Genomic DNA, 54,941 nt, shown 5'->3' with positions numbered 1-54,941 from the left:
CTTTGTAAAATTGGACTTAGGGAAACGAGGTAACTTAACAGCTCTGTTTGACAGTGGATCAGACAAATTTCTTCCACTATCAACAGAAAGTTACGAGAAATTAAATGCAAAGGGAAGCGCGCATTTAGTAAATGAAGGTTACGGTTCCATATCCTCTGGATTGTTTGGTGCAGGCAAAGTGGGTATAGAAAATAGGGTTAAAATTGGTGACCTATTTTTTGGAAACGCTGTAATCAAAGACATCTCCACTACGGTATCCGAACATAAAAACAAAAACTCGGTTGGTATGGGACTTGCAAAGTATGGGGTTATAAGCGTCGACTATTTACATAAGCGGTTCTATTTCGCGCCCCATTCGGACTCCCAAACGCACCAACCATCACCATTCTTCGGATTTAACGCTCAACTTATCGATGGTGTCTATACCGTTTCGGCGGTATATAAAAATACCGAAGCAGAAAAATTAGGTATGCGAAACGGATATCGAATTACACAGATTAATGATTTTGATTTGTCTGATAATCAAATGGACTCGTTGTGTGAATTATTTTTGTCGAACTATCTTGAAAGCGAAACTATGAAAGTCAACTTTGTGGACGATTCCGGCAATAATAAGACCATCGAAATAAAGGCGGAGCTGTAGGAAGCGTAGAATATATGGTTAAAGCAGACTATCCATACTTCAGCATAGTTAAAAGCAACTTTTAATCTGTGTTGATTATAGTCACTCAGCCCGCCTCATATATGTCGCTCTCTCGTAAACCGTTTTATCTTTTACAGCCTCGTCTTTATTGATGTAACCCATGCTGATCCCATCTGACTTGGTAAGGATAACGTTCGTAGATAACGTTATCCTCAGTTATGGTATACCCGTCACTTCTGTCGAATTTGGCTTCTTCAAGTATAGCAGAAGCCTCTTCGGTTTTGCCAAGATGAGCTAATGAAATGGCCTTGTAGTACTTCACATCAGAAAACCGGTGGTAATTGTTTAAGGCGCGATCAAACGCTTCCACAGCGGATTCATATTTTCTTTGTTCATACAGTGAAATACCGTAATAAAAGAGTTCAAGGTGGTGAACCCATTCCTCGCCTCTTTCTTTCTGCATTTGATCTATTTCTTCCTTGAATAGAGCCTCCGCTTTCTGGAACTCATTCAGTTGTAATAGGCTAAGTGCAATGTAAAACCGATATGAGTGATCCATCACATGGCTATTTCCATCGTAGCTCATGCATTCTTCAAAATCAGCAATCGCAGCCCTATAGGTTTTAGCGAAAATACATTTGATGAATGCCCTGTAACTCAGCCAACTGGACCTATCATAATACACCGCTTTGTCCAGATACTGCATTCCCAATTCATACTTGCCCTGCTTAAAGAGTGGCATGGCCTTTTGTTGCCACAAGTAAGCGATTGTCGAATCTTCCTGTAGGCCCATGTCGATGTACTTTTGCCATTCTTTGGAATAATAACTGTATTGTCTTGCACTATCTAGCAAATATTTCTTAATTATACCTTGCTGTTTGTGCAGGTCGATATTCAATGCGACAGAATGATCAGTTGGATTTTGACAACCCACAAGAAAATATATTAAACTTAATAAGTATAATATATTCCTGATTACTACTACAACTTGGCGATAATAAAATACGGATATACACATCTTACTAAAAAGAAATTTAGCTAATATACGATCCATAAAGGAGAACCGAGCGGTATTTTCCGCGGCTGCATAAAAAGTCTCCTATTTTGAGTTGCAATTCCAAACATGGGTATAGCAGAAATCGGCGAAAACATTATTTTAGCCTACGGAAGATATGGGGCTCGGCCCTATCATAGAACGTAACCAATAAATTATGACCAATTTTAAGCTGAACCGTCGAAAATTCATTCAAGGTGCCAACGCTGTTTTAGCATTGGCTGCCCTACAGGCTAAAGGAGGCCCCTTTGCAAATACACCCAACAAACTGCGGGTAGGTTTAATCGGCGCCGGTTGGTATGGGAAAAGCGACCTGTTCAGACTCATTCAGGTAAGTGACGTTGACGTCGTTGCCGTGTGCGATGTAGACCGCAATCACCTGGAGGAGGCAGGCCGGCTCATTAGTGAACGGCAAACCTCCAGGAAGGTTCCGGCAATGTATAGTGATTATAGGAAGATGCTGGCCGATCATCCATTGGATCTGGTGCTCATTGGTACCCCGGATCACTGGCATGCCCGGCAGGCGATTGACGCCATGACGGCCGGAGCGCATCTTTATTTACAAAAGCCGGTTAGCGTCGATGTACTCGAAGGGGAAGCTATACTTGCCGTCGCACGGAAGTACAATAGAAAAGTACAGGTAGGTACACAACGGAGAAGCACGCCACATCTGATTGACGCCAAAGAAAATGTGATCGACAAAGGCTTGCTCGGCAACGTATCACACGTGGAGCTATGCTGCTATTATCATATGCGGAAGGATGGGAACCCCCCATTGGCACCGGTACCCGAATTTCTCGACTATGAAATGTGGACCGGCCCAGCGCCCCTACGTCCATACGATGGATTGCCGCACGGCAGTTGGTGGCGGACTTTTATGGAATACGGGAACGGAATCACCGGCGATATGTGTATCCATATGTTTGACACGGTGCGCTGGTTGCTGCAACTTGACTGGCCGAAGCGGATCAGTGCAACCGGGGGGATTTACGTTCAGAAAGGCGGGAAGTCGACCATTGCCGACACCCAGACGGCGGTTTTTGAATACGACGAGCTCAACTGTATATGGCAGCATCGCACATGGGGCACTCCGGCTGATCCTGAATATCCGTGGGCATTTATTATTTATGGAGATAGAGGTACCCTGAAGGGGAGTGTGATGAAGTACGAGTTTATTCCTGCCGGCCAAGGCGACCGGATTGCCAAAGATGTGGTTTACGAGCGGGACGAATTTCCGGAAGACATAGACGAGCCCCGGATTGAACTGCATACAGCACCGGCCACGCGGCGGCATATGCAGGATCTCCTTTCAGCTATTCAACATGATCGTTTGCCCGTCGCGGATATCGAGGAAGGGCACATATCAACGGCCAGTTGTATATTGGCCAATCTGTCGATGCAATTAAACCGCCCACTGGTCTATGATCCGCAAACGAAAGTATGCCTGGACGACCCCGAGGCCACGGCGTTATTGCGGCGGTCTTACCGGAAGCCCTGGCAACATCCTTATACGACGTAGTTTATACCCCTGTCCCGTCATGGTCCCAACTGCCCGATGTACACACTTTTACTGTATTGTTTTTTGCTTGCGCTGTGTGCGAACAGGTAAACGTGGAAGGGCGCCGACCACAATTGGGGCGGCAAGTCAACCTTGATATACCCCTCATTACGGTTGCAAACGTGTGTGTTGCGAGCCGCGACACCTCGTCCGGGATTGTATACCACCAACACCACCTCGTCGGTGGCCCGGGCTAAGGGGGTGTCTTTGCTGGAAAAATAAACCTCCAGTGTCTGCTCACTGTGTACGGCCTCCCTAACCAACAGCCCGGGAAGTATGCCCATGCTGATATCCACCCGGTCGGGGACTACGTGCTGGTCGGGATAATCGCCCTCCAGTGCATCCTGCATCAATTTTTTGAGCGCCTGGCCGAAAGCTTTCTTTTTGCTGCCCCGGCCTCGGCTCAACCAGCTTTCAGCGATGACCGGGCGTAAGGGGTTGAGGAATGCCATGGCCAAGCGCATCCGCTGTTGAACGGCAAGCTTTCCATAGGATTTATCCGACTTTTTGGGGACGTTGCGATCGTAAAGAAGGTCCATATCGGCTGGTTTTTAAGGTTTGCTTGACGAAAGGGGGATGTACACGGTCGGGGAGGCCCGCTTCTGGCGTTTGTCCACGAAGAACAGCCAGGTGTGCAGCTCCGTACCGTTATTGCCACTGAGATCGACGGTTGCCATACCGTCTTGCCTGATCTGCTCCGCCGTACTCCCAAAAAACCGGTCAGTTTCTGGGCAATACACCAATGCGTAGGCCACATCATCCATTTCACCGCCCATGCCATAGGTTTTTGTATGCCAAGTGACCGTGACCTGGTCATTTTCGCGCCACGCCTTTTCAGCGCCGGCGGTGCACAGTGATCCATGGCTGAACTGCATGGCTTTATAGTTTAACGACGTATGCTCGCCATCCACAAGGAAGGCGTGATCATAATTCAGGCTAAATGCCGCGTTTACTCCCGTAGTCTTCGTTAAGAGCGGTTTCAGGCTGATTTCCAGTATCTGGGAAAGTGGTCTCAGGAAATCGTTAAGTAGCTTAAACCGCTGTTGCTGGATCGCCTGTTCGGGCGAAGGCTTACGCTTGGCGCTTTTCTTCAGTTGCAACCCTTTGATGTAGCTAATCTTTTTCCAACTGCTTCCTATCACACTGCCCGCTTTGCCTTTGAATGGTCCGTTGATGCCTTTTTTGATGATGCCCATAGCTTCAATGTAAAAATGTCGTCCATGCGGGGACAATGAACATGGCTTTTACACGGTAAGTATACGCAATTCTATCTGTTTGGCCAAATAATACGTAGTAAAAGTTAAATAGAAATTGGTTGAATTTTACTTAAAATCATTAGAATAACATAAAAAGAACCTATTTTTATCGTATAAAATACGATGAAAATACGATGACTTTACGATGAAAATACGATAAAATGTAAAATACATATAGGTTTAAAATAGGTAACTATAAAATTTTAAGGTGTAAATTGTGTGGATACATGCGTACGCGTTTAGCGGTAATTTTGTCCGCTGGTTTTGCCGGGATTCTTTATCTTTAACGGCAAGATGTTTGACGTCGAGGCTTTGATTCAATTCGGTGGGTTACTGCTCATTCTCCTGGCAATCTACGGGCAAATTGGGCTTTTTTTCTGTTTTTTCGTACCGAGCGGCGCGTTCGTTTTTATGGCGGGCGTATTGATCGCCAATGGACTGTTTGAGCATAGCCTTTTCACGCTATGCAGTTTAGGTGTTCTCGCTGCGTTATTGGGCAACATGACGGGTTATGTCATCGGTTATAAGGCCGGTCCGCTGGTATACCGCAGGCCGGATTCCAGATTTTTCAAAAGGCAGCACTTATCGGCGGCCGAAAAGTTTTATAAAAAATACGGCGCGTTCGCTTTGTCCATCGGCATATTCTTTCCGTTGATCCGGACCTTCGGACCAATCGTTGCCGGCATCGTCAGGCTCAAGTTCAGTCGCGTCATCGCCTTCGCCTTGATGGGATCGGTGGGATGGATTCTCGCTTTCGCGTTTGCCGGTTATCTCATCGGAAGCATGCCGTTTTTGCGGCCCTACCTTCACTATCTGGTCGTCGCCATCATTGTTGTCGTTACGGTGCCGGTGGTCATCAAAATCGTCGGGAAATACCGGTCAACGTATACAAAGTAAAAAAATACCCCATATCAGCAGACATGGGTTACCCGGTACGCTGTGCCGTTGAACGTAATCGCCTCGCCCGCGTTTAAGCCGATAAGCCGTTGCCCCAGGGGAGATGCCGAAGAAATTACCCGATATGTCGTTCCGTCAATTTGTAGCTGACCTACACTTACGGCGATAAAAAACATGCCGTGATTTGTTTCCACCACGCTGCCGAGTTTAACAGGTTCGGTATGTATGCGAACGTCCAGATCCGCCAGCACCTTGGCCATGCGTTGTGCATCCGTCAAGAGCTGTTGATGCCGGTTAAGTTCTTGCTGCATCATTTCCCGTGTTGTTTCAAATTTGTCGCCTGCACTGCTTTTGGTGTCATCCGCGGCCGCGTCGCTCGCAGAAGCGATGGCTTGCAAAGCATTCGCCGTTCGTTGATCAACGTACGCCTTGCACGCGTCAAGTAAAGCAATCTTGGTGGCTTGGGATACCGTGTTTGCGCTCATCGTATGCAAAGGTAAGTAAACAAACGGACGTCTGTATGGCTGGCTCCAAGCAATTTCTTATCTTTGCCATTTGAAATGGGTATGCCAAGAAGGTTAAAGGTAGGATTGATGTTGCTGGCCACGGTGCTCATCATTGGGCACGATGCTTTTCCGCATGTTCATCCCCATGATCATGCCTGGCACCACCCGCATGATCACTCCGTTTGCGAAAGTGCTGAAGAAGGCATACTGGACAGGTTGTTGACGACTCATTCCCTTAATGACCATTCCCATGCATATGCGCCTACCTTCACATCGCAGTACGCCAAGCAGCAAACAGTTGCCGCTTCGCCGAAAACCGATAGGATAGCCATCGGTTATCCGCCCGCAGCTGTTTTCCGTTGTCAATATTTTTCATTGCCCAAACCTCATGTAGAAAAAGTCTATCTACATTCAAACGGACTCCGTGCCCCCCCTGTAGTTTCTTGTTGATAGTTGTTAGGTGATTTTGCGTGTGCCGGATGTAGTTTACATCTACGGCAAGGGCTGAAGCTCGGTTAAGACCAACCACGAAGTTGGCCAAACCGGGGCTAGCTATTGCCCGGTATATTGTCGGATTATCACTTCCTTCGGGGGGTGAAGAAATAAGTCAATAAGATGAAAAAGTTGTTAGGTAAAATCAACGAGTTGATATTTGTTATATATAGGAGAGAGGGAGGCGGCTTCACGGCGATAGAAGGAAATTTCGGACTTGTAGCCATGGGCGACGATGAGCTGTCACTAAAGTCTGCCGTACGCTGCCAAGTCATCGAATTTTTTAAAGGGGATTTTAGCGGTACCGTGCGATTGCGCTCATTTACGGATACCGTGCTTACCATCCAGCCGGATGAGTCTCAGCCATAATACGATTTCATCAAGCAGGGCATTCGCAATATCCACGGCCTTGTTGCGAACTGCAACGGGCAGGTTCTTCATCGAAACGGGGTAATTTGTTTTTGTCCAAGGCATGGTACAATCTCTTCATTGCGCAGCCTAAATGGGCGGCAAACTACCCGTCTTCCATGAGGGCCTTGAGGTAATTTTTGTGCAGGTCCTGATGGATGAAGATGCCCGCCTGGGTGCCGGACGCAATGGCCGTGGAAATGGTGCGGAATGCGGTACAGCAGTCGCCGGCGGCGTAGATGCCCGGCACGGTGGTACGGTGGAAGTCATCTACCCTAATTAATCCGTTTTCGATGAGCTCGCAACCGCTCTGCTCGGCCAGGGGGGAATGCTGCTTGGCTAGCGGGTTGACAAAGAGATCGCGTACGTTGAATGGCTCATGGCCGTCAAACAATACGGCGAGAAGCCGGCCATCATGGTGGCGGAGCCCGGATACGGGCGCGGTGATAACGGATAGCTGTTGTTTGTCTAGCAACTGCTGCTGATCGGTAGATAGCGGGCGACCGTTGGTGAGCAGCGTGACACCTTTGTTCCAGGTCTTCAGGAGGCCTGCAAGAGCAACATCGTCATCGCTGTTTCCAAACATGGCTACGTGGCTGGCTTGCTGCTCATAGGCGTGGCAATAGGGGCAGTGGATGATGGATTTGCCCCAGCAGGCAGCAAATCCGGGGATATCGGGAATGATATCGGCCATGCCCGTACAGAGGAGGACGGTTTGGGAACGGTAGGCCTGTCCGCCGGTTGTTTTTACCAAGAAGGGCGAGCCGACAGCTATTTCGGCAACAGTACCTGGGCTGAAGTGTGCCGATGGGTATTTCCTGACATCGGCAATGGCTTTTGCCTTGATTTCATGTGGACTTAAACCGTCATTGGTGAGCAGGTTGTACGCCTTTTCACTGGTTTTGTTGCAGGGGGCGTCATCGTCGACAATCAACAGGCGGCGGCCGGAACGCGCAAGCGTCAGCGCGGCGGAAAGGCCCGAAAAGCTTCCGCCGACAACAAGGACATCAAATAGTGGACTTTCCATACGCTTTTACTAACATAGTCGGCACAAGGTTGTTTTTTTAAGCGCTGGATTTGCGTGTTTCGCGCGCTTTGATTATGTTTGGGTGACAATACGTGCCTTTGAAATGATACCTAAATGATAATGAGATTCATCAAGCATTTTTGGCCGCTATTTGCCGCGCTCGCGCTGCTTTATGTGTTTAACCGTTCGTGGGGCATGGTGCCGCCATTGGGTAAGGTCTTCAGCCCGTTTGAAGGCTTTTTACAGCATGCGGTGGCTGGACACAGCCGGCAGGATGAAGAAATCTTGCTGAAAGGGATTGCGGAAGAAGTAACGGTATATTACGATGACAATGCCGTACCGCATATTTTTGCACAAAATGATGCGGACCTGTATTTCGCTCAGGGGTATGTCATCGCCCGGGATCGCCTCTGGCAGATGGAATTTTATACACTGGTTGCCTCAGGAAGGCTCTCGGAGGTGGTGGGCGGGGCCGCCTTGGCTTATGACCGGTTTAACCGCCGTATCGGCATGGCGCGATCGGCTGCAACCATCGCCGAGAAATTGAAGGCCGATACGTTGGCAAACCGGATGCTGGAAGCTTATGCGGCGGGCGTAAATGCATATATCGAACAGCTGACTTACCGTGACCTGCCCGTGGAATACAAACTGTTGAACTACAGTCCTGAGCGGTGGACGCCATATAAGTCTATCTTGATGCTGATGAATATGCGGAATACGTTGAACGGGGGTAGCTATGACTACGGGTTGACCAAGGTGTTGGCAAGATATGGCGCTGATGTGGTGGCCAACCTTTTTCCGGACTATCCCGCATTGGAATCACCCGCGATACCGGAAGGAACGGAATGGGAATTTTCGCCCGTACCAAGACCCGTCGTGCCGGAGCGGGTGACGGCGTTGCCGGACAGTGACTTATTGAGTTTCTACATGCCTGCACCGCGCCCTGAGATAGGGAGCAATAACTGGGCCGTGAGTGGCACCAAGTCGGCTACGGGGCTGCCCATCCTGGCGAATGACCCGCACTTGCAGCTAACCTTGCCGTCTATCTGGTACCAGATGCAGCTCGCCGCGCCAGGCGTGAATGTCTATGGTGTGGCATTGCCGGGTACGCCGAATATCATCATCGGCTTTAATAAGGATATTGCTTGGGGAGTCACTAACCTGGGGCCGGATGTGATGGATTTCTACCGCATTCAGTTCAGGGACTCGACCTTTCGCGAGTACCGGCATGATGGTCAATGGAAGCCGGCAACGAGGCACATCGAAACCTTCAGCCTGAAGGGTGGCTGGACGGTGTACGACACGCTATACTACACGCATCATGGGCCGGTTGTGTACCATAAGGCCGACCCGACCAATACTGATCGGGTACCGCCCGGCTACGCAATGCGCTGGGTAACGAACGAGACGGATGATTCGGATATGCTTGCTTTTTATTACCTCAACCGTGGCACGGACTACGACGACTACCGTGAAGCGCTTGGCTATTTTACGGCACCGGCCCAGAATTTCGTCTTTTCCAGCAATGGCGGTGATATCGCCCTCGCGGCTGCCGGCAAACTGCCCTTGAAATGGAAGGGGCAGGGCAAGTATCTGCTGGATGGCACCCTCGCATCGCACGACTGGCAGGGGTGGATACCAAAGGAGCAGAATCCCGCGGTACGGAATCCATCGCGGGGCTTCGTCAGCTCGGCAAACCAATCGCCCACTGATACGACCTATCCGTACTACCTCGATTGGCGGTTTGCACATCCGGCCAGGGCTATCCGCATCAATGAACGCTTGGAAGCGATGACAGACGCAACAGCTGATAGCCTGCGTGCGTTGCAGAATGATAATTACAATGTGGATGCAAGACGGGTGCTCCCGCGGTTGATGAAGGCATTGGCGGCAGCGGATTCCATCCGCAGATCAGCCGAATTTGATGCCGTGGAGCGCTGGAACCGCCGGAATGACGCGGACGCCGTAGGGGCGGCTATTTTTGAAAGTTGGCTGGACAACCTGATGGCGGCGATCTGGGAGGATGAGTTTCCGCGGGATGACGATTTCTTATTCCCCAGCCTCGACCGTACGTTTGAGCTCATCAACAACGAACCGGATGCGCCGTGGTTCGACAATGTGAATACACCGGATACGGTGGAAACGCTGGATGACATCATACGGGAGAGCTTCAACATCACCGTGAAGCATATGCGTGAACGCCTTGGCGATATTTCGGCGCGCACATGGGCGCTGGGCAAGGTGAAAGGGACGCGCATCATGCACCTGGTGCCTAACTTCAGGTCATTCGGCCGTATCGGCGTCAACAATGGCGGGGGCAGCAGTGTGGTCAATGCCACATCGCGTACAAACGGTCCGTCATGGCGGATGGTGGTGCAACTGGATAAGGAATGGCCGGTGGCATACGGGCTGTATCCGGGTGGCCAGTCGGGCAACCCCGGAAGCCGGTACTACGACAACATGATCGATCGCTGGGCACAGGGCGAGCTGGACACACTATTGTTTATGAAGCGTGCGGATGAGCCGTCGGACAGGCTGCAACGCCGCATGGCATTGAAACCAACAAAATGAGAAGGGGTATGTTATTCGTACTAATCGTGGTCATAGCGGGGCTGTTGGCTGTTGTCGGTCCATGGTGGACCATCGCCCCGGTTTGTTTTGCGGTGTGCTGGTGGAAGTCGACGAGCGCATCGCAGGCGTTTTGGACGCCGGCGATGGCCGGCATAACGTTGTGGATGGGGTACGCACTCTATCTTCACTTCAATTCCGGGGTTGACCTGGCAACCAAGGTGGCCGGTATATTCACGGCGGGTGTGCCGGCATTGGCTGCTGTGCCAGGTATTGTGCTGGTACTGATTATCGCGGTGCTGGTGGTGGGCCCTGTAAGTGGCTTCGCAGGGCTGGCGGGGCTGGCCGTGCGCCGGTTTCTCAATGCGCCCGCTTCCCCCTGACGAAGGGAGGTTCCGCCGCTGAGACCGTGATCGTGTTTATCCGGTAAACATAACGCAGGGAAGCTTGTTCTAACCTAATAAACAACGACACAGATGAGCACATCCAGATCCATGACTCCAATAGCTGCCGTAATGGAGCGCCTTAAGGAAAAGGGCTACGGCCGCGAACTTACCATTACAAAAGACGGGGCTTGTTTTGAGGGCAGGCCCAACGTGTATGCTCCATCCCAACTGACCATCATCAAGGTGTATCGCTTTGAAGGGGAATCCGATCCGGCGGACATGGCTGTCATTTATGCCGTGAGGGCCGATGACGGACAGGTAGGGTACCTGCTGAACGCTTACGGGACCTACTCGGACCAGGACAATCCGTACTATGATGACTTTATTCGCAACGTTCCGGTAAAAGAGCAGGAAGATTTATAAGCGAGGCCAATTATTAATAAAAAAATTACAAATATTTTAGGATATTGTTTTAATTCTATTAAATTTGTCGTCATTCATGTGTGCAGCCATTTGCGTAGTGCCCTGCTTCCCATGCGGGGCCTCGCATTTGGTCAACCTTTTTAAACGATTCCTTTCTTGTTTGCGTCAAATTTGAGCATAATAAAAAGCAAGATCGTAAAACTCCAAAGCGAAGAGCCGCCATAGCTGATAAAGGGCAGGGGGATGCCGATGATGGGCACGATACCGATGGTCATGCCGATATTAATGGCAAAATGGAAAAACAGGATGGACGCAACACCGTAGGCGTAGATGCGGGCGAATGCGGTACGCTGGCGCTCGGCAATGTTGACGATGCGCAACAGTAACGTCAGGTATAGACTGATGACAACCATGGAACCCACAAACCCCCATTCCTCGCCAATCGTGCAAAAAATAAAATCCGTGCTCTGCTCGGGCACAAAATTATATTTGGTCTGCGTACCCTGAAGGTATCCTTTGCCCCAAAATTGTCCGGATCCGATGGCGATCATCGACTGATTGAGGTTGTAACCCTGGCCGCGGGGGTCATCTATCTTGCCGAGGATGACATCGATGCGGTTGCGCTGGTGAGATTGCAGGACGTTTTCGTAAACAAAGTCTACGCAAAACACATATGCGGTGGATATGACGAAAAAGATGATGAGGCTCGTGATGGCTTTCCGCCTTTTCCGGAAATAATAGATCCCCAGCGCGCAGACAACGGCTATTACCGAAATAATCACCCATTGATTAAAAGCGAGCGTGAGGACAAACAACATGATACAGAGTGCGCCGAAAAGCATCCACGGCCCGGATATATAGCCTTCCCGGTAGAAAACGAACACCAGTGCAAAAAACGCTAACGCTGATCCGGTGTCAGGCTGGAGTAATACCAGCATAACGGGCAGCAATACAATCGATGCGCCGGTAAGTAGGGTGCCGAGGTTGGGGTTTTTCGTGCTTTGGGTGCTGAGGTACCTGCCCAGTAGCAAACAAGTGGCCAACTTGGCGAACTCCGACGGCTGCAGCCGGAAACTGCCGATGGGAATCCACGCTTGATTGCCGCCTACATTGCGCCCGATGATGAGTACGGCAATAAGCAGCAGGATGGTAATGACGTAGAGGATAGGCGAAACGGAACTGTAAAATTTGGCATCGACAATGAGTATCGTAACGGCTAAAACCATGGCCGAAAAGATGTAGATGGACTGTTTGCCATAGTTGGTATTCATGTTGAATAACTCTGGGTTATCCGGATCAAAAACGGCGGCATGGATATTAAACCAGCCAATGATACACAGCAGCAGCCACAGTATGATCGTAAACCAATCTACTTCGCCGCCGAATAGCTTATGCCGATGGGGGTTAGTCATATCTTCTTGCTAAAGCGCTGTGGTGGACAAATAAAACTTCTTCTTCTTCTTCTTCTGGTGATTTGCTTGGCTGGGAAGGCTTAGCGGGCGGCGATTTGACCACTTCCTGAGGTTTTGCCGTCTTGGGCTTAGGCAGCAGATCGGCTTTATATATCCGGTCTTGGATATATTGTGGAAGGGTAATGGTGTCTTTCAGGTACTTCTCAATCAGCATGCTGGCGATAGGGCCTGCCCATGTACCGCCGAAGCCGGCATTTTCAACGACCACGGCAATGGCGATTTTGGGGTTTTCCCGGGGGGCGAAGGCGAAAAATACAGCGTGGTCCTGCCCATGCGGATTTTGCGCCGTACCGGTCTTTCCGCACATCTCGATATCGGCAATCCGGACCGAATATCCGGTGCCACCCGGCAGATTGACCACCCGGCTCATGCCTTCAATGACCGGCTCATAATATTTCGCGTCGACTCCCGCGGATATTTTTTCGGTAAACTCGGGCTTGACAATTTTTTTGTCACCGATGGCTTTAATCAGGTGTGGCCGGTAGTAAAACCCCCTGTTTGCTACGATCGCCATGACATTGGCCATCTGCAAGGGGGTGATGCCCATTTCGCCCTGGCCGATAGATAGCGAGATGTTGTAGCTGGAACCCCATTTTGCATTGCCATACCGCTTGGTGTAAAAATCGGCGCTGGGTAACAAACCGGCTTTTTCGCCGGGTAGGTCGATGCCCAATGGTTGCCCGATGCCAAATTTCATGACGGCGTCGCGCCAAAGGCCGTATGCTTGCGCCGATGGCATACCTCGCTGATCGATCATTCGCGCGTAGGTGTAACCGTAGTAGGTATTGCAGGAATGCTGGATGGATCTGATGAGCTGCGTAGGGCCGTCGACGTGCATGCAGCGCATGACGCGCCCACTCCCATAGCGGTACCCGCCCGGGCAGTTGAATATGGTGTGCTCGTCAATCATGCCCGCTTGCTGGGCGGTAAGTGCACTCACCACCTTAAATACCGATCCCGGCGGATATTGCGCCTGCATGGGCCGTATAAACATGGGTTTGTACGGATCATGCAGCAGTTTTGCATAGTTGTTGCCGCGCTCCCGGCCCACCATCATGTTGGGGTCGTAGCTGGGGCTGCTCACAAACGTGAGTATCTCGCCGGTGGCTGGCTCGATGGCCACAACGCTGCCAATCTTGTTGCGCATCAGCTTTTCGGCAAGGATTTGCAGATCTTTATCCAGGGAAGAAATCAGCCCGTCGCCGGCTACGGCCAACGTATCATACCGGCCTTCGGCAAAGGATCCCTGGGGCCTGTTGAAGGCATCGACCATCACATTCTTGACACCCCGCTGGCCACGTAGCAACTCTTCGTAAGCGCTCTCGACACCGCTGGCCCCAATATAGTCGCCGGGCCGGTAGAAGCCGTTTGACCGCTCGATGTCGCGTTCATTGACCTCCTGGATGTAGCCCAGAAATTGGGCTGCGATACTGTCGGGATAGCTGCGCACCGTACGGTTTTGAATGTAAAAGCCTCTGAATTTGTACAGGTGCTCCTGTAGCTTGGCATAGGCGGTGGCCGGAAGTTGTTTTTCAAACTGCGAAGCTTTGTAAGGCGAATAGGCTCTTGCGGTGGCCATCCGCCGTTCAAAGCCTTCTTTATCGATACCCACCAGCTCGCACAGCAGTGCGGTGTCCAGTTCTTTGACTTCCCGTGGTGTCACCAGCAGGTCATAAACGGGTTCGTTCTGGACCAACACCTGGCCGTTGCGATCGAGAATAACGCCCCGTGCCGGGTAAATGACCATCTTGCGCAACACGTTGTTGTTGGCAGAAAGCAGATACGACTTGTCGATCAATTGAAGATAAGACAGGCGGGCGGCTATAATGGCCGCTACAGCAATGAAAATGCCCTGAATGATGTATTTTCTTTCAAAAAGACCGTTCATTTTACGTATGATAGAAGCGTATAGGCAGCCCTAACGCTGCTTTTTTCGGTAAAACAGTAGACTGAACAACAAAATGATAATGACGGTAAAGATACAACTTAATAAGATACGGATAAGTGTGTAATGGAATTGATGGAAAGTGAAGGCTTCCAGCGAAAACAATATCACGTGATGGAATAGGGTGAGTACCAATACGTATAGGAAATACCATTGGAACGGTACGGTGCCCCACAGCGGAGTCATGTAATTTTCGTAATGGTCGGTCTGGATAGTGATACGGACAAAAACGATGCGGCTCCAGGCAAGCGCTACGCAAGCAGCAGCATGGACACCCAAGGTATCATAAAACGCATCCACGGTGACCCCGGTCATGAATGCCAGGCAGTATAAGACAAAATTGGGGATTCCCACGGGAAGCAACAGCAGGAATAGGACATAGGGAAATGGGGTAGCCAGGTTGTAATAGCCGATATTTTTGAACAGGAATACCTGCATGATCAGCAGTGCACCAAAACGAATGATATTGTATAAAAGAACTTTAGCCATTGTCGTCGTTTTGGGATTCTAACGTTGCTTTTTCCTTGGCCAACACGTCTTTCACGACATATACCTGCTGCAGGTTGTGGAATTGCGTGCTTAGTTCGATTTTGATGTCAAGGAAACTGTCTCCGCCGGTAATTCCCGATTCGATGACTTTGCCGGCCAAGATGCCGGGGGGGAAGAGTGAGAACCCCGAGGTGTAGACCAGTTCGCCGTTGCGTACCTTGACGTGATTGGGAATATCCTTGAGCGTGCCGAAGCGGGCGTCGTAACTGTCTCCCCATACCAGCGATCCGAACGCTTGACTGTCTTCTAACGCTGCACTGATGCGGGTTTCGCTGTGCAGGAGCGACTGCACGGTAGCAAAGTGTTCGGATACATGGAGGACGATGCCGACAATGCCGCTGCTGGAAATAACGCCCATTCCTTTTTCAATGCCATGCCTCCGTCCCTTATCCAGCGTAATGTAATTGTTTTGCTGATGAATGCTGTTATTGGTCACCTTGGCAACGATGTACTGGTATTGCACGTCCCGTACCGTATCGTTGACTACGCCCTGCACCACGGTGTCAGGCATCGTGTAGTGCTGCAATTGCTCCCTTAGTGCTGCGTTTTCTTCGGCTAATAACGCATTTTCCTCACTTAAATGAAGGTAGCTTTTCCAGGCATTGATTTTTTCGTAAGCCGCGCCCACAAGGTGGTTTGATGAATTGACAACTGAGGCACGCTGAAAGGTGTTGTTTTGCACGGCCAAATAAAAGGCCAATCCAAAAAATATAATGAATAAAAAAAATGCATTATACTTGGTAAGAATTAGCCAAAGGTTCTTCATGCCTCGTGTTGCTTTACGCGATAAGCTTTGGGCGTTACGCTTGCTGCTTATGCTACTTATAGCCTATAACTTCCTGCTTATAGCTTATGGTTATCGTTTGTTTGCGGCTTATCGTTTATGGCGCACAGCACTGAATTAAAGCTGACTACTGCATCAAAAACTTGAACGTGCCAATGTTTTTCAGCGCGATACCTGTACCACGTACCACGGCGCGTAACGGATCTTCCGCCACGTGCACCGGTAGCTTGGTCTTGGCTTGGATACGTTTATCCAAACCGCGCAATAATGCGCCGCCGCCTGTCAAGTATATGCCTGTTTGGTAGATGTCTGCCGATAATTCCGGCGGCGTGATTTCCAGCGCCTTTAAAATCGCCTCCTCGATTTTGGAAATGGACTTATCCAAACAATGGGCAATTTCAGTATACGATACGGTGATCTGTTTGGGTACGCCGGTCATCAAATCCCGCCCTTGCACGGCAAAGTCATCCGGTGGATCTTGCAGCTCCGGCAAGGCTGAGCCGACTTCGATTTTTATTTTTTCTGCCGTGCGATCGCCTATCATGATGTTGTGCTGCCGGCGGATGTACTGCACGATGTCGGAATCAAAGTTATCACCCGCTACCCGGATGGACTGGTCGCATACGATGCCGGATAGGGCAATAACCGCAATCTCTGTGGTGCCGCCGCCGATGTCAATGACCATGTTGCCCATGGGTTCCTCCACGTCGATGCCAATTCCCACCGCGGCAGCCATCGGCTCATGTACCAGGTAGACTTCCTTGGCACCGGCTATCTCCGCGGAATCACGCACCGCGCGTTTTTCCACTTCGGTAATGCCCGACGGGATGCAGATGACCATACGGAGCGAAGGGAAAAACCAACCTTTGCCATTGTTGACCATTTTAATCATCCCGCGAATCATGTGTTCGGCGGCATTGAAGTCGGCAATGACGCCGTCTTTTAAAGGCCGCACAGTGCGGATATTGTCATGTGTCTTGCCTTCCATCTGCATGGCCTGCCGGCCGATGGCGATGACTTTATTGGTAGTCCGATCAAAGGCAACAATTGAGGGCTCATCTACAACTACCTTGTCATTATGGATAATGAGTGTATTGGCAGTACCTAAATCTATAGCAACTTCTTGTGTAAACCAGTTAAACAACCCCATTCGGTGAATTTTATGAGAATTTTAAATAATGTGCAAACCTACCAAAAAAACTGATAACTTTAGCCAGCAATAAGTGATTTATATTGCAGCCTTAACTAATTTATTTCAGGGATGATAAAAACCTATTTGACCTTAGCCTGTTTTATCCTTCTGCCGCCTTGCGTGCTCGCCCAGGACTTTGCTTTTGGCTCCCTTACCCCTGAAGATATCCGGCTCGCGAAAAACGACCTGGATAGCTTCTCCAATGCGGCAGTGCTGAACGAATTCGGTAAAGCCTTCATGGTGTATAACGATACCAAAGGTATCACCGAACTGTTCGTGGATTATCACGTACGCATTAAGGTCTTTAATAGAGACGGCTATGCGCATGCAAATATTGTGTTGCCAACGTATAAAGATGACAGTGGCGACCGGGCGGACGTAATCACCGACCTTAAAGCAACCACCATCAATGTCGTGGACGGACGTATCGTGTCCGTACCGTTGGATCAGCGGCAGGTCTTTAAGGAGGAAGTCAGCAAATACTTGACGCACACCAAATTTACGTTTCCGGATTTACGGGATGGAAGCATCGTCGAATACAGTTACCGGTTGATTTCTCCGCATATTTTTAATTTTAAAACATGGTATTTTCAGGAGGATATTCCGAAAATCAACAGCACATTTGAAGCGACTATTCCCGGTATGTACACGTACAATGTCGTTTTACGGGGGCCTTATCCGCTGACTACGCAGGATGCTAAACTCGACAGGGGCGGTTTCCGGATTGCAGGCCGGGATGTGGATTGCTCGCGCATGATCTATGGCATGCGCAACATCCCTGCTTTTGTATCGGAAGATTACATGACGGCTGCAAGTAATTTCAAGTCAGCTATTTATTTTGAATTGTCGGATATTTATCGACTCAACGGATCGAATATTAAGATCACCAAAGACTGGCGGGATGTCGATCGCGAGTTGGTGACCCATCATGACTTCGGTGGCCAAATGAAGCGCGACAATGTGTTTAAACCGATGCTGGCTGATATACTGGAAGGTGCGGCAGATGATCTGGCCAAAGCGAAAGCCGTATACCGCTACGTGCAGCGCCATATCAAGTGGAACCGTTACCTGGGGAAATACAGTGAAAATAACATCAAGCAAGCGCTGGAACGTCGCTCAGGCAACATAGGCGATATCAACCTCGCCTTGATCGCCGGACTGAGCGCGGCAGGCTTGGATGCTGAAGCTGTGATACTTTCGACGCGCGACAACGGCGTGGTCAACGATGTGCATCCCGTATTGAGTGACTTCAATTACGTGGTGGCCAAGGTGAATGTTGATGACAGGTATTACTTGCTGGATGCATCCGACCCGCTGCTGCCTTTTGGGTTGCTACCCTTACGGTGCATCAATGGAAAGGCCCGCGTCATCAACCTCAAAAAGCCTTCCTACTGGATAACGCCGACATCGTCCCAAAAATCGACGATGCAATATGCATTCCACGCAACCTTGGATACCGATGGCATGCTAAAAGGTAAGCTGGTGACGCACAGCAGTGGCTATGCCGCGCATCGCAAGCGGCAGGCGCTCGCCAATTACAACACCATGGACGAATATATCGAACATGTCGACGAAACAAATGCCGGCTTCAGCATCATCGCCGGTGAAATCCAGGGACTGGAAGATACGGAAAAGCCCTTGGTAGAAAGCTATGACGTGGAAGTGAAATTGCAGGACGGTACATTGGCGCAGGAAGTGGTTTTCAACCCCTTCTTCATCAACCGGATTGGTAAAAACCCGTTCAACCTGGATGAACGGACCTATCCGGTTGACTTAGGAGCGGCGCGGGAGGAACGGGTGATCATCACCATCAAACTACCTGGAAATTATGAGATCTCGGCAAAACCCGACGATTATAGCCTCGGGCTTGCCGATCAGGGGGGTAGGTACATGACACAGACGCAACAGCTCGGCGATACGTTTTCGTTTTCACAGCTATTGGCGCTCAATGCCGCCATTTATCCGCCGGAAAGTTATTTTGCGCTGAAGGAGTTCTTTAGTCGCATCATTCAGCAGGAAAAGATCGATGTCGTGCTGCGTAAAGTGGAGGAAAGATGAGAACAGCGGTGATGTTAGTGGCTTTACTAATGGCCATGAAGGATGGTCGCGCGCAGCAGGCATATGCGGTCGCTGACATTCCGGCTGCGCTGAAAAGCAGGGCCGATGCGGTAGTGCGGCAAGAGTCCATCGTGGTTGACATGCAGGCTCCCACGAAGGTGCGCTATCTGGTGATGCAGGCGGTAACGGTATTCAACCGTGCGGGTGAGGATAGGGCCAGGTTGGTCATCTATTACGACAAAAACGTGGCCATCAGGCGTGTGTCCGGCAGGGTATTCAGCGGGGATGGCTTACAGGTAGGTAAATTTACGCAGCGTGATCTGAAGGATGAAAGTGCGGTAAGCAGTTTTTCGCTGTACGAGGATAATCGGGTGAAGCATTTTCTGCCGGCAATGACTTCCTATCCGTACACCGTCGAATATACCTATGAACTGGAGCTTAAGCAAAACCTGATCATCCCGGCCTGGCGGCCTGATGCGTACCGGGACGTCGCCGTTGAGCACAGCCGGTATACGTTTGTGTGCGGGCCGTCGGATGAGGTGCGCATCAGCGCGGCGAACTACCGGGGCGAACCGGCGTTGAGCAGCGCTGAGGGGCGGAAGGCCATGACATGGGAGGTGGCCGATATCCCGGCGCAGCGATACGAACCTTATAGCCCGGTCCCTGAAACCTACCAGACGGTGGTGAAGATTGCTCCGGTCGACTTCAGCTACTACAAACGTAACGGACGCTATACCAATTGGCACGATTTGGGCCGCTGGGTTTATGACGCGTTGTTGGCCGATGGCCTGGCGCTTCCTGAACGCACGGTACAGGAGGTGAAACAGTTGGTCGGTGGCTTGACATCCGACCGGGAGAAGGCGAAGGTACTGTATGATTACCTGCAACGCAAAACACGGTATGTAAGCGTGCAAATCGGCATCGGCGGTTTTAAGCCCATGTCGGCCAGCGAGGTAGATAGGCTTGGGTACGGCGATTGCAAGGGCCTGGTGAATTACATGCAGGCATTATTGAACGTGGCGGGCATCCCGTCTTACTATTGCGTGGTGCAGGCGGGCGATGCCAAACGTGATCTTCAGGCGGACTTTGCGGGTATGCAAGGAAACCATGTCATTTTATGCCTGCCTTTTGAACAGGATACGACCTGGCTGGAATGCACCAGCCAACGCGCCCCTTTTGGTTTCCTGGGTTCTTTTACCGATGACCGCGTGGTGTGGGCTTGTACGCCTGAAGGCGGGCGTTTGTTGCGTACACCGCGCTACGGCGCGGCCATGAGTACCCAGCAGCGGCAGGCCAAACTGGAATTGGATGCGCAGGGGAATATTGCGGGCAAGGTCGAAACGGTTTTTGCCGGGGGGCAGTATGACAACCACCTCGAGCTGGCTGAAAGTACCGGGACGGAGCAAACGAAGTTGCTGAAGCAGGCTTATGACATCGACCAAATCAGGTTCAGCCAGATCGCCTATCAGAAAGGGGATGGGGAGACACCTGCTCTGGTGGAAACTTTTCGTGTGGCACTGGATCGCTATGCGCCTGAAAATGGCGGGCAGGTCTTTCTGATTACCAACATGTTTAACCGGGGCAGGACCATTCCGGCCGTCAAGAATCGGGCGCTGCCGGTTTATATCAACCGTGGATATACCGATGAAGATCAGATTACGTTCACCCTGCCTGCCGGCTACCGGTTGGCGGCTACGCCACTCGATGAAGAAATTGACAGCCCGTTCGGATACTATCACGCCACCGTCAGGCAAGAAGGAGACACGATTGTTTATTACCGGAGGTTTACCCTTAATGAGGGGACTTTTCCGCCCGATCGATATGCAGCGTTCTGTGCATTTATCAACCGCGTGAGTGCGCTTGACAGCTACAAGGCGGTGCTGACCACGCGCTGATTTTTACTCGTTGACCAGTACGCCAACATAGAAGTTGAAGGTGTCGACTTCCAGGTTGCTGCGCGTAAGTCCCGGGATGCTGACCGGTGTGAGCTGCCTCGTGGGTTGGATAAACTGGTACTTGCTCCCTTTGGTACGTATTCGTATGGGCATATTGAACGCTGGTTCATCGGCAATCCAACGGCAGAACACCTTGCCGTCCGGATTGAAATAAAATTCCAACGTCGGAATATTGGCATGGCGTACATATTGGGCATAGACGCTGGATAGGTCCCTGCCGGCATGTTTGCTGATGTAATCCACGATGTCACCGTAATCCACCGTACGGTGATAAAACTGCTTGTTGAGTCCACGGAGAATCTGTCGCCACTTTTCGTCGTCATCGATGATGGTACGCACCATGTTGTGTAGTACGCCTCCCTTGTTGTACATATCGCCCGATCCTTCATGGTTGACATGATAGGTGCCAATAATGGGAGCGAGGTTCTGGATACCCCGGCGATTGCCATGGACGTATTCCTGACCGGCCCGTTTGCCAAAATGATAGTCGATATAGAGCGATTCGGAATAGTTCGTAAAGCTCTCGTGTATCCACATATCGGCGATATCGCTTGCAGTGATGTTGTTGCCGAACCATTCATGACCGGATTCGTGGATGATGATGAAATCCCATTTATTGCCCCAACCGGTGCCGGAACCGTCGCGGCCGAGGTAACCGTTTTGGTATTTGTTGCCATAGGCAACCGCACTTTGATGTTCCATGCCCAGGTGGGCGGTCTCAACCAGCTTGTACCCATCTTCATAAAACGGGTAAGGACCGAACCAGTGCTCGAAGGCGCGAAGCATGGGCTTCACATTGGCGCGGAAGTGTGGCTTGGCTTTCGCTTCGTTTTCGCGAAGTACCCAATAGTCAAGATCGAGCACGCCGTTTTCGCCATGGAAGGTATCGGCGAAATGCACGTAATCCCCGATATTGACCGCTACGTTATAATTATTGATGGGGTTGCTTACAAACCAATTGAAGCGGGTATAACCATCGCCGAGGTCTTCCCGGCCTCGGAACCGGCCGTTTGAAACGTTCGTGAGCCCCTGGGGCACGCTGATGCTGATGAGCATGCTGTCTACCTCGTCGGACTGGTGGTCTTTATTGGGCCACCATACGCTTGCTCCCAACCCTTGGCAGGCCGTCGCTATCCAATGTTTGCCGTTGCTGTCTTTCTTGAAGTCAAAGCCACCATCCCAGGGTGCGCGTTTGGCCTGTACGGGATGGCCTGAATAGTGTACGACGAACGAGTCGATCCGCCCTTTGGCTACGGCAGCGGGGAAGTCAATAAAGACGGCGTTGTACTCCCGCTTGAAGGGGAGCTCCTGGCCATTGTACATCACGCTGTCGATGCGTAAGTTGTCGAACAGGTCAAACTGCAGCCGGGAGAAGTCTTCCACGGCGGTGAAGCGGAACAAGTTGGACCCACTGATATGACGCGCATCGGGATCAACTTTGACATCGAGGTGGTAGTAGCTGATGTCATAGCAAGTACGCAAAGGCGTGAGCTGACCACGCAAGGAGTCGGCTCGTCCAAACAACTGATTGGCCGGCACAAACAGTTGCGCGGCGGCCGTTACGGTTACGCATAGCAAGCAAACAAGGATAAGTGATGGCTTCATATCGTCGATATTTTTACCGTCCGCCGGGCGGGCAATGCTGTTTCAGAAAATTGGTATATAGCGTGGAGAGGTGCTCGGTGGTTCCCTCCCCCTCGTTGATGGCGTGGCTGCGGTTGGGGTAGGGCATGAATGAAAACTGCTTGTTGTGCTTAATGAGCTCATTGAGGAGCAGTTCTGCATTTTGGTAATGGACATTGTCGTCGCCCGTGCCGTGGATATACAGTAGCTGACCACGGAGATTCCGCGCGTGGGTCACCGGCGATCCTTGGACGAAGGGCGCAGGGTCCTCCTGGGGAACGCCCATGTAACGTTCCTGGTAAATGTTGTCATACATCAGCTGGTTGCCGACTGCCGCCACGGCGATGCCGGTCTGGTAAATTTCGGGGTGTTGAAAAAGCAGGTTGAGCGTAGACGAACCGCCGCCACTCCATCCCCATACCGCTACCCTGGAGGAATCGACGAAGGGCCATTTTAGGATTTCCTTAGCGGCCATGGCCTGATCACGGATATTCAGGATACCGATGTTTTTATAGATGGCCTTGCGCCATGCACGCCCCTTGGGTGCTGGTGTACCCCGGTTTTCTACCGAGATGTAAAGGTAGCCATCGGCCGCCATATCGCCTTTGTAAAGCCGGTTGGTGCCAACCCCATAGGTGTCTGAAACGGTCTGCCCTGCAGGTTCGCCATAGACGTAAAAGACCACCGGGTATTTTTTGGTGGGATCGAAGGCCTTGGGCTTGACCATCCAGCCATCCATTTCAACGCCATCTGCCGTGGTCACTGAAAAAAATTCGGCTCTCCGCTCATCCGGGGGGAGTTCATGATAGTGTCCTTCGGCCAGTGTTCTGTGGTCTGGCAGGCTGATCACATGACCGCGGCTAATGGCGGCATGGCTGCTGTATTGATGCAGCGCAAGTTTGCCGTTGGGGGAGATGGTGTAGTGGTGCGTGCCGTCCTGACCTTCCGGAGTAATCCGATCGGGAGGTCCACCGGCAAGCTTTACGCGGTACAGGTATTGTTGCGTGGCGTTTCCGGGCGATGCTGAAAAATAGATATAGCCATTCGCTTCGTCAATCCGGGTAATGGCGATCACATCGTAATCGCCCGGGGTGATGAGTTGTTCACGGCCTTGCCGATCGATACGGTAGAGGTGACGCCAACCGTCTTTCTCACTCACCCAGATAAACGCTTTCCCGTCTGCTATCCATTCCCATCCCGAAGGATCGTCGTTGTTCCACCGCCCTTTGACGTCTATCCAGGCTTCGTCCGATTCCTGGTAAATCCGCGTACACCGGCCATTTGCGGCATCGGCGAGGTAAAGGTTGCTTTCCTGCTGCTTGCGGTTGAGTTGCTGAATGATAAGTTCATCGCTGTTGGCCGCCCACTCCATGCGGGGCAGGTAATGTTGCACCGGGTCGCCGGGAATGTCCATCTTCACGGTGCGGCCGCTGGCTACATCAACCACTGCGATGGCGGCGCCGCTTGGCGCTTCGCCAACCTTGGGGTATTCCACGGGAATGGTGTAGGAATACGCGGAGTCGGTGTTGTTGATCATCAGGAAATTGCGGATGGTGCGGGCATCGATGGTCCAAAAGGCGATTTTTTTGCCGTCCGGCGACCAGCGGAAGCCATCGCGGCAGCCGAACTCCTCTTCATACGCCCAGTCAAAAGTGCCGTGAATGATGCGGTCGGTGCCATCCTGCGTCAAGGGCGTGATGGTGCTGCCGCTGACGTTTTCTACATAAAGGTTGTGGCCGCTCACGTAGGCCACCTGCTTGCCATCGGGCGAAAATTTGGCGTACATCAGGGACGAGCGCGGCAAACTTCTGCCCAATTGCCTGAGCGTTTTATCCTGCCGGTTGAATACCCAATAATCGCCACGGGTATCGTAGCGCCATACGCGTTTGGTATTGGTGTTGATGAGGATATGGCTTCTATCCAACGAAAACGCAAAGCGCCTTACGGCAAGGGGGGCGGCGCTATCCACCGGAGTGAGGTCGGCTCTTGAGGCCAGGATGACCTGTTGCCGGGGATTAACCACGGCTTCTTCGATAATTTCGCCCTGCTCAAGCCGAATTATTCCGTTGCCATCGGCAGACCATTGTATCTGCTGCCCGAACTGGGCATTGGCAACCTGGTATATGCATAACGCGAGTGCGAACGCGGTATACCATACACGTATGATCGTCTTTCTTGAGTTATTCATCATAGCTGTCTTAACTTGCATTGTTCCGGGCGCCCTCAAAAAGCCCCGCCCCGGATGGCTTCAATCTCCGGGATGGTTTTAGCGAGGGGTTTTCCCAATATCCGGTATCCGGTTTCAGTAATGACCACATTATCCTCAATACGGATGCCGCCGAACCGTCTGAACGCTTCCACATTCTGGTAATGTATGAACTGCGGAAATCGGTTTGCCGCCTTCCACTGATCGATCAATTCGGGAATAAAATAAAGTCCCGGTTCCACCGTCAGCACGTAACCGGCTTGCAATGCCTTGCCAAGCCGCAGGGATTTCAGCCCGAACGTCGTGGTGTCTTTGAGGAGTGTAGCCGTGTAACCCACGTGCTGTTCGCCGAGGTCTTCCATATCGTGCACGTCAAGCCCCAGCATGTGGCCCGTGCCGCACTGGAAAAACAGCGTGTGCGCTCCGGCAGCGACGGCCTCTTCGGTATCGCCGTGCATCAGTCCCAGTGCTTTCAGTCCTTCGACAAGCGTCCGGCATGACAGGAAGTGGATATCAAGGTACCGGACGCCGGGTTTGAGGGCGTCGGTAGCGGTTTGCAGTGCTTGGAGCACCACCTCGTAGGCTTCTTTTTGTACGGCCGTGAATTGTTTTCCGGCCGGAAACGTACGTGTGAGGTCACCGGCGTACCCCATGGCCGTCTCAGCGCCCGAATCGTTGAGCACCAACTGCCCTTCGGCCAGGATATTGCCGTGGTAATGATTGTGCAATATCTCGCCACGAACGGTGAGGATGGTGGGGTAGGCCAGGCTGCCACCGGCCTTTTGTGCCGTGTATTGTACGCTGGCCGCCAGTTCGTTCTCGGACATACCTGGCCGGGCCACCGCCATGGCGGCCAGGTGCATGGCCACGCTGATGTCTACCGCTTTCTCGATTTCGCCAATTTCATCCGCTGATTTGACGGAGCGCTGCGCAACCACGGCACGGATGAGTTCCACGGAGGCCGCCTGCAGGACATCCGGATCCGGTATCGCCAGAAGGCGGGATAATGCCAAGTGGTTTTCGGCCCGGTAGGGCGGAAGGAAATGGATAGGGCGGCGCCCCTGTTGCGCTTTTTGGATGACCTGCGGCAAAGTGCTGAGCGGCAAGACATCGCTGATGCCCGCTTTTTCGGCTTTTTCCTGCAACGTTTCCTGCCTGCCCATCCAGATGATGTCATCCATACTCAACTCGTCGCCGAAGAGCGTTGTCCGGTCGCCGTCGACATCGATGATCGCGGTCAGACGCGGCGATTGAATACCGAGGTAATAGAGAAATGTGCTATCCTGCCGGAACGGATAGGCATTATCCTTAAAATTGATGGGGCTTTCGCCGTTGCCCAGAAGCAAGATGATTCCTCCCGAAACCTGTTTCGACAGGGTCGCTCTGCGTGCGATATAGGTTTGTTTGCTGAACATGTGATGGTCAAAACTAATAAAAGATTTATTTCCGTCGCTCAAAATACCGCGTAATTTCGGATAAAGAAAATGTATTCAGGCAATTGCCGGCAACTAACCCTCCTTTGCGTGCCATGTATACGCCATACTGCATATCTGAAAAGCCGCTATTTCGATGGGCATCTGGATTGATAGCCAACAGTGCGCCTTGTTCGACCGCATACCGGTGCCAGCGCCAATCGAGGTCCAGCCGCAATGGATTGGCGTTGATTTCGATGACGACCCCGTTGGCTGCACAGGCGTCGATGACGCGTTTGTAGTCAATGGGATAGCCCGATCGGCTGAGCAAGAGGCGACCTGTGGGGTGCCCCAGGATGGTTGTATACGGGTTTTCGATGGCACGGATCAGCCGGGTGGTGGCCTTTTGGACATCCATGTGGAGATTGGAGTGGACCGAGGCAACCACGAAGTCAAAGCCTGCAAGGATCTCATCCGGGTAATCCAATGAACCATCCCCAAGGATATCCGACTCAATACCTTTAAAAATATGGAATGGGGCGAGAAGTGCATTGAGCGCATCGATTTCTGCCCATTGCTCCTGCACGCGGTCAATCGTCAGTCCTTTGGCATAGACGGCGGTCTTGGAGTGATCACATATGCCGAGGTATTCAAGCCGTAGCTCGTCGCGGCAATATAGCGCCATCTCTTCCAGTGTATTGACGCCATCGCTGTACGTGCTGTGGTTGTGCAGCGTCCCCCGGAGGTCCGCATAAGAAATGAGCCGGGGAATAGCGTTTGCACGGGCCAGCGCGACTTCATTAGTGCCCTCACGGAGCTCCGGCTCGATGTATTGCAGGCCGATGGAGCGATAGATGGCTTCTTCGGAATCAAATTCGGGCAACTGCGCTTCCACCAAGCGCTCATCCAATTGTTGCAAGTGGCCGTCGGACCCTGTGGTAATGAGCAATTGGCGATAAAATGAGGAGGGATCGGCAGGGATGAAGCGGAACGTGACGCCGATGTCGTTTTTGGCTTCAAGAAGCGAAGCGTTTTCCGGGGGGTGGATGGCCAGCGCAGCCACCTTCGTGACAGCTTCGACCAACTCCGTCATGGAGGCTTCCACGATGATGTCCACGGTTTTGACCACTTCGCATTTCCGCCGGAAATCACCTGTATAAGCTATTTTCCGGCCGTTGGGTAATAAATCGTGCAACAGCGTAATGATATCGTCGGCGAGCTTTTCAACATGGGCATACAGAAACCATCCCTGATTGGCAATGGAAAACTCGATCGCCCGCTTGATTTCCTCCTGCGTTTTCAAGCCGAAACCCTTAGCTTCTGCCAGGCGGTTCTCGTTGCACGCATAGTACAATTCGCCGGTGTTTTCGATGCCCAGCACCTGCCAAATGATCTGGATTTTCTTGGGCCCAAGCCCTTTGATGTCCAGCAGTTCCAGGACCCCGGCCGGTGTCGCGGCAAGCAGGCTGTCCAGCTCGGGAAATGTACCTGTATTGAGCAGCGACTCAATTTTCTGGGCCGTGCGCTGACCGATGCCGGGAACTTCGCCAAGGCGTTCAATGGTCTGGGGGGAGATCACGAAAGGCAGTTTATCAAGCTTGAAAGCGGCAGCGGCAATGGCTTTGGTTCGGAAAGGGTTTTCCCCATGGAGCTCCATAAGCTGTGCGTACCGCCTAATGGTCTTTGCGATAGTCTTGTTGTCCATCGGGGCAAATTAACGATTTCTCGCAAAGACAACAACGTTTTTCATGGAAAAACTAACGGTGTGCCTCGTTCACTTCCTTGACCTCCGCCACAGGTTTTGGCGGGCGCCGGTATTTATGGATGATAAGCCGTATGCCAGCGTTAAACGTGAGGTAGTTAATTGCCCAGTTGATGAAGGTCACTACCCGGTTGCGGAATCCTACGAGCGACATGAGGTGGACAAACATCCATATCCACCACGCGAAAAAACCCTGGAACCGGATTTTCCCGATATCGACGACCGCTTTATTCCGGCCGATTGTAGCCATCGAGCCTTTATCAAAATACTTGAATTTTTCAGTGGGCTGATTGTTCAGCAACCGCACGATGTTTTTGGCAACAAACCGCCCTTGTTGCTGCGCTACGGGCGCCACGCCGGGATGGCCGCGGGGCAGCTCATCGGTAATCATCGCCGCCACGTCGCCGATGGCAAATACATCATTCATGCCGATAACCCGGCATTCCTCATCAACGCGGATGCGATTTCCGCGTACGACAAGATCTTGACTGATGCCAGCCGGGAACTGTCCCATGACGCCCGCAGACCAAAGTACGGTCTTGGTTTGTATACGTTTGCCGTCGGCAAACGTAATGACCTCGCCGTCGTACCCGGTTACTTGGACATTCAGCAAGACCTTTACGCCGAGTTCTTTGAGGTACAACTCGGCTTTTTCGGATGCCTGGGGAGATAAGTTGGCCAGTATTTTGGATAATCCCTCAACGAGGTAGACATTCATGTCTTCCTTTTTGAGCTCGGGGTAGTCTTTTGAAAGAATATGGTTGCGGATTTCGGCAATGGCTCCGGAGAGTTCGACACCGGTGGGTCCGCCCCCTACGACGACGAAGTTGAGGAAAGGAGCCCGTTCTGCGGGGTTGGTTTTCAGGAGCGACTCCTCAATATTCTGGAGCAAAAAACTCCGGATATTGACTGCCTCCCGCACGCTTTTCATCGGCATTGCATAATATTCCAAATCCTTGTTGCCAAAGAAATTGGTCGTGGCCCCTGTGGCAATGACCAGGTAATCGTAGGCGATGGGACCGATGTCGGTGTTCAGCAACTTCCGTTCACCGTCGATGCTTTGTACATCTGCAATCCGGAAGGTAAAGTTTTCCTGTTTTCTGAACATCTTGCGCAGTGGAAAAGCGATGGACGGCGCATCCAGGGTACCCGTCGCCACTTGATACAGCAGCGGCTGGAAGGTATGGTGGTTGTTCCGGTCCAAGAGCAGGACTTCGACTTCCTTATTCTTAAGTTTTTTGGCTACTTCGATTCCACCGAACCCACCACCTATGATGACAACCCGCGGGAATTTACTATCGGTATGTTGCGTTTTCATGTATGTGTTTGTTAAGAAAACTCATCTATTACTATTGAACGGATGGCAACGTTAATTGTTTCCGGATACACGTATTTTTAGTCCATCCAACGATGCGGTCAGCCGAATCTGGCACGACAGCCGGCTATGGTCGTCGGCATCGGGCAAGGTATCCAGCATGTCTAACTCGGCTTCTGTGCGCGGTTCGAGTTTTTCCTGGCCTGCTAACACCTGGACATGGCAGGTGGCACAAAGCGCCATTCCCCCGCAGGTAGCCAGAATAGGGTACTCAGAAGCCTTAAGGACTTCCATCAAGCTTAAATTGATGCCATCGGGAATTTCCAGTTGCCGGACCTCCCCGTGCTGGTCTTCTACCGTGATACGAATTGTTTCTTCCATTTCGTTGTCAATCAAAAAGCGTTTACACCGTTGACGGTGGTATACTTGAAGCTTAGTTTCTCGGCAGGGTGCACATATTTGAATGCACTTTGCGCCATCAGTGCCGCCTCATGGAATCCACAAAGGATAAGCTTAAGTTTGCCGGGGTACGTATTGATGTCGCCGATGGCATAGATGCGTTCGACGCCGGTGGAGTAGTCTGCCGTGTCTACAGCGATGGCCGATTTGTCTATGGACAACCCCCAGTGCGCTATTGGGCCCAGTTTGGGACTTAAGCCGAATAACGGAATGAGTGCGTCGGTTTCGAGCATGGTTTCCTTCTTTTCTTTATCCACGATGCCAACGTGGGTCAGCACGCCGTTGCCGTCGACACGGCGAAGGTTGCTATGTAGCAGCAACCTTATTTTTCCGCGTTCGGCGAGGGAGAAAACTTTTTCAGCGGAATCGGGGGCTCCACGGAAACTGTCGCTGCGGTGTACCAGCGTCACCTCCTTGGCTACATCACTCAGAAAAACCGTCCAATCAAGCGCTGAATCTCCACCTCCTGCAATAACTACCCGCTTGTCGCGGTAATGTTCTGGATTTTTCACCATATAACTGACCCCTTTGCCCTCAAACTCGGCCAGCCGGGGTATTTCAGGCTTGCGGGGCTCAAAGGAACCCAGACCGCCGGCAATGACCACCACCTGGGCATGGATGACCGTCTGTTCATTGCTTATGACGTAGTACGATCCGTCGGCCTGCCGCTCCAAAGCCTCTACACGCTCGCCCAACGTAAAGGACGGATGAAAGGGCTTTATCTGCTCCATGAGGTTATCAATGAGCTCCTGTGCATTGATAGTGGGATAGCCGGGAATGTCGTATATCGGTTTATGGGGATAGATCTCGGACAATTGCCCGCCGATCTGGGGTAATGCGTCAATGAGGTGGCACCGCATTTTGAGCAGGCCGGCTTCGAATACGGCGAATAGTCCTACCGGACCGGCACCAATGATGCAGATGTCGGTTGTAATGTTGTTATTGGCCTTCAGGCTTTGGCTGTCAGCCTTTGATGCTTGCATTTCCATTATCGATTTCCAAATTTGTATATATCGTGTTCAATATGCGCTTTAGATGTTCGAAATCCGCTTCGTTTAAATTCTTCCACGCCTGCATGCGGATTTCGTTGACACTGTTGGACAACGCCTCGACTTTTTGCTCGCCGGCTGCCGTGAGGTGAACGACGAAACTCCTTCGGTCCATCGGATGGGGGCGGCGCTCAACCAACTTCTTACCGACCAGCAAATCCACGATGCGCGTAAGGGTGGGCTGGTCTTTGCCGCAGTACTCGGCGAGCTCCTTCTGCGATAAATCGGCCTGCCGCTTGAGATTCTTCAATATCGCCCATTGGTCTACCGTGATGCCAAATTGGCGGCAATTGAATTGGTATTGCGCGTACTGCTTGACACGCCGCGCTGTGCGGTCCAAAAGAAAAGAATAGGCGTTGTATTGCTCCATTAGCACAATAATAATTAGTGTGACAAATATAAGGAATTTTGATGAATTTACCGTCGATCCGGAGGGGTAATTTTTTGGTCTGCCAGCTGTTTCACCGGGGCCATTTTTTGATATATCCTAACTTCTGCAGGCTGCGTTTTTTTCGCCATTACCGTAAAAACCTCTTGATAATCCTTTCAAAGTCGATCAAAACAAGTACTTTTGGTCGCTACAGATAACTTGTTTACCACAAAACCGTATACGATTAAGGAAATTTCATGAAAGAGTTGGCTTTACATTGGAAAATATTGATTGGAATGATTTTAGGGCTGCTGTTTGGGTATGTGATGAAGGCGATGGGGCTGCAGGACGCGGTGGTCGATTGGATAAAGCCTTTCGGAACGATATTCATCAACATGTTGAAAATGATCGCCGTGCCGTTGGTGGCGGTTTCACTGATCGTTGGCTTGGCGGACCTGAAAGATATTTCAAAACTTTCCAAGCTGGGGGGGCGGACCATCCTCTTTTATTTGTTTACCACCGCCTGTGCCGTGTCGTTGGGCCTTTTGCTGGCAAACTTTATCAAACCGGGACGATTCATCAATGAGGTGTCAAGAGAACGGCTCTTGGCAGGGTTTGCCGGACAGGCCGACGAGAAAATCAAGTTGGCCGAAGCAACCAAGAACCAAGGCCCCCTGCAACCGATCGTAGATCTTGTGCCTGATAATTTTTTCGGTGCGCTGACCGATATGGCAGTTTACTGCAAGTGATTTTTTTCGTGATTTTGGTCGGTATCGGGCTTATCATGGTTGACGAACGCAAATCAAAACCGGTAGTGGACTTTTTCAAGGGACTTAACGACGTGATATTAAAAGTCATCGATATCGTCATGTTGTTTTCACCAATAGGCGTTTTTGCATTGATGGCAGCATTAATTGTTGAAATTCCGGATTACTCTACGTTGGGTGCGTTGGGAATTTACGGACTGACCGTTGTCTTAGGGCTGTTGTTGCTGATGTTTGCGTTTTATCCCACGGTGCTTTATGTTTTTGCGAAGGTGAAACCGGGACGATTTTTCAACGCCATTTCACCGGCGCAGTTGCTTGCGTTTTCGACGAGTTCGAGCGCTGCGACCTTGCCGGTCACAATGGAGCGGGTAACGGATCATTTAGGGGTTGACGACGAAGTATCGAGTTTTGTGTTGCCCCTCGGGGCTACGATCAATATGGACGGCACCGCGTTGTATCAGGCTGTGGCGGCTATCTTTATCGCACAGGCCATGCTTCCGGAGGCCTTGGGGCTGGAGACACAGCTGATGATCATCCTGACCACTGTCTTGGCTTCCATCGGTACGGCCGCGGTACCCAGTGCAGGCATTGTCATGCTGGTCATTGTGCTCGGACAGGCCGGCATTCCCGAGGCCGGTCTGGCGCTGATATTCGCGATAGACCGACCGTTGGATATGTGCCGCACGGTCACCAACGTGACAAGCGACGCGACCGTGGCAGCCGTGGTGGCCAAGTCGGTTGGCCTGCTACACGATCCGGATCGAATTGAAAAACATGATTAGCAACGAGTCCGCTGCGGTCTACTGGGGCTGCTGATGCTTCCGGGCATGTTTCGCTTCGACATGCTGAATGTAGGCTGCAGCCGTGATATCGCCATTGACATTGAGTGTCGTACGCGACATGTCCAGTATACGGTCGACACCATAAATAAGTGCGATAGCCTCACCCGGTACGCCTATGGATACGAGAATCGTGACAATTACCGGTAATGAACCGCCGGGAACACCTGCCGTACCGACGCCGGCCAATATGCAGAGCAGTACCACGGTAATCTGCGACCCCAGGGTCAGCTCCACATTGAAAACCTGAGCAAGGAAAAGTACCGTAATGCCTTCAAACAGCGCTGTTCCGTTTTGATTGCCTGTGCTTCCAATGGTCAGGACGAAGTGCGCAATGGGCTTAGGAATTTTCAGCTTTTCGACGCTTACCCGTATTGCCGTAGGCAAGGTGGCATTACTTGAACTGGTGGAGAATGCCGTGAGCGTCACCTCCCCGATGTCTTTCATGAATTGGACAGGATTGCGGTTGGCAAAATATTTCAGGATAATCGAATACACGACAAACTGGTGTATGGCCAACGCTCCCAGAACGATAAGCACGTACCAGAGTAAGGATATCAGGAAGTCCGCACCCACATTGAGCACCATATTGAAAAGGAGCGCCGCTACGCCATAGGGCGCCAAGGCCATCGCATAGCCGATGACTTTGATAACCACTTCATAGAGGCCTTCCAGAAACCGTTTCAACGTGGCCGTTTTTTCTTCACCAACAGCAGCCATGGCGACGCCAAAAATCAACGCGAAGAACATCACTGAAAGCAAACCACCTCCCGTGTGGTTTGAATTAAAGGCATTGACCATTTCGTCGAATGGATTTCGCGGTATAATCTGGGCCAGGATATCGCCGACCGTCCGTTCGTCTGCTTCAATGGCTTCGGCCTGGGCCTTGGCCTTTGCCGCTTCGGCTCCAAATTCACTGACCAGGTACTCCCTGGTGTCCGCTGAAATCGTTCCCCCGGGGTTGAATAGGTTGACCATGGTCACGCCAATCAATACCGCAATGAAACTGACAATGATGGTATAAACCAAGAGCTTGATGCCCATGCGCCCGAGCTTTTTTACGTCGCCGATTTCGGCGATACCTAAAATCAGTGCAGATAAGATGAGCGGGATGACCATCATGAAAATGAGGTTCATGAATATCCTGCCTATCGGTTCTACCCATTTTACGATGCTGTCCAGTGTTTCTTGAGGCAATCCAAGATTTTTGACAATTAATCCAGCTCCAATGCCGAATATCATCCCAATGAAAATCTTAGTGTGTAACTTCATTAATTGTTTGTTGAAAATTTGCGTAATTTAAAGTCAATACCGTGAGTAATAGCTTGTATGCTTGTTTTTTTACATGGAGTGTCTATCATCGCACGGGTCCAAGTATCCAAATCGGCATATATGTAACCGAAAATGCTATTGTTGGTTAGTGATTTGCCGCGACAAAGTTAAAAAAATGTGTCAAAAGACCTTGTTATTTGCCTAAATAATTCGCCCTCGTGGTGAAAACTCACTAAAAGCGTTACACTGAGAAAAAAGATCACTTCACCTCTTACCGAATGGCCGTAAATGAAAACAGGCTGTCGGTTACATTCCGACAGCCTGTTGTATAGTTTGGACAATGTCACCCGTCTATACTTTTGCGGTCCTTATCGTCGCGTTTTGTGCCGATTGTGCATCGGAAGCATCAGCGGTACTTGGTTTTTTCTGCAAGTCCACGATCAATGGTGCAGCCAAGCATATCGAAGAATAGGTGGCCACGATAATGCCTACCAAAATGGCAAATGAAAAACCTCTGATGACTTCACCGCCGAAGATGAATAAAATAGCCATGACAAAAATCACGGTCAGTGAGGTGACAATCGTACGGCTAAGGGTTTTGTTGATGGCTAAGTTTACCGTCTCGCTGATGTCCTCATTTTTGCGCTTTGACATACCAAGATATTCCCGTAACCGGTCAAATACAACCACAGTGTCGTTGACCGAGTAGGCGATCACCGTCAATATCGCTGCCACGAAATGCTGGTCGATATCCAACGAAAACGGAACGATACCGTCGAGCATCGAGAATAGGACGAGGATTACCAAGGCATCATGTATGGTTGGAATTGCCGCAGCCAAGCTGTACTGCCATTTACGGAAACGGATAAGAATGTACAGTGCGATGACAATAATCGAAAAGATGCCCGCATAGACGGCCCGCGATTTGATGTCATTGGCAATCGTGGGGCCTACTTTCTGCGAACTCAGTATCTCATAGCTATTCCCGTCGATTTTTGAAAGGCCTTCATTCAACTTGGCCAGCACTTCCTTGTCCGCCGCATCATCAGTGTCTTCGATGTGGTAGGTGGTCGTTACGCGTACCTGGTTGTCCGCGCCGTAAATTTTCACCTCAGTGGTCAGGCCAAAGGTCTGGTTGAGATTGCTCCGTACCTCTTCCAGATTGATTGGGTTTTCGTACCGCACGGTATAAGTCCTTCCTCCTTGAAAATCCACCCCTAAGCTGAATCCTTTGGTGAAGATGAAGATAAAGCCAATAACGATGAACAGCCCGGAAGCAAGGTATAGCTTCTTGCGGTTTTGCACGAATGCAAAGTTGGCATTCGTCAGCGTGTTGGCACTCCACGGATAGGATACTTTGATGTCCCAACCTTTATTCAACATCCAGTCAAATATGATGCGGGTGATGAAAATAGCCGTGAAGAGCGAGGTGATAATACCGATCATCAACGTGGTGGCAAAGCCCAGGATAGGCCCGCTGCCGAAGAAGAAGAGGATTACACCTACCAAAAACGTGGTGATTTGCGAGTCGAGTATCGATGGCATCGCATGCTTATAACCATCAGCGATGGCCTGTCGAACCGATTTTCCGAGCGCTAACTCTTCGCGGATACGCTCGTATATGAGTACGTTGGCATCCACGGCCGTGCCCAATGTCAATACGATACCGGCAATACCGGGAAGTGTCAATACGGCATTCAGCGAGGCCATAACCCCCATGAGGAAGAAGACGTTGAATATCACAGCGATATTTGCTACCCATCCGCCACGGTTATAGTAGAAAATCATGAATACCAATACGATGAGCAGCCCGATGATAGCCGAATTGATACCGGCGTCGATAGCCGCTTGACCCAATGTAGGTCCGACAACTGCTTCTTCAACGATTTTGGCTGTTGTAGGTAGACGGCCGGCTTTGAGCACGTTTGCCAAATCTTTGGTGTCTTCGATGGTAAAATTACCGGTGATTTGCGAAATGCCATTGGGGATTTCGCCCTGAACCGTAGGAGCGGAGTATACCACTCCGTCCAACACAATGGCGATGGCCTGTTTATTGTTGGGGTCAGCAGAAGCCGAGGCTGTGATTCTGCGCCATTCCCGCGCACCTTCGCTGTTCATGTACATCGTTACCATGGGACTGTTCGATTGCGGATCGAAATCGTCCTTGGCATCGGTAATCACATTGCCGCTCAGGATAGGTCCGGCATCTGCGCCACTGGGTTTAACTGCGTAGAGCTCGAGTTGTTCAGGCGTGCGTGGGCTTGGTTTTACGCCCCATAACAGCTGTACATTACCGGGGATTATCTGCTTTACGACCGGATGCGCGAGGTAGCGATTTACTTTGGCGGTATCCCGAAGCTGGGCATACCCCACAATGGGTCCTGGAGCCAATACAATCTGGTTGTTCGGCGCCATTGCGGTAGCCGGCCGCAAAATATTGAACAGCGGGTTTTGTTGCGCTAATTGGTTCTCTGAGGAGTCGGTGCTCACAGAGTCTTGGTTTGCGCCGAGGGTGGCCAACAGACCGGCATCTGTGCTGTCTGCCGTGGCCGTATCCGTTGTGCCTTGACCTGTCTTTTCGGTTTCTTTCAATGTTGCTGCCAGCGCGCTGTTGACATTCTCTAACATGGGGTATATCTCCATGTTGTCATAGGTCTGCCAAAATTCCAGCCTTGCGGAGCCCTGTAGCAGCTTGCGTACGCGGTCTTCATCGGTTACGCCGGGTAATTCGATGAGGATACGGTTGGTTCCCTGCTGCAATTGAATGTTGGGAGAAGTGACGCCGAATTTGTCAATACGGGTGCGGAGCACTTTAAACGAGTTGTCGATGGCATTGGTTGCCTCACGTTCGAGGAAGCTTGCCACCTGCGCATCCGTACTATTGGGTTTGACGTAGGCCGTGTTGTCCTTCGTAGCGAAGAAGCTTGCTAAAGGGGTATTGGGACTGAGTTTTTTGAACTCTTCAACGAAGAGGCTGACGTATCCATTTTGGCTGTTTTTGCTCCGGACGGTGGCATTTTCCAATGCTTTATTGAAATTTTCGTCCTTCGGGTTATTGGCCAGATTACGCACCAATTCCTGCAACGACACTTCCATGGTCACATTCATCCCGCCCTTCAAATCCAACCCCAATGCGATTTCATTTCCTTTGGCTTCGCGGTAGGTATAATTGGCAATACCCAGGTTGTATACTACTTCGCCGGCCATGGAATCTAAATATGCCTTCTCTTTCGTAATATCACCCTTGGCATATGCCACGGCATCCCGTTCTACCTTGCGGGTTACGAATGTGAATGACAGGGAATAGAGACACGCAATGGCGATCACTACTACCAAAAATTTAATCAGCCCTTTACCTTGCATTTTCTTGTGTTAACTTGTGTTAATCTGTTCTTTTTATACAAAATTTTGTTAAGAACGGCAAAGGTATAAAATTTTCGTGTAATGAAAGGCTATTTTTGCAGTTTATTATTGCGGTGCTGTTGTTTTTGTTAACTGGTTGTGTGCTTGATTTTTGTGGCCAGAATAATGATGAAAATACCCATGGAAGCGATGACTGCGTAGGCCGCCCGGAGCCCTGTAAATTCGGCAATTAAGCCAATGAGGGGCGGCCCCACGAGGAAGCCGCAAAAGCCGATGGTACTGACCGCTGCAAGCGCCGAGCCGGGGGATAGCCGCCCCGAGCGGCCGGCAAGGCTGTATACCAGCGGGATAATGGCTGAAGAACCGATGCCTACCATTAAAAAAGCAAAGATAACGGTGCCGAAATGCGGATAGGAGACCGCGAGGAGCAGTCCGGCAGCGCTAAGCATACCGCTCAGCACCAAGGTTGTCTTCGCGCCAAAGCGCCTGACCGTCCAATCGGACAAAAACCGGCCGGCGGCCATGCTAAAGAGAAAGGCGCTTAATCCGTATCCGACCAATTGCTTGTCTGCACGAACCACTTGCTCCATGTAGATGCCGCTCCAATCGTACAAAGCGCCTTCTCCAATCATCGCGCAGAACGCAATGGCGCCCAATACGGCCAATGGCTTGTCCGGAATCGCAAACAACGGCTCTTTTTTGGGTTGAATGGTGCGGTCCTCCGAAATCAGGTAGGTGGTAATGCCGATGATGCACAGCGTGGATACGGATGCAATCACCATAAAATGGTGGAACGGCACGATGTGTCGGTCGATCATCAGCGCCCCAATACCCGCGCCGACGAATCCCGCAATGCTCCACATCCCATGAAACGCACCCATGATGGGTTTGGCATAGTGGTTACTAAGTGTCACCGCCTGCGTATTGACTGCGATGTTGAGCAGGTTGCCTGATGCGCCGAAAAGCACTAAATTGGCCATCAGGCTGTACATATGCCCCCAATAACCGATCCCTACCAGGAACAATGTGTAAAATAACGCGGCGGCAAATACGATGTGTTTGCTGCCCAGCCGGCCAATTATCCAGCCTGAAATGGGCAGCGACACCAACGTGCCAATAGGCAAGGAAAACAATACAATGCCTAATTTCCCTTCGGACAATCCAAGCATGTTTTTGATGTCCGGAATCCGGGAAGCCCAGGAAGCAAAACATAGCCCATAAACAAAAAAGGCTACGCCAATGGCGATACGGTGGGTACGTGTAGCGTGATTCAGCGCAGGGCGCTCCATAGCATATGTTCAAAATCTGCACAAAGGTACAAATAAAAACCCCGCAATGATACGGGGTGTTGCCTGTTGAATAACGGAAGGCGTTAAAACGTAAACTTAAAGGCTAGGCCGAACCGGCCGGGTCTAAAGAAACTGTCGCTTACATTCCACCAAGGGCGCCAATCAAAACCAAAAGCCAGGGGGGCGGAAGGGATTTTGAACTCCAGGCCGAGCATCGGCCGAATCAGGAAATCGGAATTTTCGCGGCGGATGGCTACCTGCGGTCCAACCCCGACATTCCATGAAAGGCCCTGCGCTCCGGGGATCGGCTGGTTGTAGGAATATTCGGCACCGATGATGGTGGTCCGGTCTGCAAACAGAATCATCGCCTGGCCTGCGTTATTGGCGGAAAAGAAATGTTTGATATGCGGTCCTACAAACGTACGGCCATCGCCGGCATCGATAAACAATCCGGCGCCTGTCCGGTAGGATTGGGCACTAGCGTTGTAATGGGTGGTGAATAGCAACAATGTGCAAAATAATGAGGTAAAAAAGATTTTTTTCATGACACTTGTTTTTAAAATGTTAAAAAATTTTTGCTCATAGCAGATGACGTGAGACTTGCATTTTTTGTATCCTTGCAAAAAAAATACCAAAAGTGCCAAAGCAATTTGCCTGATTTTGCAACCTAATGGCTTGTAATCTGCACGGGGACGGCACAGGGGGAGACTTATGATAAGAAGACTATGCATATTGATGGCCGTAATGGCTGCAACCGCGCAATTGTATGCCCAGAAAAAGGTATCTCCCGGTATCCGGGCCGGTATGAACGTATCGACGCTGAGCAATATTGATGCAGATTTTAAAACGGATTTTTATGCAGGTGGTGCCTTAGGCGTTCGTCTGAGCCCGCGTTATACCTTGCAACCGGAATTGACGTATTCACGGCAAGGTGCTCGTAACGTAGCGACCGTTGATGAAGGGGGAGTACCCATTGGGCAACGGGGTGTAACTATCGAATACCTTTCGTTGGGGATAATCAACAAGTTCTATTTTGCGGGAGGCTTCCACGGTATGGCAGGCCCCTCGTTCGATGTGAAAATAGGCAGGAATTTCCCGCGTATTGATTTTGACGGTGATTACAATGGGGCTGATCTGGGGCTTACCCTTGGACTTGGCTATACGCTGCCTTTTGGCCTGACGATTGAAGGCCGCTTTAAAACCGGCTTGCTTGATGTATTCAACAATGATTATTTCTTGGGTATTTTTGACGATCCGGATAAGATTTCTCTAAACCGTGTCTTCCAAATCGGTGTCGGGTACTCCTTTTAAGGTGCTAAAACTTTTTTATTTGTAAACGACGCAAAAAATCAGTAATTTTGCCCGGCAAATAGTAACTCCAATACATATTTGCCATGCATTTAGATCCCGAAAAGTTCGTAGCTGAAGGCCTCACCTACGACGATGTGCTTTTAATTCCTGCTTACTCAGAAGTATTGCCCCGTGACGTAGATACTACGACGCACCTGACGAGAAATATCCGGTTGAACATCCCCTTGGTGTCGGCAGCAATGGATACCGTGACCGGTGCCGATCTGGCGATTGCGCTTGCTCAGGCAGGTGGTTTAGGTATGTTGCATAAAAACATGAGCATTGGCGACCAGGCGGCAGAAGTACGCAAAGTGAAGCGTTCGGAAAGCGGCATGATCCAAGATCCGGTGACGCTTGGCGAAAATGCGACGGTTGGCGACGCCTTTCAAATCATGAAAGAACATAAGATTGGCGGAATTCCAATTATCGACAGCACCAATAAGCTGGTGGGGATTGTGACGAACCGCGACCTCCGTTTTCAGAAGGATATGCGCCGCCCGATCACCGAGATGATGACCAAAGAGGGGTTGGTCGTGGCTCCAATTGGTACGGATCTGCTTAAAGCGGAGGCCATTTTACAGAACCATAAAATAGAAAAGCTACCGGTTGTTGATGACAACCATGTGCTCGTGGGGCTCATCACATTTAAAGATATACAGAAATACAGACATTTCCCCAATGCAGCTAAAGACAGCCATGGCAGGTTGCTTGTGGGGGCGGCAGTAGGCGTGACGGGCGATACCATGGAGCGCGTGGAAGCGTTGGTGAAAGCCGGGGTCGACGTCGTGACCATCGACACCGCGCATGGGCATTCCAAGGGAGTTATTGAAAAACTGAAAGAAGTGAAATCGGCTTTTCCGAGCCTGGAGCTTATCGTCGGTAACATAGCTACCGCGGAAGCAGCCATTGCACTGGCGGATGCCGGTGCGGACGCAGTGAAGGTGGGAATCGGGCCCGGATCTATCTGTACGACGCGTATTATTGCCGGAGTGGGGGTACCGCAACTGTATGCCGTTTATGAAGTTGCCAAGGCGCTCCGCGGCCGTAATGTGCCGGTCATTGCCGATGGGGGCATCAAGCAGACCGGGGATATCGCAAAAGCGATAGCCGCCGGCGCGGATACCATCATGGCGGGTTCATTATTTGCCGGGGTTGAAGAGGCACCCGGAGAAACCATTATCTATGAAGGCCGGAAGTTTAAATCTTACCGAGGCATGGGGTCGGTGGAAGCGATGGAGCAGGGCTCGAAAGATCGCTATTTCCAGGATGTGGAAGATGATATCAAAAAGCTGGTGCCGGAAGGCATTGTCGGCCGCGTGGCCTATAAAGGCACGCTGGCGGAAGTGGTTTACCAATATGTAGGAGGCTTGCGGGCAAGCATGGGGTATTGCGGCGCACCGACCATCAAGGCACTGCAGGGCGCTCGCTTCGTCAAAATAACAGGCGCGGGTTTGCGCGAGAGCCATCCGCATAACATCACCATCACCAAAGAGGCACCTAATTACCACAGCAGGCCCTAGATTGGAGCAACTGCCGGGATCCGGCAACAGGATATAACAAAAAGGGGCAGTCCGACTGCCCCTTTTTGTTAATCACCCGATGTGGATACCCAGAAGTTTGTAAAACTCACTTAAAATGGCTGGGTGGCCAGGCCAAGCAGGGGAGGTGACCAGGTTCCCGTCGACAATGGCCTCATCCGGAGCAATGTTTTTCCAGGTGCCGCCAGCGAGCTCGATATCGGGTCCTACCGCGACATAAGCGGTGAGCGTGCGGCCCGAAAGCACTTTCGCTGCAGTCAGGATCTGGATTCCGTGACATATCGCGGCGACGGGCTTGTCTTCCTCAAAAAAATGCCGCGTAATGGCCAAGACCCGCTGATTGAGCCGAATATATTCGGGAGCCCGCCCGCCGGCGATGTACAATCCATCATACGTGGCTGGGTCAACGGCATCAAAATCGGCCGTGATGCCGAAACGGTGTCCCTGCGTTTCTTTATACGTCTGGTCGCCGCCAAAGTCATGGACCGCGGTCGGAACCGTGTCGCCTTTTTTTCGGTCGGGCGCAATGGTATCAACCGAAAGGCCGACGGAAAGCATAGCTTGGTAGGGAACCATTGCCTCGTAATCTTCGACATAATCGCCGACTAACAACAAAATTCGCTTTGCCATAAGATCTTTTTTTAACGTATGTTTACGATTCTATTTTGAGCGAAAGTTACTAAATACTTGATAAAACGAGGTCAGCGATTGCCATCCCTTTGTCAATATCTGCCTGCTGCATGATCAATGCAGGCCTACATCGGACGGATCGGTCGCCGCATCCGAGAAATAGTACACCACGTGCCATACTGGCTTTCAAAAACGCATCACGTAGGCGGGTCTCCGGAAAGTCGAAAGCGCAGAGCAGCCCCTTGCCGCGTACATTGGATACGCGGGGATGCCTTGCGGCGAGCTGCAGCAACTGCTGTTGCAGGTAGCGGCCCGTGTCGCAAACCTGCTCCAACAGCCGGTCTTCTTCGATGATTTGAAGTATTTTCGTGGCCCGCACCATATCCGCCAAGTTGCCACCCCATGTGGAGTTGATGCGGGAGGGTACCCGAAATACATTGGTGTCGACTTCATCTATGCGGGTACTGGCCAGGATGCCGCAGACCTGCATTTTCTTTCCAAAAGCAATGATATCCGGACGCGCATATTCGCCAAAGTGTTCGTGGCACCAGAACTTTCCGGTCAGCCCCACACCGGTCTGCACTTCGTCATAGATGAGCAGGGCATCTTGCTCATCGGCCAACACACGCAACTGTTCCATGAATTCCCGGCGAAAGTGGTTGTCGCCTCCTTCGGCTTGTATCGGTTCAATAAGGATTGCGCAGATATCATCTTTATAATCAACGAATGCTTGCTTTATCTGATCGACGGTCTGCTGTTCGCGTCGCCGCACGTCCTCGAGATTTTCATCCGTCAACGGAAACGTCAGTGTTGGATTGCTTACTCTTGGCCAGTCAAACCTGGCAAACCACTTGGTTTTATTTGGGTGGGTATTGGTAAGGCTGAGCGTGTATCCCGAACGTCCGTGAAACGCTTGTTCGAAATGAAGCACGTTGGTGCCTTTTTCATAACCATAGCCCTTCTTGAAATTTTTCTGTACTTTCCAATCCATGGCCGCCTTCAATGCATTTTCAACGGCCAGGGCACCTCCCGAAACGAAAAAAGCATGGGGTAGGTAAGGTGGGATAGCCACGCCTGCAAACGTTGATACAAATTGGGCATATTCGACCGTATAGATGTCTGAATTTGATGGATTGATCAAGGCGGCACGGAGCAGGCTTTTCATAAACGCTTCGTCGCCCGCCATCTTGGGATGGTTATATCCCAAGGGAACCGCGGCAAAGCATGTGAAAAAATCAAGCAGCTCGCGCCGATGTTTGGAATCGTAGATGGTAACTCCTTGGCTGCGCTCCATGTCAAAGGTGATGTCATATCCATCCGCCAGTATATGCGTGGCCAATACAGCGTGCACTTCGTCCGGCGTTACGGCTATTTTATACATGGCATAACGGATTGGTTATGCCCAAACTTAGATAAATTCCCTCTTATATGCAATTTAATCGCATTGCATATAAAAGGAATTTATCGGTCTCTCCTCTGCCATTGAGAGACAACTTTTATAGAGGAAATATATCAATTTGGGTGGCCGATGGCAAACAATTGTGGGGCTAATGCATATTCCGGTGCCATTTGGCCGTTTAAACAGTTTATAGCACATTCGCATTTTGGGGCAGCCCGAATTGCTCATGCATGCCCAACAAGCCGGTGAGGCCACCCGTGTGGATCAAGAGAATAGATTGGCCTGGCTGAAAATAATCACGAGCCGCCAGATCAAACACCGCATAGCATAGCTTGCCCGTATATACCGGCTCAATTAAAATGCCGGTTTGCGCTGCAAACGTCTTGACGAAGGTGTTCAAGGCCGGATCGGTTTTCGCGTAACCGCCGAAATGGTAATCGGTGTGCAGGATGATCGCATCGGCGCATGCCGTCCCGGACAAGCTGGCCACGGTGTCCTTTATGAACGTCCCGCCAGCCAACACCGGAACGCCGTGCAGCTGTGTCGGCCCGCCATGTGCGGCCTTCGCCATGGACAGGCCCGCCAATGTGGTGCCTGTACCGCAAGCGCAAAATATGTGGTCATAAGATTGCGTCAATTCGTCGAAAATCTCCATGCAGCCGCGGGCGCCTTCCAGGCTGCATCCGCCTTCATCAACGAAATAAGCTTGCTCATCCCGTCTGTAATGTTGATCGAACAATAACGTTTTATCTTTGTAGGCCGCCCGGCTTACGAACCGCAGCTGCATGCCAAATAGGCTACATAACGACAGATTGGGGTTGGATATCGCTTCACCCCGGACAAAGGCAGTCGTGCGAAAACCAAATTTGGCGCCGGCACAGGCCATCGCAAGCAGGTGATTAGACCAGGCCCCGCCAAAGGAGACCAAATGTTCCTTGCCCAGGCTGGCTGCCGTTTGCAGCACATATTTGAGTTTGCGCCATTTATTACCTGAGATAAACGGATGGATCATGTCATCCCGTTTGATAGCAACCTTGATCCCTTTTTCTTTGAACAGCGGGAAATCGAGGGGCTCAACCGGGCTATGGAAATCAAACGGCAGCATGTTGTTTTTGCAAACTTAGCCAAAATGCACGGCTTTTTAGCTAATTTTGCGCCCATGTCAGACGATTTGGATTTGCAGGAATCAGATGAGCAGGATTTATTTGAGCACCTGCGCATAGTTGTAGATAAGGGGCAGGCGCTATTGCGCATTGATAAATTCCTGATGAACAGGATAGAAAACGCCTCCCGCAACCGCATCCAACATGCCATTATCGCTGGGACAGTACTCGTCAACGGGCAGCAAGTGAAAGCAAGCTACAAGGTAAAGCCGTCGGATGTGATTTCCGTTGTGCTGCCGCATCCGCCCCGCGATACTGAAATCTATCCTGAAAACATTCCATTGGAGATCCTATATGAGGATGACGACTTGCTCGTGGTCAACAAGCCTGCAGGAATGGTGGTACATCCGGGATACAACAATTATTCGGGCACCTTGGTTAATGCATTGGTCTATCACTTTTCCAATTTTCCGCAGTTGCCCGGCAATGACGGGCGCCCGGGATTGGTGCACCGGATTGATAAAGATACCAGTGGCTTATTGGTTGTAGGCAAAAATGAGTGGGCGTTGACTTACCTGGCGAAGCAGTTTTTTGATCACAGCATATCCCGCAGGTACCTTGCGTTGGTTTGGGGGGATATTGCAGCGGATGGCACCGTAACGGGATATATTGGTCGGAGCGTAAAAGACAGGAAGGTCATGGCTGTGTACCGCGAGCCGGATAAAGGCAAGTGGTCAGTGACCCATTATCAGGTGCTGGAACGCTTTGGGTACGTGACGTTGATAGCTTGCCAACTGGAGACCGGGCGCACGCACCAGATACGAGCGCATATGCAGTCTATTGGACACCCGTTGTTTAACGATGCGGTGTATGGAGGCGACCACATTGTGAAGGGTACCGTATTCAGCAAATACAAGCAGTTTGTAGACAATTGTTTCGCATTACTGCCCCGGCAGGCGCTCCACGCGCAAAGCCTTGGATTTATACATCCCACGTCCAAGGAAAAAATGGCGTTTAGCACACCGTTGCCCGACGATTTCCGCCTGTGTCTGGAAAAGTGGCGGGGGTATGTACATGCTGATTTTTGACTTTTCAATTTAATATTAATGCCAGTACACTATATAGATTTTAATAATAATCACGTCCCCGAAAGGGAAGCTATCCTAACCGCAAATAACCGAGCATTTCGGTATGGCGATGGACTGTTTGAGACGATGCGATGGATGGATGGCGATATCCGTTTTTTGAACCACCACGTGGCCAGGCTCCAGGAAGGCATGCGAATGCTCCAATTGGAATATGATGCGGCTGTTGATGAGCAGTTTATCCGCTCACGCGCTACGGCGTTGGTCAGCAAGAACGGATTGAATGGCCAGCATGTACGTGTACGGCTCCAGATCTACCGGGATGGCGAAGGGCTTTACAGTCCGCAGCAGAATAAAGCCGCCTATGTGATGAGTGTGTCGCCACTGGACACCGATGATGTGAAGCACCGAAAGCTTGGCCTCATTGTCGACGTTTATGCTGAATACCGAAAACCCTACAGTGAATTATCGAAGCTGAAATCAGCGAATGCGCTCGTGTATGTCATGGCCGGACTGTACCGTAAAAAGAAGGGGTTGGATGATGTGCTGATCCTGAATCAGGAAGGGTTCCTTTGCGAGTCGCTCAGTTCGAACGTATTTGTGTGGTATGGCAAAAAGCTCTACACGCCGGCTATCAGTGAAGGCTGCATTGATGGAGTGATGCGCAAAGTCGTCATTGACATGGCCCTGGATAGTGGCTTGGAGGTGATTGAGGCCCAGATAAGTCCGGATATTATGAATGAAGCGGACGAAATATTCCACACCAATGCAGTACACGGTGTGCAATGGGTGATGGGCTACAAACAAAAACGCTACTTCAACCGGATATCACGTATGCTCCAGGAACGGCTGGCGATGGTCAATTCCTAACCTCGGCATATCCTGCGAGCTCGTCCCACGTCGTGCCTTGGCGCCGGTTGTATACCAGAATCTGATAGGTATTGTTGGTTTCGAAATGATTTCCGCTGGAGAATGAAGTGTTTATCGCACCACTGGTACTGACGTGTACATACTCGTAGTCATATAGGCCCTGTTTCAGCAGCAGGGTACATTGCCATGCGCGCTGCAGCGTATCGTATACCATGCGGTTGGATGCTTCCTGTACGTAGTTGTTGAAGCCACCGACAACATATACGGAGCCGTCCGCTACCGCCTTGTCCTCAAGGGTAAATGTGACGGAAATGTAATCGGATTCGGTGTCGGCATTGGCCTTGTCCTGATTGCGGATAAAAAACGCCCCGTTTTCGTCAAATACCGACGCATAGGTTGCATCTTTATAATTATTGTCCGGCACGAGCTCAACGCTGGCCGTACTATCTATGCGTATACTGGCTACCCGCTCCGATGCCAGGCGAAGGCTCCGCAAATCGATATACCGAAACTCATTGCCACCGCCGAAGTCCAGCGTTTTATTATCGGTATAGGTCAGCTCCTTGTTGCTTACAAAGAGCGGCGTGGTGAGCCATTGCTGGACGTCCGGCCGTTGATTTTGCATGACCAGGATTTTGACATCCTGGTAGGGATTGTTGACCGTAAGCCCTCCGGTATTGACGTTGAGGTTCAGTTTTTGATTTTTATTGCGTTTGCTGACATCAGGGGAGGGAACAAGCTGGGGTGTAATGGCCATCAACGGGGCCAACACATAAAATCGCCTGGTGATGATGAGCCTGCTCTTATCGGCGTCTTCATACACCTTCAGCAGGTAGTTGCCTGCCAGTTTCGGTCGTATATTATCCGTGGGGAAATTGACCCGGTAATGGGTGTACGGCTGAAGCGTATTTACGGATGGCTGATACTCCCGGACACGTTCTTCATTAAAGCCTTCGGCGTATTCCAGTGGCGAAAGTCGGCTTGGAGTCCAATTAGCGTCGCAATGTTCGATGCTGAAATAGTAGTTGCGGACATCGGCCCGCAGATCGTCAAAGGCCAGCGTTAACTGCTCATTGCTGTGCAGCTCAATCACCGGCAGTGCATTTTCCTGTTCTACCGGAAACAGCTGTACCGTTTTGATGACCGGCAGGTAATTGACGTTGTCATAGCGCAGCTCCTGTTGTGGGCTGCGTTCGCGCTGCACGCGTTTCTTTTTTGGTTTCTGGGCAGCGATGCCCAACCCGATGTGAAGCAGCACAGCGAGTACGACGAATTTTCTAATCATATTGGTGACATACTATATCCCCTTATCAACCACAGCTCACCGGCCGTCAGTCCGCTAACAGCATAATTTCTTCGGCAAGTTTTTCCCATTGCTTTTGCAAGCCGGCTAATTCCCGCTTTAGGCCGTCGTATCGCAGGGATGTTTCATTAAGTTTTGCTTGATCAGTATACAGGTTTTCGTCAGCCATTAAAGTTTCCGTAGTTTTAATGGATGTTTCGATCTCATCGATACGCCGTTCTATATTTTCGAGTTCCTTATTCAGCTTTCTGGCCTGTTGCTCCTTGTCTTCGTTTTTCGGGGGAGCCGCCTGCTTGGCCGTTGCCTTGGCTGGCTTTGTTCCGCTTTTCTCTGCGGCTGCCGTTTTTGTGATCCGTTTGGCCTGCCACTCCTCGTACTCCTGGTACGTACCGGGGTATTCCTTTATCTGGCGATCTTCGATATACCAGATTTTATTGGCCACATGGTCCAGCAGGTAACGGTCGTGCGATACGACGATGAACGTACCTTCAAATTGCCTGAGTGCCTGGATGAGGATATTGACCGACTGGATGTCCAGGTGGTTGGTCGGCTCATCCAGAATAAGAAAATTGGCGTCAGCGGTCAGTGCTTTTGCCAACGCAACCCGGGATTTTTCACCGCCGGAGAGTACCCGTATCTTTTTAAATACATCGTCACCTGTAAACAGGAAACACCCCAGAATCGAGCGAAGTTCGGTCTCGGTGTGCTTGGGCGCAAACACCTGTAATTCCTGCAGGATCTCGTTGTCGAGGTGCAGGGCTTCCAGTTGATGTTGTGCAAAAAACGTCTGCGTAACGTTGTGCCCGGTCTCGCACGTTCCCGTAAAGTCACGGTCCGTATTGGCGACGATGCGCAGCAGGGTTGATTTGCCCTTCCCGTTGGCACCGATGAGTGCGATCTTATCGCCCTTTTCAATGATAGCATCCGCATGTTCGAGGATGGGAAGTCCCGGATACGATTTGCTCACGTTTTCCATCCGCACGACATGCCTTCCGGATTGCTTGCTGAACTTGAAGCGGAAGTTGACGGTAGGATTATAGTCATCCACATCATCCACCTTTTCCATGCGTTCAAGTGCTTTGATACGCGACTGTACCATCTTCGCCTTGCTGGCTTTGGCACGGAACCGTTCAATAAGCCGTTCCTCTTGTTTGATTTTGGCTTGCTGGTTTTTATACTGGTTGCTCTGTATTTCTTCCCGCAGCGCCTTTTCTTCCAAATAAAAGCTGTAGTTTCCCGCATACTGGATCAGTTTTCCCCGTTTGGATTCCACGATGGAATTGACTACCCTGTCGAGAAAATAACGGTCATGCGACACAATGACGATAGCCCCTTCGAACGCCTGCAAATAGCTTTCGAGCCATTTAATGGAGGGGAGGTCCAAGTGGTTCGTTGGTTCGTCAAGCAGCAGGATGTCCGGTGTCTGAAGCAGTATCCTGGCCAGCATTACCCGCATACGCCAGCCACCTGAAAACTCCGAAAGCGGGCGCTGCTGATCGCCGTCACTGAATCCCAGGCCAGCCAGTATTTCATGCGCCCGATATTCGATGTTATAGCCATCCAAGGCTTCAAACTCGGTTTGCTTGTCGCTCAACTTCTGGATGATGTCATCTGAATAGTCGGTTTCGAGTTTTTTGAGCAACCGCTCAATCTCGGCATGCAATTGGTTTTGACGCTCAAAGGCTTCCATGGCGACATGCAAGATGCTCTTATCAGACTGATAGGACAGCAAATCTTGATTGAGATAGCCTATTTTTATATCCTTAGCCATGGATATACTGCCCGCGGTGGGGGAGTAGTCGCCAACGATAAGCTTCAATAGGGTAGTTTTTCCCGTTCCGTTGGCCCCGATGAGCCCCGTTTTATCCCCGGGCTTGATATGCCAGCTGGCTTCGTCATATAATGCGCGCGCGCCTATTTCAAATGTAAGGTTGTTTATCGCAATCATTTCGTGTGCAAAGGTACGAAAAAGTCAGAAGTCCAGCGTCGGAAGTCAAAACCCTAAAATCGTAGTTTGTGAATCGCAAATCTAAAATCTAAGATCTACCTTTGCAACCATGTATAAACTCGTGAAACCACTCCTTTTTTCGCTCGATCCGGAGCAGGCCCACCGGCTTGTCTCCGGCGGCCTGCGATCGTTCAGCAAGCTATGGGGAAGCAAGCGGTTATTGAAATCGATCTACGGTTATGAACACCCATCGTTGGAACGTGAAGTATTTGGCCTGAAATTCAAGAACCCCGTCGGTCTGGCGGCCGGGTTTGACAAGAATGCCGAATATGTAGCAGAAATGTCCGCCTTGGGTTTCGGGTTTATCGAAATCGGCACGGTGACACCATTGCCGCAACCGGGAAACGATAAGCCGCGTTTGTTTCGATTGGTGGAAGATCAGGCGTTAATCAATCGCATGGGATTCAACAACCAGGGCGTGGACGTAGCCGCTACCAGGCTGAAACACCTCAAAGACCGCAAACATATTGTCATAGGCGGCAATATCGGGAAGAATAAAGCGACTCCGAATGAGGACGCGGTAAGCGATTATATCAAATGCTTCGATGCGTTATTCGATGTTGTCGACTATTTTGTTGTCAATGTAAGCTCCCCGAATACCCCGGGGCTGCGCGCATTGCAGGACAAGGAACCATTGACCCATATTTTAAATACGCTGCAACAGCGCAACCGGAAGGGGGATGTTTCAAGGCCTTTGTTGCTGAAAATAGCACCTGACCTGACAGATTCACAATTGGACGATATCATAACCATTGTCCAGGATACCGGTATTGCGGGGGTCATTGCGACCAATACGACCATTGATCGCCAAGGATTGGAGCATGAAGGACGCTGGAAAAACGAATCGGGGGGATTGAGTGGCCGGCCCTTGACCAAGCGTGCCACGGATGTCATCCGTTACCTGGCAACGAAATCCAATCGCGCGTTTCCGATTATTGGTGTAGGTGGGATACATTCACCGGCGGATGCGCAGGAAAAGCTGGAAGCGGGAGCCGCCCTCGTGCAGCTATATACCGGCTTTATTTATGAAGGGCCAGGTTTGGTAACGCGCATTTGCAAAAAAATAGCCCGCGGATAATTGTATCTGCGGGCTATTAGCTCCAATTTTGTCGAATGGCTTTTCGTTATTGCAACGCGTCTATTCGCGCTTGCAGCTCGTCGACTTTGGCCTGATCTTCTTTGATCTCGTAGTACTTTTTCAGGTTAGCCAAGGCCAAATACGATTTGCCATCCACTTCCACTGCTTTCTGCAAATAGGGCAATGCCGTATCGAAGATATCGTAAGCCTTTTTGATTTCGGTATCGTATTCAGACTGGGCAAGGTTAGCGTTGTTTGTTTTGTTGAAATGATCGATCCCCCTGTTCAAGATCAATCCACCCAGGTTGATATTTGCATCCAGGTAGTTCGGATCGATTTCCAACGCTTTTTTGTAAGCTGCCTCGGCTTTTTCCAGATCGCCGGTCTCGTTGTATGCGATTCCAAGGTAATAGTGCAAATTTTTATTGTCCGGTTCTTTAGCGACTTGTTCGTTGATGGTGCTGATGATTTTTTCCTGGTTGCCAGCCATCAAGTTCAATTCGATGTTTTGGGTAGCGAGCTCACTATCGTTTGGATATTTGCTTGAACCCAGCTCGGCATACTTAATGGCGTTTGCGGTATCGCCCTGCATTAAGTACAGTCTTGATACGTCCAATATGATTTGCCGGTTGTTGGAGAAGCTATCTACCGGTACCAGCTCGACATATTTGGCCAAAGCCTTGTCGTAATTTTGCGAGTTTACGGCTGCCAAGCCCGAATAATACAGTAATGTGGTATCACCCGGAAGGTATTTCAGGCCGCGGTCAAAAGCGCCGTACGCGGTTTCAAAATCCTGGCTGTCCCATGCTTGTACGCCTTTATTTAGTTCGTGTTGCGCCAGAATGGAATTGAGGATATTCAGGTTTTGCTCGTTCTCTTTTTCTGAATCCAGGCTAACGGCCTTGTCCCGCGCTTCCACTGCTTTTTGGATGTAACCGTCTGCCGCTTCGGTGGAATCCAGCAGCGCCAGATCGGCATTGACCAGCGCATAGTAAGTCCACGTTTCAGCCAATTCCTTTGTTTTTTCGTGTTCAATAGCTTTTTCGAGGGCGTCTTTGGCGGCGTTCAAGTCACTTACCCCCAGTGTTGCATTCCCGATGGATTTTACTTCATTGAACTTATCATAACTGGCTTTTGCCTTCCTCAGGTTACTGGTTTGTGAAAAAGCCACTGATGTGGAAAAAACCAGTGCACCTAATAAAATGGATTTCACTTTCATGATCTTAGTTTATTGTGAGTTGATTTAATATGTTATTTACTCGTTCCAACTGGACAATGTTTCCTGACTGATCGTACAGCACCGCAAGGGATTTTAATGTATTTACCTCTGAAGGTCTGATTTGGTTTGCTCTTAACAAATATTCCTGAGCTTTGTTTTGTTTTTCTTCATCGTCCGGATTGGCCATGTATTCTCTCAAATAAAGCAGTCCAAGTTCGAGGTTACCCTCGAAGTTGTTGGCATCAAGGCTTATCACTTTTTCGTAGAACCGCTTTGCGGCGGCGTGATTTCCTTCCATTTCGTTGGCATAGCCGGCGATGTAATTGAGGTTTACGTTTTCCGGCTCATGTGCAATAGCCTGTTCGATAATAGGCACGATGGCCGAATAGGCCTCATTGGCCACATACGTGTTGATAAGGGCAAACAAAATCTCCTTGTTTTCGGGAAACTGCTCCCTGCCTTTGAGCAGGGTATTCAAAATGGCCCTGTTATCTCCTTTTTTCCCGTAAAGGGCCGTCAATTCAAGGATATAAGCAGGAGAGGACGTTTCCCGCTGGGCGGTAAAAGCCTCGTAGCGCTGGATAGCGTCATCGGTGCCGCCGATTTTGGTGCTTAATACGGCGAGGTTGTGCTTAACATCAATCGCCGAGCCGCTAATGGAATCGACCTTACGGTATTGATGGAAGGCCTCTTCGTAATTGGCTTTGGCTACCGCCCGGTTTGCTTTAATCAAGTAAGCATTGGCTATCGAGCGCCGGATGTAGTTGATTTGCGGACCATGCTCATAGCTCTGTTGCTTGTTGTTTGTCAGCCGCCTGAGCGCGGCCGACGCCACATCGATCGGATCTGCCGTGTATTTCTGGGTACGGTTGGAATCAACGACCGCCAAGGTGCTGTAAACCAATCCACGCAATAAAATATTACGGAAATTTACCGAGTCGCGTTTGGTCTTAAAAGCTTCATCAGCAAACTTACGAGCGGCCTCCAAGTGTTTGAAATCTTTGGATTTGGTGTATAATGCAAAATTGTTGTTACCCTCCTTTAGGTTGGACTGCGCAACAACCGGCAATACACTCACTGCACATAAGGCAGCGATAAAAACCACTTTAGTCATCCGATTCCGATTGGGTCGACTCACTGTTGTTTTCATCGGTATTTTCACTGCTTGCTTGATTTTCATCATTTAGCTCTTCCTCTTCATGCTCCACTTTGGCTACAGATGCAATTTCGTCATCACCTTTGAGGCTGATCAGGCGTACGCCCTGTGTGGCTCTGCCCATGACCCGCAACTCGCTGACAGCGATTCGAATAACGATACCGGACTTGTTGATAATCATCAGGTCGTCGTTATCCGTCACGTCCTTTATGGCTACCAATTTACCGGTTTTTTCGGTGACATTGATGGTTTTTACACCCTTCCCGCCCCGGTTGGTCACCCGATAATCCTCAATATCGGTGCGTTTGCCATAGCCTTTTTCGGACACCACCAGCACGGTGGTTTCAGAGTTATTAACACTAATCATGCCAACTACTTCATCATCCGGTCCGGCTAACGTGACACCGCGTACACCCGTGGCCGTACGCCCCATGGGCCGCACGGTAGATTCGTTGAAGCGGATAGCTCGTCCTGATCGCAGGGCCATAACGATTTCGCTGCCGCCATCGGTGAGGCAGGCTTCCAGTAGTTGGTCACCTTCGGCGATGTTGATGGCGTTGATGCCATTGGCACGTGGCCGTGAATAAGCTTCCAGCGACGTTTTCTTGATGGTGCCGCGTTTTGTACACATGATGATGAAATTGTTCTCAAGGTATTCCTGATCCCTGAGGTTTTTCACCTTGATGTAAGCCTTAATTTTCTCTTCTTTAGGGATATTGATAATGTTCTGGATGGCACGACCCCTTGAAGTACGGCTCCCTTCGGGAATTTCAAATGCCCGAAGCCAAAAACAACGGCCCGCCTCCGTGAAGAACAGCATGTAATTATGCGCCGAAGCCGTGATGATGTGCTCTGTAAAATCTTCTTCACGCGTATTTGTACCCAATGACCCTTTGCCACCGCGGCTTTGCCGGCGGTACTCGCTCAATGGGGTGCGTTTTACGTAGCTTTCATGCGAGATCGTAATGACAACTTCCTCGTCTTCGATGAAGTCTTCCATGCGCATATCTTCGGCTGAATGCACAATGGTGGAGCGGCGTTCGTCGCCATATTTGTCTTTTATCTCCAGCAATTCATCTTTGATGATTTTCATCCGGAGGCCTTCATCTTCCAATACGGATTTTAAGTACTCAATGGTTTTCATCAACTCGGCGTACTCTTCTTTGATCTTATCGCGTTCAAGTCCGGTAAGACGGCGAAGCGTCATATCGAGGATGGCCCGTGCCTGAATGTCGGAAAGGCCGAACTTCTCCATTAAGCCTACCCGCGCGTCATCCGGTGTTGCCGAAGATCGGATAAGTTG

The 54,941-nt window shown here is 50.7% G+C and carries 47 protein-coding genes (1 of these 47 cut by a window edge); 17 read left to right on the top strand and 30 right to left on the bottom strand.

Annotated features, from left to right (window positions below; genetic code table 11):
- On the top strand, window positions 1-643 hold a 643-nt coding region (locus tag JHJ32_RS10960; RefSeq protein ID WP_200120984.1), incomplete at its 5' end, for a hypothetical protein.
- Between the two features lie 145 nt (window positions 644-788).
- Here the strand turns inward: JHJ32_RS10960 and JHJ32_RS10955 are convergent.
- Window positions 789-1,436, bottom strand: coding sequence for a tetratricopeptide repeat protein (locus tag JHJ32_RS10955; protein WP_200120983.1), 648 nt, complete (start codon window positions 1,434-1,436; stop codon window positions 789-791).
- Between the two features lie 418 nt (window positions 1,437-1,854).
- Here JHJ32_RS10955 and JHJ32_RS10950 point away from each other — a divergent pair, with 418 nt between their 5' ends.
- Window positions 1,855-3,216 (top strand): Gfo/Idh/MocA family protein, encoded by a 1,362-nt coding sequence (locus JHJ32_RS10950; RefSeq protein ID WP_200120982.1) that lies wholly within the window; start codon window positions 1,855-1,857, stop codon window positions 3,214-3,216.
- Between the two features lie 17 nt (window positions 3,217-3,233).
- Here JHJ32_RS10950 and JHJ32_RS10945 read toward each other — a convergent pair whose 3' ends face one another.
- Window positions 3,234-3,794 carry a DUF6266 family protein gene (locus tag JHJ32_RS10945; RefSeq protein WP_200120981.1) on the bottom strand — a complete coding sequence of 187 codons (561 nt, stop codon included), beginning with the start codon at window positions 3,792-3,794 and terminating at the stop codon, window positions 3,234-3,236.
- A gap of 12 nt (window positions 3,795-3,806) precedes the next feature.
- Window positions 3,807-4,451 (bottom strand): DUF6266 family protein, encoded by a 645-nt coding sequence (locus tag JHJ32_RS10940; protein ID WP_079715984.1) that lies wholly within the window; start codon window positions 4,449-4,451, stop codon window positions 3,807-3,809.
- Between the two features lie 354 nt (window positions 4,452-4,805).
- Here JHJ32_RS10940 and JHJ32_RS10935 point away from each other — a divergent pair, with 354 nt between their 5' ends.
- Complete coding sequence (locus tag JHJ32_RS10935; protein ID WP_079715983.1) at window positions 4,806-5,408, top strand: DedA family protein; 603 nt, start codon at window positions 4,806-4,808, stop codon at window positions 5,406-5,408.
- A 14-nt stretch (window positions 5,409-5,422) separates the two neighbouring features.
- Here JHJ32_RS10935 and JHJ32_RS10930 read toward each other — a convergent pair whose 3' ends face one another.
- Window positions 5,423-5,893: a hypothetical protein gene (locus JHJ32_RS10930; RefSeq protein WP_079715982.1), complete on the bottom strand. Its 471-nt coding sequence runs from the start codon at window positions 5,891-5,893 to the stop codon at window positions 5,423-5,425.
- An 81-nt stretch (window positions 5,894-5,974) separates the two neighbouring features.
- Between JHJ32_RS10930 and JHJ32_RS10925 the strand changes: the two genes are divergently transcribed.
- On the top strand, window positions 5,975-6,364 hold the full coding sequence (locus JHJ32_RS10925; RefSeq protein ID WP_200120980.1) for a hypothetical protein: 390 nt from the start codon (window positions 5,975-5,977) through the stop codon (window positions 6,362-6,364).
- A gap of 165 nt (window positions 6,365-6,529) precedes the next feature.
- Entirely contained in the window at window positions 6,530-6,775 is a 246-nt protein-coding gene (locus JHJ32_RS10920) for a hypothetical protein (protein ID WP_139378557.1), read from the top strand.
- Between the two features lie 145 nt (window positions 6,776-6,920).
- Here the strand turns inward: JHJ32_RS10920 and JHJ32_RS10915 are convergent, their stop codons facing one another.
- On the bottom strand, window positions 6,921-7,841 hold the full coding sequence (locus JHJ32_RS10915) for an NAD(P)/FAD-dependent oxidoreductase (protein WP_200120979.1): 921 nt from the start codon (window positions 7,839-7,841) through the stop codon (window positions 6,921-6,923).
- A 120-nt stretch (window positions 7,842-7,961) separates the two neighbouring features.
- Between JHJ32_RS10915 and JHJ32_RS10910 the strand changes: the two genes are divergently transcribed.
- From JHJ32_RS10910 to JHJ32_RS10900, 3 genes are all read left to right on the top strand, one after another.
- Window positions 7,962-10,412, top strand: coding sequence for a penicillin acylase family protein (locus JHJ32_RS10910; RefSeq protein ID WP_200120978.1), 2,451 nt, complete (start codon window positions 7,962-7,964; stop codon window positions 10,410-10,412).
- 8 nt (window positions 10,413-10,420) lie between these two features.
- Window positions 10,421-10,792, top strand: coding sequence for a hypothetical protein (locus JHJ32_RS10905; protein ID WP_079715978.1), 372 nt, complete (start codon window positions 10,421-10,423; stop codon window positions 10,790-10,792).
- A gap of 93 nt (window positions 10,793-10,885) precedes the next feature.
- Window positions 10,886-11,218, top strand: a complete 333-nt coding sequence (locus JHJ32_RS10900) for a hypothetical protein (RefSeq protein WP_139378556.1) — start codon at window positions 10,886-10,888, stop codon at window positions 11,216-11,218.
- Window positions 11,219-11,358: 140 nt separating this feature from the next.
- Here the strand turns inward: JHJ32_RS10900 and rodA are convergent, their stop codons facing one another.
- From rodA to JHJ32_RS10875, 5 genes are all read right to left on the bottom strand, one after another.
- Window positions 11,359-12,630: a rod shape-determining protein RodA gene (rodA, locus tag JHJ32_RS10895; RefSeq protein WP_200120977.1), complete on the bottom strand. Its 1,272-nt coding sequence runs from the start codon at window positions 12,628-12,630 to the stop codon at window positions 11,359-11,361.
- Window positions 12,623-14,578 (bottom strand): penicillin-binding protein 2, encoded by a 1,956-nt coding sequence (gene mrdA / locus JHJ32_RS10890; protein WP_079715975.1) that lies wholly within the window; start codon window positions 14,576-14,578, stop codon window positions 12,623-12,625. Before mrdA ends, rodA begins: the two co-directional genes overlap by 8 nt.
- A 30-nt stretch (window positions 14,579-14,608) precedes the next feature.
- Window positions 14,609-15,124, bottom strand: a complete 516-nt coding sequence (locus JHJ32_RS10885; protein WP_200120976.1) for a rod shape-determining protein MreD — start codon at window positions 15,122-15,124, stop codon at window positions 14,609-14,611.
- Window positions 15,117-15,950: a rod shape-determining protein MreC gene (mreC, locus tag JHJ32_RS10880; RefSeq protein WP_200120975.1), complete on the bottom strand. Its 834-nt coding sequence runs from the start codon at window positions 15,948-15,950 to the stop codon at window positions 15,117-15,119. Before mreC ends, JHJ32_RS10885 begins: the two co-directional genes overlap by 8 nt.
- A 145-nt stretch (window positions 15,951-16,095) precedes the next feature.
- Window positions 16,096-17,118 carry a rod shape-determining protein gene (locus JHJ32_RS10875; RefSeq protein ID WP_079715972.1) on the bottom strand — a complete coding sequence of 341 codons (1,023 nt, stop codon included), beginning with the start codon at window positions 17,116-17,118 and terminating at the stop codon, window positions 16,096-16,098.
- A gap of 111 nt (window positions 17,119-17,229) precedes the next feature.
- Between JHJ32_RS10875 and JHJ32_RS10870 the strand changes: the two genes are divergently transcribed.
- Both JHJ32_RS10870 and JHJ32_RS10865 read left to right on the top strand, forming a co-directional pair.
- Entirely contained in the window at window positions 17,230-19,218 is a 1,989-nt protein-coding gene (locus tag JHJ32_RS10870) for a transglutaminase domain-containing protein (protein ID WP_200120974.1), read from the top strand.
- Complete coding sequence (locus JHJ32_RS10865; protein WP_200120973.1) at window positions 19,215-21,113, top strand: DUF3857 domain-containing protein; 1,899 nt, start codon at window positions 19,215-19,217, stop codon at window positions 21,111-21,113. The genes JHJ32_RS10870 and JHJ32_RS10865 overlap by 4 nt, the downstream gene beginning before the upstream one ends.
- Window positions 21,114-21,116: 3 nt before the next feature.
- Here JHJ32_RS10865 and JHJ32_RS10860 read toward each other — a convergent pair whose 3' ends face one another.
- The 8 genes from JHJ32_RS10860 to JHJ32_RS10825 are packed head-to-tail and all read right to left on the bottom strand — an operon-like array spanning window position 21,117 to window position 31,369.
- On the bottom strand, window positions 21,117-22,778 hold the full coding sequence (locus JHJ32_RS10860; protein ID WP_200120972.1) for a M1 family metallopeptidase: 1,662 nt from the start codon (window positions 22,776-22,778) through the stop codon (window positions 21,117-21,119).
- 13 nt (window positions 22,779-22,791) lie between these two features.
- On the bottom strand, window positions 22,792-24,987 hold the full coding sequence (locus JHJ32_RS10855) for a S9 family peptidase (RefSeq protein WP_370584505.1): 2,196 nt from the start codon (window positions 24,985-24,987) through the stop codon (window positions 22,792-22,794).
- Between the two features lie 32 nt (window positions 24,988-25,019).
- On the bottom strand, window positions 25,020-26,417 hold the full coding sequence (locus tag JHJ32_RS10850) for an aminopeptidase P family protein (protein ID WP_200120971.1): 1,398 nt from the start codon (window positions 26,415-26,417) through the stop codon (window positions 25,020-25,022).
- A 25-nt stretch (window positions 26,418-26,442) separates the two neighbouring features.
- Window positions 26,443-28,119: a helix-hairpin-helix domain-containing protein gene (locus tag JHJ32_RS10845; protein ID WP_200120970.1), complete on the bottom strand. Its 1,677-nt coding sequence runs from the start codon at window positions 28,117-28,119 to the stop codon at window positions 26,443-26,445.
- Between the two features lie 52 nt (window positions 28,120-28,171).
- Window positions 28,172-29,494, bottom strand: coding sequence for an NAD(P)/FAD-dependent oxidoreductase (locus JHJ32_RS10840; RefSeq protein ID WP_079715966.1), 1,323 nt, complete (start codon window positions 29,492-29,494; stop codon window positions 28,172-28,174).
- A 51-nt stretch (window positions 29,495-29,545) separates the two neighbouring features.
- Window positions 29,546-29,872 carry a 2Fe-2S iron-sulfur cluster-binding protein gene (locus tag JHJ32_RS10835; protein ID WP_200120969.1) on the bottom strand — a complete coding sequence of 109 codons (327 nt, stop codon included), beginning with the start codon at window positions 29,870-29,872 and terminating at the stop codon, window positions 29,546-29,548.
- Window positions 29,873-29,883: 11 nt separating this feature from the next.
- Entirely contained in the window at window positions 29,884-30,933 is a 1,050-nt protein-coding gene (locus JHJ32_RS10830) for an NAD(P)/FAD-dependent oxidoreductase (protein WP_200120968.1), read from the bottom strand.
- Window positions 30,914-31,369, bottom strand: a complete 456-nt coding sequence (locus tag JHJ32_RS10825; protein ID WP_079715964.1) for a MarR family winged helix-turn-helix transcriptional regulator — start codon at window positions 31,367-31,369, stop codon at window positions 30,914-30,916. Before JHJ32_RS10825 ends, JHJ32_RS10830 begins: the two co-directional genes overlap by 20 nt.
- Before the next feature lie 257 nt (window positions 31,370-31,626).
- On the opposite strand from JHJ32_RS10825, the gene JHJ32_RS23015 reads away from it, so the two are divergent.
- Complete coding sequence (locus JHJ32_RS23015) at window positions 31,627-32,118, top strand: dicarboxylate/amino acid:cation symporter (RefSeq protein ID WP_200120967.1); 492 nt, start codon at window positions 31,627-31,629, stop codon at window positions 32,116-32,118.
- Between the two features lie 35 nt (window positions 32,119-32,153).
- Window positions 32,154-32,918, top strand: a complete 765-nt coding sequence (locus JHJ32_RS23010; RefSeq protein ID WP_255539747.1) for a dicarboxylate/amino acid:cation symporter — start codon at window positions 32,154-32,156, stop codon at window positions 32,916-32,918.
- A gap of 18 nt (window positions 32,919-32,936) precedes the next feature.
- Here the strand turns inward: JHJ32_RS23010 and JHJ32_RS10810 are convergent, their stop codons facing one another.
- The 4 genes from JHJ32_RS10810 to JHJ32_RS10795 form a co-directional block, all read right to left on the bottom strand.
- Complete coding sequence (locus JHJ32_RS10810) at window positions 32,937-34,247, bottom strand: dicarboxylate/amino acid:cation symporter (RefSeq protein WP_200120965.1); 1,311 nt, start codon at window positions 34,245-34,247, stop codon at window positions 32,937-32,939.
- A gap of 351 nt (window positions 34,248-34,598) precedes the next feature.
- On the bottom strand, window positions 34,599-37,610 hold the full coding sequence (gene secDF, locus JHJ32_RS10805; protein ID WP_200120964.1) for a protein translocase subunit SecDF: 3,012 nt from the start codon (window positions 37,608-37,610) through the stop codon (window positions 34,599-34,601).
- Between the two features lie 128 nt (window positions 37,611-37,738).
- Complete coding sequence (locus JHJ32_RS10800) at window positions 37,739-38,899, bottom strand: MFS transporter (RefSeq protein WP_200120963.1); 1,161 nt, start codon at window positions 38,897-38,899, stop codon at window positions 37,739-37,741.
- Between the two features lie 83 nt (window positions 38,900-38,982).
- Complete coding sequence (locus JHJ32_RS10795; RefSeq protein WP_139378555.1) at window positions 38,983-39,444, bottom strand: hypothetical protein; 462 nt, start codon at window positions 39,442-39,444, stop codon at window positions 38,983-38,985.
- A gap of 166 nt (window positions 39,445-39,610) precedes the next feature.
- Here JHJ32_RS10795 and JHJ32_RS10790 point away from each other — a divergent pair, with 166 nt between their 5' ends.
- Both JHJ32_RS10790 and guaB read left to right on the top strand, forming a co-directional pair.
- Window positions 39,611-40,210 carry a porin family protein gene (locus JHJ32_RS10790; protein WP_200120962.1) on the top strand — a complete coding sequence of 200 codons (600 nt, stop codon included), beginning with the start codon at window positions 39,611-39,613 and terminating at the stop codon, window positions 40,208-40,210.
- Window positions 40,211-40,293: 83 nt separating this feature from the next.
- Window positions 40,294-41,769 (top strand): IMP dehydrogenase, encoded by a 1,476-nt coding sequence (guaB, locus tag JHJ32_RS10785; RefSeq protein WP_079715958.1) that lies wholly within the window; start codon window positions 40,294-40,296, stop codon window positions 41,767-41,769.
- 72 nt (window positions 41,770-41,841) lie between these two features.
- Here the strand turns inward: guaB and JHJ32_RS10780 are convergent, their stop codons facing one another.
- The 3 genes from JHJ32_RS10780 to JHJ32_RS10770 form a co-directional block, all read right to left on the bottom strand.
- A complete protein-coding gene (locus JHJ32_RS10780) occupies window positions 41,842-42,417 on the bottom strand; it encodes a DJ-1/PfpI family protein (protein ID WP_200120961.1) in 576 nt (191 codons plus the stop codon).
- A gap of 49 nt (window positions 42,418-42,466) precedes the next feature.
- Window positions 42,467-43,798 carry an L-lysine 6-transaminase gene (lat, locus tag JHJ32_RS10775; RefSeq protein WP_200120960.1) on the bottom strand — a complete coding sequence of 444 codons (1,332 nt, stop codon included), beginning with the start codon at window positions 43,796-43,798 and terminating at the stop codon, window positions 42,467-42,469.
- Window positions 43,799-44,003: 205 nt separating this feature from the next.
- On the bottom strand, window positions 44,004-44,828 hold the full coding sequence (locus JHJ32_RS10770) for a 1-aminocyclopropane-1-carboxylate deaminase/D-cysteine desulfhydrase (protein WP_370584501.1): 825 nt from the start codon (window positions 44,826-44,828) through the stop codon (window positions 44,004-44,006).
- Window positions 44,829-44,975: 147 nt separating this feature from the next.
- Here JHJ32_RS10770 and JHJ32_RS10765 point away from each other — a divergent pair, with 147 nt between their 5' ends.
- A complete protein-coding gene (locus JHJ32_RS10765; RefSeq protein WP_079716052.1) occupies window positions 44,976-46,007 on the top strand; it encodes an RluA family pseudouridine synthase in 1,032 nt (343 codons plus the stop codon).
- 18 nt (window positions 46,008-46,025) lie between these two features.
- A complete protein-coding gene (locus JHJ32_RS10760; protein ID WP_200120958.1) occupies window positions 46,026-46,874 on the top strand; it encodes an aminotransferase class IV in 849 nt (282 codons plus the stop codon).
- On the opposite strand, the gene JHJ32_RS10755 is transcribed toward JHJ32_RS10760, so the two are convergent.
- Window positions 46,864-48,159, bottom strand: coding sequence for a type IX secretion system plug protein domain-containing protein (locus tag JHJ32_RS10755; RefSeq protein ID WP_079715953.1), 1,296 nt, complete (start codon window positions 48,157-48,159; stop codon window positions 46,864-46,866). The two genes, JHJ32_RS10760 and JHJ32_RS10755, sit on opposite strands and share 11 nt — an antisense overlap.
- 46 nt (window positions 48,160-48,205) lie before the next feature.
- Window positions 48,206-50,125 (bottom strand): ABC-F family ATP-binding cassette domain-containing protein, encoded by a 1,920-nt coding sequence (locus JHJ32_RS10750; RefSeq protein WP_200120957.1) that lies wholly within the window; start codon window positions 50,123-50,125, stop codon window positions 48,206-48,208.
- Window positions 50,126-50,234: 109 nt separating this feature from the next.
- Between JHJ32_RS10750 and JHJ32_RS10745 the strand changes: the two genes are divergently transcribed.
- Window positions 50,235-51,263, top strand: coding sequence for a quinone-dependent dihydroorotate dehydrogenase (locus JHJ32_RS10745; protein ID WP_200120956.1), 1,029 nt, complete (start codon window positions 50,235-50,237; stop codon window positions 51,261-51,263).
- Window positions 51,264-51,309: 46 nt separating this feature from the next.
- Here the strand turns inward: JHJ32_RS10745 and JHJ32_RS10740 are convergent, their stop codons facing one another.
- The 3 genes in view from JHJ32_RS10740 to gyrA are tightly spaced (at most 4 nt apart) and all read right to left on the bottom strand, a layout consistent with a single transcriptional unit that may run on beyond the window.
- On the bottom strand, window positions 51,310-52,482 hold the full coding sequence (locus JHJ32_RS10740; protein ID WP_079715950.1) for a lipopolysaccharide assembly protein LapB: 1,173 nt from the start codon (window positions 52,480-52,482) through the stop codon (window positions 51,310-51,312).
- Window positions 52,483-52,486: 4 nt separating this feature from the next.
- The gene (locus tag JHJ32_RS10735; protein WP_139378554.1) at window positions 52,487-53,596 is read right to left on the bottom strand and encodes a lipopolysaccharide assembly protein LapB; all 1,110 of its coding nucleotides are present in this window, start codon (window positions 53,594-53,596) and stop codon (window positions 52,487-52,489) included.
- Window positions 53,589-54,941: the 3' portion of a DNA gyrase subunit A gene (gene gyrA / locus JHJ32_RS10730; RefSeq protein ID WP_079715948.1), read on the bottom strand. Its footprint extends 1,209 nt past the window's final position; 1,353 of the gene's 2,562 nt are visible here — the last part of the coding sequence; the start codon falls outside the window, past its right edge — the gene reads right to left on this strand; it ends in the stop codon at window positions 53,589-53,591. The genes JHJ32_RS10735 and gyrA overlap by 8 nt, the downstream gene beginning before the upstream one ends.

It is taken from the genome of Parapedobacter sp. ISTM3 (assembly GCF_016533505.1).
Taxonomy (GTDB): domain Bacteria; phylum Bacteroidota; class Bacteroidia; order Sphingobacteriales; family Sphingobacteriaceae; genus Parapedobacter; species Parapedobacter luteus.
The sequence above is the reverse complement of the archived record's forward strand: the minus strand, read 5'-3'. Positions and strand labels throughout refer to the sequence as shown.

Coding starts and splice junctions, on each gene's coding strand:
- JHJ32_RS10760 (WP_200120958.1), top strand. CDS start 46,026: ATGCCAGTACACTATATAGATTTTAATAATAATCACGTCCCCGAAAGG.
- JHJ32_RS10855 (WP_370584505.1), bottom strand. CDS start 24,987: ATGATGAATAACTCAAGAAAGACGATCATACGTGTATGGTATACCGCG.
- JHJ32_RS10810 (WP_200120965.1), bottom strand. CDS start 34,247: ATGAAGTTACACACTAAGATTTTCATTGGGATGATATTCGGCATTGGA.
- mrdA (WP_079715975.1), bottom strand. CDS start 14,578: ATGAACGGTCTTTTTGAAAGAAAATACATCATTCAGGGCATTTTCATT.
- JHJ32_RS23010 (WP_255539747.1), top strand. CDS start 32,154: ATGGTTGACGAACGCAAATCAAAACCGGTAGTGGACTTTTTCAAGGGA.
- JHJ32_RS10740 (WP_079715950.1), bottom strand. CDS start 52,482: ATGAAAGTGAAATCCATTTTATTAGGTGCACTGGTTTTTTCCACATCA.
- JHJ32_RS10865 (WP_200120973.1), top strand. CDS start 19,215: ATGAGAACAGCGGTGATGTTAGTGGCTTTACTAATGGCCATGAAGGAT.
- JHJ32_RS10900 (WP_139378556.1), top strand. CDS start 10,886: ATGAGCACATCCAGATCCATGACTCCAATAGCTGCCGTAATGGAGCGC.
- JHJ32_RS10745 (WP_200120956.1), top strand. CDS start 50,235: ATGTATAAACTCGTGAAACCACTCCTTTTTTCGCTCGATCCGGAGCAG.
- JHJ32_RS10850 (WP_200120971.1), bottom strand. CDS start 26,417: ATGTTCAGCAAACAAACCTATATCGCACGCAGAGCGACCCTGTCGAAA.
- JHJ32_RS10825 (WP_079715964.1), bottom strand. CDS start 31,369: ATGGAGCAATACAACGCCTATTCTTTTCTTTTGGACCGCACAGCGCGG.
- JHJ32_RS10925 (WP_200120980.1), top strand. CDS start 5,975: ATGCCAAGAAGGTTAAAGGTAGGATTGATGTTGCTGGCCACGGTGCTC.
- JHJ32_RS10885 (WP_200120976.1), bottom strand. CDS start 15,124: ATGGCTAAAGTTCTTTTATACAATATCATTCGTTTTGGTGCACTGCTG.
- JHJ32_RS10830 (WP_200120968.1), bottom strand. CDS start 30,933: ATGCAAGCATCAAAGGCTGACAGCCAAAGCCTGAAGGCCAATAACAAC.
- JHJ32_RS10870 (WP_200120974.1), top strand. CDS start 17,230: ATGATAAAAACCTATTTGACCTTAGCCTGTTTTATCCTTCTGCCGCCT.
- JHJ32_RS10755 (WP_079715953.1), bottom strand. CDS start 48,159: ATGATTAGAAAATTCGTCGTACTCGCTGTGCTGCTTCACATCGGGTTG.
- JHJ32_RS10795 (WP_139378555.1), bottom strand. CDS start 39,444: ATGAAAAAAATCTTTTTTACCTCATTATTTTGCACATTGTTGCTATTC.
- JHJ32_RS23015 (WP_200120967.1), top strand. CDS start 31,627: ATGAAAGAGTTGGCTTTACATTGGAAAATATTGATTGGAATGATTTTA.
- JHJ32_RS10955 (WP_200120983.1), bottom strand. CDS start 1,436: ATGGGCCTACAGGAAGATTCGACAATCGCTTACTTGTGGCAACAAAAG.
- mreC (WP_200120975.1), bottom strand. CDS start 15,950: ATGAAGAACCTTTGGCTAATTCTTACCAAGTATAATGCATTTTTTTTA.
- JHJ32_RS10845 (WP_200120970.1), bottom strand. CDS start 28,119: ATGGACAACAAGACTATCGCAAAGACCATTAGGCGGTACGCACAGCTT.
- guaB (WP_079715958.1), top strand. CDS start 40,294: ATGCATTTAGATCCCGAAAAGTTCGTAGCTGAAGGCCTCACCTACGAC.
- JHJ32_RS10950 (WP_200120982.1), top strand. CDS start 1,855: ATGACCAATTTTAAGCTGAACCGTCGAAAATTCATTCAAGGTGCCAAC.
- JHJ32_RS10770 (WP_370584501.1), bottom strand. CDS start 44,828: ATGATCCATCCGTTTATCTCAGGTAATAAATGGCGCAAACTCAAATAT.
- JHJ32_RS10835 (WP_200120969.1), bottom strand. CDS start 29,872: ATGGAAGAAACAATTCGTATCACGGTAGAAGACCAGCACGGGGAGGTC.
- JHJ32_RS10840 (WP_079715966.1), bottom strand. CDS start 29,494: ATGAAAACGCAACATACCGATAGTAAATTCCCGCGGGTTGTCATCATA.
- JHJ32_RS10930 (WP_079715982.1), bottom strand. CDS start 5,893: ATGAGCGCAAACACGGTATCCCAAGCCACCAAGATTGCTTTACTTGAC.
- JHJ32_RS10935 (WP_079715983.1), top strand. CDS start 4,806: ATGTTTGACGTCGAGGCTTTGATTCAATTCGGTGGGTTACTGCTCATT.
- JHJ32_RS10780 (WP_200120961.1), bottom strand. CDS start 42,417: ATGGCAAAGCGAATTTTGTTGTTAGTCGGCGATTATGTCGAAGATTAC.
- JHJ32_RS10735 (WP_139378554.1), bottom strand. CDS start 53,596: ATGACTAAAGTGGTTTTTATCGCTGCCTTATGTGCAGTGAGTGTATTG.
- JHJ32_RS10920 (WP_139378557.1), top strand. CDS start 6,530: ATGAAAAAGTTGTTAGGTAAAATCAACGAGTTGATATTTGTTATATAT.
- JHJ32_RS10915 (WP_200120979.1), bottom strand. CDS start 7,841: ATGGAAAGTCCACTATTTGATGTCCTTGTTGTCGGCGGAAGCTTTTCG.
- JHJ32_RS10765 (WP_079716052.1), top strand. CDS start 44,976: ATGTCAGACGATTTGGATTTGCAGGAATCAGATGAGCAGGATTTATTT.
- JHJ32_RS10750 (WP_200120957.1), bottom strand. CDS start 50,125: ATGATTGCGATAAACAACCTTACATTTGAAATAGGCGCGCGCGCATTA.
- JHJ32_RS10910 (WP_200120978.1), top strand. CDS start 7,962: ATGAGATTCATCAAGCATTTTTGGCCGCTATTTGCCGCGCTCGCGCTG.
- JHJ32_RS10940 (WP_079715984.1), bottom strand. CDS start 4,451: ATGGGCATCATCAAAAAAGGCATCAACGGACCATTCAAAGGCAAAGCG.
- JHJ32_RS10800 (WP_200120963.1), bottom strand. CDS start 38,899: ATGGAGCGCCCTGCGCTGAATCACGCTACACGTACCCACCGTATCGCC.
- lat (WP_200120960.1), bottom strand. CDS start 43,798: ATGTATAAAATAGCCGTAACGCCGGACGAAGTGCACGCTGTATTGGCC.
- JHJ32_RS10945 (WP_200120981.1), bottom strand. CDS start 3,794: ATGGACCTTCTTTACGATCGCAACGTCCCCAAAAAGTCGGATAAATCC.
- JHJ32_RS10905 (WP_079715978.1), top strand. CDS start 10,421: ATGTTATTCGTACTAATCGTGGTCATAGCGGGGCTGTTGGCTGTTGTC.
- rodA (WP_200120977.1), bottom strand. CDS start 12,630: ATGACTAACCCCCATCGGCATAAGCTATTCGGCGGCGAAGTAGATTGG.
- JHJ32_RS10875 (WP_079715972.1), bottom strand. CDS start 17,118: ATGGGGTTGTTTAACTGGTTTACACAAGAAGTTGCTATAGATTTAGGT.
- secDF (WP_200120964.1), bottom strand. CDS start 37,610: ATGCAAGGTAAAGGGCTGATTAAATTTTTGGTAGTAGTGATCGCCATT.
- JHJ32_RS10860 (WP_200120972.1), bottom strand. CDS start 22,778: ATGAAGCCATCACTTATCCTTGTTTGCTTGCTATGCGTAACCGTAACG.
- JHJ32_RS10790 (WP_200120962.1), top strand. CDS start 39,611: ATGATAAGAAGACTATGCATATTGATGGCCGTAATGGCTGCAACCGCG.